At 72.1% G+C, this 49,207-nt stretch carries 32 protein-coding genes; 16 read left to right on the top strand and 16 right to left on the bottom strand.

Annotated features, from left to right (window positions below):
* Both AB0P17_RS37350 and AB0P17_RS37345 read left to right on the top strand, forming a co-directional pair.
* Positions 1–1,311: ATP-binding domain-containing protein (locus AB0P17_RS37350; protein ID WP_365818415.1), on the top strand; the 1,311-nt coding region annotated here is incomplete at its 5' end.
* A gap of 275 nt (positions 1,312–1,586) precedes the next feature.
* Entirely contained in the window at positions 1,587–2,489 is a 903-nt protein-coding gene (locus AB0P17_RS37345; RefSeq protein WP_365818413.1) for a glycoside hydrolase family 43 protein, read from the top strand.
* Positions 2,490–2,620: 131 nt separating this feature from the next.
* On the opposite strand, the gene AB0P17_RS37340 is transcribed toward AB0P17_RS37345, so the two are convergent.
* Positions 2,621–4,525, bottom strand: coding sequence for a glycoside hydrolase family 97 catalytic domain-containing protein (locus AB0P17_RS37340; RefSeq protein WP_365818411.1), 1,905 nt, complete (start codon positions 4,523–4,525; stop codon positions 2,621–2,623).
* A gap of 324 nt (positions 4,526–4,849) precedes the next feature.
* Between AB0P17_RS37340 and AB0P17_RS37335 the strand changes: the two genes are divergently transcribed.
* Positions 4,850–7,582, top strand: a complete 2,733-nt coding sequence (locus AB0P17_RS37335; RefSeq protein ID WP_365818425.1) for a Tat pathway signal sequence domain protein — start codon at positions 4,850–4,852, stop codon at positions 7,580–7,582.
* A 55-nt stretch (positions 7,583–7,637) separates the two neighbouring features.
* Here AB0P17_RS37335 and AB0P17_RS37330 read toward each other — a convergent pair whose 3' ends face one another.
* Together AB0P17_RS37330 and AB0P17_RS37325 are read right to left on the bottom strand one after the other, a co-directional pair.
* Positions 7,638–8,465 carry a Tat pathway signal sequence domain protein gene (locus tag AB0P17_RS37330; RefSeq protein WP_365818410.1) on the bottom strand — a complete coding sequence of 276 codons (828 nt, stop codon included), beginning with the start codon at positions 8,463–8,465 and terminating at the stop codon, positions 7,638–7,640.
* Positions 8,462–10,099, bottom strand: a complete 1,638-nt coding sequence (locus tag AB0P17_RS37325; RefSeq protein ID WP_365818423.1) for a glycosyl hydrolase family 28-related protein — start codon at positions 10,097–10,099, stop codon at positions 8,462–8,464. The genes AB0P17_RS37330 and AB0P17_RS37325 overlap by 4 nt, the downstream gene beginning before the upstream one ends.
* 871 nt (positions 10,100–10,970) lie before the next feature.
* Between AB0P17_RS37325 and AB0P17_RS37320 the strand changes: the two genes are divergently transcribed.
* A complete protein-coding gene (locus tag AB0P17_RS37320; protein ID WP_365818408.1) occupies positions 10,971–11,483 on the top strand; it encodes a hypothetical protein in 513 nt (170 codons plus the stop codon).
* A 93-nt stretch (positions 11,484–11,576) separates the two neighbouring features.
* On the opposite strand, the gene glgB is transcribed toward AB0P17_RS37320, so the two are convergent.
* Positions 11,577–14,036, bottom strand: coding sequence for a 1,4-alpha-glucan branching enzyme (gene glgB, locus AB0P17_RS37315; protein WP_365818406.1), 2,460 nt, complete (start codon positions 14,034–14,036; stop codon positions 11,577–11,579).
* Between the two features lie 137 nt (positions 14,037–14,173).
* Positions 14,174–15,772, bottom strand: coding sequence for a phosphotransferase (locus AB0P17_RS37310; protein ID WP_365818404.1), 1,599 nt, complete (start codon positions 15,770–15,772; stop codon positions 14,174–14,176).
* A gap of 328 nt (positions 15,773–16,100) precedes the next feature.
* Here AB0P17_RS37310 and AB0P17_RS37305 point away from each other — a divergent pair, with 328 nt between their 5' ends.
* Positions 16,101–16,250, top strand: coding sequence for a hypothetical protein (locus AB0P17_RS37305; protein ID WP_365818402.1), 150 nt, complete (start codon positions 16,101–16,103; stop codon positions 16,248–16,250).
* Here the strand turns inward: AB0P17_RS37305 and treS are convergent.
* Positions 16,202–17,935, bottom strand: coding sequence for a maltose alpha-D-glucosyltransferase (gene treS / locus AB0P17_RS37300; RefSeq protein ID WP_365818400.1), 1,734 nt, complete (start codon positions 17,933–17,935; stop codon positions 16,202–16,204). The genes AB0P17_RS37305 and treS overlap by 49 nt on opposite strands.
* Positions 17,932–19,932 (bottom strand): alpha-1,4-glucan--maltose-1-phosphate maltosyltransferase, encoded by a 2,001-nt coding sequence (locus AB0P17_RS37295; RefSeq protein ID WP_365818421.1) that lies wholly within the window; start codon positions 19,930–19,932, stop codon positions 17,932–17,934. The genes treS and AB0P17_RS37295 overlap by 4 nt, the downstream gene beginning before the upstream one ends.
* Before the next feature lie 619 nt (positions 19,933–20,551).
* Here AB0P17_RS37295 and glgP point away from each other — a divergent pair.
* A complete protein-coding gene (gene glgP / locus AB0P17_RS37290) occupies positions 20,552–23,269 on the top strand; it encodes an alpha-glucan family phosphorylase (RefSeq protein ID WP_365818398.1) in 2,718 nt (905 codons plus the stop codon).
* A 45-nt stretch (positions 23,270–23,314) separates the two neighbouring features.
* On the opposite strand, the gene AB0P17_RS37285 is transcribed toward glgP, so the two are convergent.
* On the bottom strand, positions 23,315–24,277 hold the full coding sequence (locus AB0P17_RS37285) for a threonine/serine dehydratase (protein ID WP_365818396.1): 963 nt from the start codon (positions 24,275–24,277) through the stop codon (positions 23,315–23,317).
* A gap of 112 nt (positions 24,278–24,389) precedes the next feature.
* Between AB0P17_RS37285 and AB0P17_RS37280 the strand changes: the two genes are divergently transcribed.
* Positions 24,390–25,031: a TetR/AcrR family transcriptional regulator C-terminal domain-containing protein gene (locus AB0P17_RS37280; RefSeq protein ID WP_365818394.1), complete on the top strand. Its 642-nt coding sequence runs from the start codon at positions 24,390–24,392 to the stop codon at positions 25,029–25,031.
* Between the two features lie 65 nt (positions 25,032–25,096).
* On the opposite strand, the gene AB0P17_RS37275 is transcribed toward AB0P17_RS37280, so the two are convergent.
* From AB0P17_RS37275 to AB0P17_RS37260, 4 genes are all read right to left on the bottom strand, one after another.
* Positions 25,097–27,127, bottom strand: coding sequence for a M4 family metallopeptidase (locus tag AB0P17_RS37275; protein WP_365818392.1), 2,031 nt, complete (start codon positions 27,125–27,127; stop codon positions 25,097–25,099).
* A gap of 369 nt (positions 27,128–27,496) precedes the next feature.
* Positions 27,497–28,615, bottom strand: a complete 1,119-nt coding sequence (locus AB0P17_RS37270; RefSeq protein WP_365818419.1) for a bile acid:sodium symporter family protein — start codon at positions 28,613–28,615, stop codon at positions 27,497–27,499.
* Complete coding sequence (locus tag AB0P17_RS37265; protein WP_365818390.1) at positions 28,611–29,195, bottom strand: hypothetical protein; 585 nt, start codon at positions 29,193–29,195, stop codon at positions 28,611–28,613. Before AB0P17_RS37265 ends, AB0P17_RS37270 begins: the two co-directional genes overlap by 5 nt.
* Positions 29,196–29,212: 17 nt before the next feature.
* A complete protein-coding gene (locus tag AB0P17_RS37260; RefSeq protein WP_365818388.1) occupies positions 29,213–30,088 on the bottom strand; it encodes an isocitrate lyase/PEP mutase family protein in 876 nt (291 codons plus the stop codon).
* A gap of 348 nt (positions 30,089–30,436) precedes the next feature.
* On the opposite strand from AB0P17_RS37260, the gene AB0P17_RS37255 reads away from it, so the two are divergent.
* On the top strand, positions 30,437–33,073 hold the full coding sequence (locus AB0P17_RS37255) for a hypothetical protein (RefSeq protein ID WP_365818386.1): 2,637 nt from the start codon (positions 30,437–30,439) through the stop codon (positions 33,071–33,073).
* Positions 33,070–33,732 carry a hypothetical protein gene (locus AB0P17_RS37250; protein ID WP_365818384.1) on the top strand — a complete coding sequence of 221 codons (663 nt, stop codon included), beginning with the start codon at positions 33,070–33,072 and terminating at the stop codon, positions 33,730–33,732. The genes AB0P17_RS37255 and AB0P17_RS37250 overlap by 4 nt, the downstream gene beginning before the upstream one ends.
* Before the next feature lie 163 nt (positions 33,733–33,895).
* On the opposite strand, the gene AB0P17_RS37245 is transcribed toward AB0P17_RS37250, so the two are convergent.
* On the bottom strand, positions 33,896–34,462 hold the full coding sequence (locus AB0P17_RS37245) for a TetR family transcriptional regulator (protein ID WP_365818382.1): 567 nt from the start codon (positions 34,460–34,462) through the stop codon (positions 33,896–33,898).
* Between the two features lie 163 nt (positions 34,463–34,625).
* Between AB0P17_RS37245 and AB0P17_RS37240 the strand changes: the two genes are divergently transcribed.
* Positions 34,626–35,555, top strand: coding sequence for an SDR family oxidoreductase (locus AB0P17_RS37240; RefSeq protein ID WP_365818380.1), 930 nt, complete (start codon positions 34,626–34,628; stop codon positions 35,553–35,555).
* A gap of 96 nt (positions 35,556–35,651) precedes the next feature.
* Here AB0P17_RS37240 and AB0P17_RS37235 read toward each other — a convergent pair whose 3' ends face one another.
* Both AB0P17_RS37235 and AB0P17_RS37230 read right to left on the bottom strand, forming a co-directional pair.
* Positions 35,652–37,670, bottom strand: coding sequence for an ABC transporter ATP-binding protein (locus AB0P17_RS37235; RefSeq protein WP_365818378.1), 2,019 nt, complete (start codon positions 37,668–37,670; stop codon positions 35,652–35,654).
* Positions 37,667–39,568: an ABC transporter ATP-binding protein gene (locus AB0P17_RS37230; protein ID WP_365818376.1), complete on the bottom strand. Its 1,902-nt coding sequence runs from the start codon at positions 39,566–39,568 to the stop codon at positions 37,667–37,669. The genes AB0P17_RS37235 and AB0P17_RS37230 overlap by 4 nt, the downstream gene beginning before the upstream one ends.
* Positions 39,569–39,720: 152 nt before the next feature.
* Between AB0P17_RS37230 and AB0P17_RS37225 the strand changes: the two genes are divergently transcribed.
* From AB0P17_RS37225 to AB0P17_RS37210, 4 genes are all read left to right on the top strand, one after another.
* Positions 39,721–40,695 (top strand): ABC transporter ATP-binding protein, encoded by a 975-nt coding sequence (locus AB0P17_RS37225; protein WP_365818374.1) that lies wholly within the window; start codon positions 39,721–39,723, stop codon positions 40,693–40,695.
* 3 nt (positions 40,696–40,698) lie between these two features.
* Positions 40,699–41,472 carry an ABC transporter permease gene (locus AB0P17_RS37220; protein ID WP_365818372.1) on the top strand — a complete coding sequence of 258 codons (774 nt, stop codon included), beginning with the start codon at positions 40,699–40,701 and terminating at the stop codon, positions 41,470–41,472.
* Positions 41,473–41,521: 49 nt separating this feature from the next.
* A complete protein-coding gene (locus AB0P17_RS37215) occupies positions 41,522–42,865 on the top strand; it encodes an ATP-binding protein (RefSeq protein WP_365818370.1) in 1,344 nt (447 codons plus the stop codon).
* A 127-nt stretch (positions 42,866–42,992) separates the two neighbouring features.
* Positions 42,993–43,565 carry a response regulator transcription factor gene (locus AB0P17_RS37210; RefSeq protein ID WP_365818417.1) on the top strand — a complete coding sequence of 191 codons (573 nt, stop codon included), beginning with the start codon at positions 42,993–42,995 and terminating at the stop codon, positions 43,563–43,565.
* Between the two features lie 84 nt (positions 43,566–43,649).
* Here the strand turns inward: AB0P17_RS37210 and glgX are convergent, their stop codons facing one another.
* Entirely contained in the window at positions 43,650–46,088 is a 2,439-nt protein-coding gene (gene glgX / locus AB0P17_RS37205; RefSeq protein ID WP_365818368.1) for a glycogen debranching protein GlgX, read from the bottom strand.
* 150 nt (positions 46,089–46,238) lie between these two features.
* On the opposite strand from glgX, the gene AB0P17_RS37200 reads away from it, so the two are divergent.
* On the top strand, positions 46,239–47,507 hold the full coding sequence (locus AB0P17_RS37200) for an Ig-like domain-containing protein (RefSeq protein ID WP_365818366.1): 1,269 nt from the start codon (positions 46,239–46,241) through the stop codon (positions 47,505–47,507).
* A 260-nt stretch (positions 47,508–47,767) separates the two neighbouring features.
* Positions 47,768–49,018 carry an Ig-like domain-containing protein gene (locus AB0P17_RS37195; RefSeq protein ID WP_365818364.1) on the top strand — a complete coding sequence of 417 codons (1,251 nt, stop codon included), beginning with the start codon at positions 47,768–47,770 and terminating at the stop codon, positions 49,016–49,018.
* Positions 49,019–49,207 lie beyond the last annotated feature (189 nt).

Genomic DNA, 49,207 nt, shown 5'->3' with positions numbered 1-49,207 from the left:
CGCCCCCCCGGCCAGCCCCACCCCCGGCCCCTCACAACCTTCGTCTTCGGTATCCTCGATGCGCGGCCCGCCCCGCTGGCGGCGCGGCGCGCCCCCGACCCGCTCGGCGGTGACAACCTCCTCGACCCGGCGGACGTCGCCCAGTTCGGCAAGGAGATCGCCGCCAGCCGTGATGTCCAGGCCGCGATCGACGCCCTCTGGCCGAGCCTGACGCCGGAACAGTTCGTCGCGGACGTCCTCGCGGCGCCCGTGCGGCTCGACTCGCGGGACGCCGCCGCCGTACGCCGCCCGCGCCCCAGGACCGGCGCGGACGCGCGGGTCGACTGGACCCCCGCCGATGTGCCGCTGCTCGACGAGGCGGCCGAACTCCTCGGCGAGGACGACGCGGCGGCCCGCGCCGCCGCCGCGCGGGAGCGCCAGGAGCGCGTCGCCTACGCGCAAGGTGTGCTGGAACTGTCGTACGGCTCCCGCACCCAGGAGTTCGAGGACCGGGACGACGACGAGTCGGAGGTCCTGGCCGCGCACGACATCATCGACGCCGAGCGGTTCGCGGACCGCCACGAGGAGGCCGACACCCGCAGCGCCGCCGAGCGGGCCGCGGCCGACCGCACCTGGGCCTTCGGTCACATCGTGGTGGACGAGGCGCAGGAACTCTCCGCGATGGCCTGGCGGCTGCTGATGCGCCGCTGCCCGAGCCGCTCCATGACCCTGGTCGGCGACCCGGCCCAGACGGGCGACGCGGCGGGGTGCGACTCCTGGGGCCAGATCCTGGAGCCGTACGTCCAGCAGCGCTGGGAGCTGACGAAGCTCGGCGTCAACTACCGTACGCCCACCGAGATCATGGAGGTCGCGGCCGAGGTCCGGCGGCTGACGGACCCGCTCTTCGAGCCGCCCAGGTCCGTACGGTCGACGGGCGAGGGCCCGGTCGTACGCGCCGTGGACCGCGCCGAGCTGGCCCGTACGGCGGCCGGACTGGCCACCGGCCGGCCGGGCGAGGGGCGCCTGGCGGTCATCGCGCCGGCCGCCCTGCTGCCCGCGCTGGCGGCCGAACTCCCGGACGCCTCCTGGGGGATCACCCCGGACCTCACCCGCCCGGTGGTCCTCCTCGACCCGCGCCAGGCGAAGGGCCTGGAGTTCGACACGGTGATCGTCGTCGACCCGGAGGCCGTCCTGGACGGCTCGCCGCGCGGCGTCAACGACCTCTACGTGGCCCTGACCCGGGCCACCCAGCGGCTCGGGATCGTCCGCGACGCGGCGGTCCCCACCCGGCTCAAGTCGCTGGACATACGCGGAGGTACGGAGGACCGGTAGCGGGCGGCGGGGGCGGCCCGGCAGCGGAGGCCGGGCCCCGGACCGGGCACCGGGCACCGGGCATCGGACAACAGGCATCGGCCGCCGGCGGAGGCGGGGCGCGGACCACGGCCTTCGGCGGACCCGGCTCCACCAAAGGCGCGGGCGGAACGGCGCGGGTGTGGTGCGGCGGCGGGTGCTCCTCCATCGGCGGATGACGCGCGGCCGCCCGTTCCCAAGGATCGGATGGCTGTTCGGCGAAGGGGCCGAGCGCATCCTGTGCCCTTGGGGGAGAAGTGAAGACCGGCGGCGGCATCTCCGTCCGTGCCTCGGCGACCCTGGCCGGTTTCGTGGACGTGCCCCCGAAGCAGATCTGGCTCGACCCGGGGATGGGCGAGATCTGGGCCCCCAAGATCACCAGGATCAACGGCCGTTACCACGTCTACTTCACGGCCGGGCGGAGCGCCGACCACCGGATGTACGTGATCAGCTCCGACCCGCCCGACAGCGGCTACGGGGCCGAGCGGAAACGGGCGCTCCCGAACGACAAATGGGCGATCGACGGCAGCGCCTTCACCTTCGCCGGCCAGCTGTGGTTCGTCTGGTCCGGCTGGTCCGGCGACACCAATGTGGAGCAGAACCTCTACATCGCCAGGATGAGCGACCCCACCACCCCGACCGGCCCCCGCCACATCATCTCCCAGCCCCGGGAGAGCTGGGAGCGGGTGGTCGGCGATCCGTACATCAACGAGGCCCCCATACCGATCAAGGACCCCAACGGGCAGCTGCACATCGCCTATTCGGCCAACGGCTCCTGGAGCGACCGGTACTGCATCGCCGACCTGCGGCTGCGCTCCGGCGGTGACCCCACCTACGTATGGGACTGGTACAAGTCCAACGGCTGCCAGTTCGGCTCCCACCGCGACACCATGATGAAGGGCTGGGACCCCACCCTCTTCGTCGACGGCCCCGGCAGCCACACCTTCGCGCTGGCCAACGGCGACATCGCGAACAGCCCGCCGTCCGGGAACACGTTCCCGATCATGTACCACGCGGTCCCCAAGGGCACGCCCTACAGCTGGTCCAACCGGGACTGGATGATCGGCCGGGCGGTGTGGTGGGGGAACAGCACCTACACCCGCGCCAACGTCCCCGGTGACAAGAGCAACACCGGCTTCGGCCTGAAGTTCTTCGAGTGACCCCGGTGGCTGCCGTGGGGGAACGCACCCCACGGCAGCCGTCGGTCCGCACTCCGGTAGCGCCCGACTTCCGGTACGGCCCTACTCCGGCACGGCCCTACTCCGGTCCCGGCCTTACTCCCGTACCGGCCTTACGAACCGCAGTCCGCGCGCCCCGCCTCGGCGCGGCAGATCCGGGCGGCGAAGCCGCCGTTCCCGGGGACGTCGACCGTCAGCCGGGAGCCGGCCGTCACCTTGCGGGTCTCCACCGCCAGGCCGCCGCCGGGCGCGTCGGTGTAGAGGTCGACGAGCCAGCTCCCGGGGCCCAGGAAGCGCAGCGGCTCGTCCAGGGAGCGTGCCCCGCCGGAGGTGATCGCGCCCATGAACCACTCGTCGTCCGCCTCGCGGGCCAGGACCGCCCGGTTCCCGGGGGCGCCGTCGACCAGCCGGGTGTCGTCCCAGACGGTGGGCACGCCGCGCAGGAAGCGCCGGGCGAGGGGCTTCTCCTCGTACGACTCCACGCTGTCGGCGAAGTGCTGCACCCCGGACTCGTACACCACCGACAGCGCCAGTTCGGCGGCGTCGCTGGTGGGGCGCACCCCGGTGAAGGTGACGGGGGTGAAGTCCATCGGGCCGATGAGGTTACGGGTGAACGGCAGGGTGGTGTAGTGCTCGGCGGGGAAGGGCTGGCGGCCGGGCCTGGGCCGGGTGCCCTCGGCGCCCTTGACGGCCTCGACGCTCATCAGCTGGGGCCAGGTCCGCTGCTGGCCGCGCGGGATGGTGCCGCCGTGGAAGTTGAGCATCAGCCGGTTCTCCGCCGTCGCCCGGTAGACCGCGTCGTACCAGCGCATGCGGTCCTGGCCGTCGGACTCCATGAAGTCGATCTTCATGCCCACGACGCCCCAGGACTTCCACAGCGGGAGCAGCCGGTCGAGCTCGCTCTTCGCGTCGATGGTCTGCCAGCGCACCCACAGCCAGATGCCGACGCCCTTCTCCTCGGCGTAGGCGGTCAGTTCGGGCATCCAGTCGTTGCTCCAGCCCGAGTCGACGAGGACGTACTCCCACCCCTCGCGGGCGGCGAAGTCCACGAACTTCTTCTGCTTGTCGAGGCTGCCCGGGCTGCCGCCGTCGGACCACCAGGACCAGGCGGCCCTTCCGGGCTTGATCCACGAGGTGTCGGCGACCTTCGAGGGCGCGGCGAGGTCCGTGGTCAGATCGCTCTCGGTGACGGTGGCGAGGTCGCCGATGACCATCGTGCGCCACGGGGTGGCGAAGGGGGCCGTGCTCACCTCCGCCGGATCGGGGAGGGTGAGCCGGAAGCGGTCCTCACCGGCGCCGAGGGTCAGCCGGGAGCCGCCGTAGGAGCTGTCGAGACCGGCCTCGCCGATCAGCAGCCAGCTGCTCCCCACCCGGAACAGGGACGGGTAGCCGTAGTCGGCGGGCTTCGCCGCGGCGACCGTGCTGCGCTGGTGCGCCGACTCGTAGTCCTGGCGCCCGTTGTCGTACGGCAGCAGATAGGCGTCGGCGGCGCCGGGCACGGCGTACTCCGAGGCCTCGCCGAGCACGGTGACCGTGCCGCTGCCGGGCAGGGCGTAGCGGTAGGCCACCCCGTCGGCGGAGATCCGCAGGGTGACGCGGAGTTCGCGGCCGCGCTTGGTGAAGGTGAAGACGGACTCGGTGGCGTCCACGGTGTGCCGGGTGCGGCTGCCGGTGGTCGTCGTGTACGTCTCGTGGATCCGCCGGTCGCGCCGGCTCTCGTAGCGAAGCCCGCCCGTGAAGTCGGTCTCCGCCGTGCGGATGCCCAGCGCGGAGGGGCGCAGGACGGTCGTACCGCCGTGCCGGGCCGTCAGTGTCAGCCCGCCCGAGGTGGTGAGCGCCAGGTCGGCCCCGATCTGGTCCCGGCCGTCGCCGGGCGCTTCGAGCCGCCAGGAACGGGCCCCTCCCGCCGCGTCGTCCCGTTCCTGCGAGGCGGCCCCGGGCGACCCCGGGACGAGTAACGCGGCCAGACAGGCCGCCCCCGTCAGGGTTCGCGTGACGGTGGATCGTGCGAAGCGCATCGTGCCTCCCGGTGAAGTCGGCTCGCTCTGTGGTGCGCCAATGCCATGCGTCAAGTCATCGGATGTGTCAGGGGTGTTGACGCAAGATTGACGATTTTTTACGCTCCTGTCCAGCCTATTCATGGGATCAATCCGAGCTTCGCCGGATCAGAACTGAGTTCACCGAGACGAGAAGACAGGACATCGACGATGAGAGTCAGCAGACGCGGGTTCCTGGGAAAGGTGGCGTCGGGCGCCGCCGCCGGAGCCGCCGCGGGCGTCCCGTTCGCCGAACCCGCCGCCGCGCGACCGCCGGGCGCCGCCCCGCCGGTCTCCCTCACGGGCATGGACACCGACCGCGCATGGCAGTCCTTCCTCGCCGACCAGGACCTGCACTGGAAACGCGTGCCGCGCACCTGGTACGAGGGCCCCTTCCTCGGCAACGGCCTGCTCGGCTCGATCGTCTACCAGGAACCCGGCCTGAACGCGCTGCGGTTCACCGTGCACCACAGCGAAGTCCAGGACCACCGGCCCGACTTCGGCAACGAATGGGGGGTGGCCCGGCTCCCCGTCGGTAACCTCCTGCTCCACCCGGTCGGCGAGATCACCGCCGTCGACCTGCGGCTCGACCTGTGGAACGCCGAGATCAGCGGCACCGTCACCACCGACGCGGGCCGCCTCGCACTGCGCGCCCTCGTCCACAACGACCGCACCATGCTGCTCGTCACCGTCGACGCGAGCGCGGGGGAGAAGGGCTTCCGCTGGGAGTTCCGCCCCTCGCCCGCCGTCAGCCCCCGCATCGTCCGCGAACCCCCGCCCGCCGGCTTCGCCCCCAACCCCGCCCCCGTCACCCGCGAGTCCGGCGGTACCGGCCTCGTCGTCCAGCCGCTCGTCGCCGGCGGGCAGACGGCCACCGCGTACCGCGAACGCACCCACGCCGGGCAGCGCGTGTACCACCTCGCCGTCGCCCACTCCTATCCCGGGGCCGACGCCGAGGGCCGCGCCCTCGCCACCGTACGCAAGGCCTCCGCGCTGCCCGTCTCCAGCCTGCTGTGCACCCACCGCGACTGGTGGCACCGCTTCTACCGCAAGAGCTTCCTGTCCGTCCCCGACCCGATGCTCCAGAGCTTCTACTGGATCCAGCTGTACAAGCTGGCCTGCGGCGCCCGCGAGCACGCCCCCGTCATGGCGACCACAGGGCCCTGGCTCGAACCGACCCCGTGGCCCTCGGTGTGGTGGAACCTCAACGCCCAGCTCGAATACTGGCCCGTCCACGGCTCCAACCACCTGGAACTCGACGCGATCCCCCGCACCCTCGCCGAGAACACGGACATCCTCGTCGACGCCCTCAAACCCGCGTACCGGCACGACTCCGCGGGACTGCGCCGCAGCACCGACGCCCAGTGCGACGACGCGGGCTCGGTCGGGGTGCCGGGCGTCGGCGACCCCGAGGTCGGCGACCTGCCCTGGACCCTCCACAACGTGTGGCTCACCTACCGGCACACCATGGACCGGGGCGTGCTGGAGGACGTCCTCTACCCGCTGCTGCGCCGATCCACCAACTACTACCTGCACTTCCTCCACGAGCAGGCGGACGGCAGACTGCATCTGCCCAAGACCTTCTCCCCGGAGTACGGCAGCGCCCCCGACTGCAACTACGACCTGGCGCTGCTGCGCTGGAGCTGCGCAACGCTGCTGGAGACGGTCCGGTTGCTCGGCGTCCAGGACACGCTGGAGCCGAAGTGGCGGGAGGTGCTGGAGCGGCTGGTGGACCCGCCGGTGGACGCCAACGGCTTCATGATCGGCGCGGGGGTGCCCTTCGCCAAGTCCCACCGCCACTACTCGCACCTGCTCGCCGTCTACCCGCTGTACCTCGTCAACTGGGAACAGCCGGAGAACCGCGATCTGATCGAGCGTTCGCTCGACCACTGGATCAGCTTCGAGGGCGCCCTGCGCGGCTACAGCTTCACCGGCGCCGCCTCGATCTGCACCCAGATGGGCCGCGGTGACGACGCGCTGACGTACCTGCGCGAGCTGGTCGCGCGGTTCGTGCAGCCCAACACCATGTACTACGAGGCCGGTCCGGTCGTCGAGACGCCGCTGTCCGGCGCGCAGACCCTGCACGACATGGTCTGCCAGAGCTGGGGCGACCTGATCAGGATCTTCCCCGGGGTGCCGGCGCAGTGGCGGGACGTGACGCTCCACGACTTCCGTACCCAGGGCGCGTTCCTGGTCAGCGCGGTCCGCCGGGGCGGCGTCACCCGCTGGGTGCGGGTGCGCAGCCTGGCCGGGGAGCCGTGCCGGGTGCGCCACGCGCTGACCGGGCGGCTCACCGTCTCCGGGGTCGGCGGCCCGGCGCCGCGGTGGCGCGACCTCGGCGACGGGGTGGTGGAGCTCGAACTCGGCCGCGACCAGGAGGCGGTGGTCCACCCGGCGGGCTCCCGGCCCGACTTCCGGATCGCCCCGGTGCGGGCGAACGGGCCCGCGGCCCCCTGGGGGCTGCCCGCCCTGCCGGACGCGGGCACGGTCACCCAGGTCGACCTGGTCCCGCACTTCGACAACGACGCCATCACCACGGAGATGTACTACGAGGACGGCGACTTCGACGGCGCCGGGCGCACCTATCCCATGGCCCAACTGCCGCAGACGGGGCGGACGGTGGACGACGGGATCACCTTCTCCTTCACCAACGGCAGCGAGGGCTCCGCCAACAACGTCGTCGCCGCCGGCCAGGAGATCGCCGTCCCGCCGGGCGGCTACGCGCGGCTCCATGTGCTGGGCGCGGGGGACACCGGCAACGTGACCGTCCCCGCGGTGGCCCACTACGCCGACGGGACGACCGGGACCCTCACCGTCGGGCTGACGAACTGGCTGGCCTCCGGCCCTGCGTACGAGGAGACGACGGCCGTGGCGACCGGTCAGATCCACACCCCCGCCGGCCCGCTGGACACCAAGGCCGCCATCTTCCACCAGGTGACCGCCCTCGACCCGGCGAGGCGGCTGACCGCGCTCACCCTGACCGCTCCCGCCGGGACGGCACGGGCGCATGTCTTCGCCCTCTCTCTGGAACAGGAGTGACGGATCCGGCGAGGGACGCGGCCGCCGCGGATGCCCGGGGCGGCCGCCGCCGTTCTCAGACCAGTTGGTAGCCGCGCATGTTCGTGAGCAGCATGTGGCAGTCCCGCAGCGAGTCCGACGTGTCGCCGAGCGAGCGGTAGATGCCCCACTTGGGCCGGACCCGGTCGGCGAGGAAGGTGTCGACGCCGGTCTTCTGCGCGTCGATCAGGGTGCTGCCGCCCTTGCGGAGGATCCACCGTACGGTGCCGCTCGTACCGTTGCCGATCTTGAGCTGGAAGTCCACGTCGACCCATGAGTCGTGCAGGGGCGTGAGGGCGGTGCGACCGACGAGGATGTCCTGTTCGAAGATCTTCAGCTCGATGGTCCCCGCGCCGTCGACCCGCCGCAGCGACTGCACGACGATCGGCGCGGACCCGGTGCCGGGCTGCTTCATCTGCATGATGTGGGTGAAGGTGGTGGTGGCCCGCAGTGTGCTCGGGATGTACATCGAGTACGTCACCCGCCAGCTCTCGCCCTGCTTCCACTGGAGGTACGAGCCGCCGGCCGGGCTGCGCATCCCGGTGACCTCGTGGCGCTGCCGGTCGGTGGAGGTGTCCCGGTCGACCATGTGCATGTTGAAGCGGTAGTTGTCGCCCTCGGCGAAGATGTGCGGAGAGGCGGAGGTGTGGGAGTCCGCGCGGTCGTCCTCGATCGTCTCGAAGGCGGCCAGCTTGTCGGTACGCGCCGAGGGCGCCCAGCGCTGCTGCCAGGAGGCCGCGGCGGCCGGACCGGCGAGCTGCGGCAGCCCGGTGGCGACGGCGCCGCCGAGCGCCGCGCCCAGCAGCGCCCGCCGGGACGGGACCGAGAAGCGGTTGCCCGGAACGGGGCGTGGGGAGTGTGTCATCGCGATTCACCTTGTCGTCTCGTCGGCAGGCCGTGGCTGAGGCGGCGCTGGGCGGTGTGCAGGTTGCGCGGGGTGACGGCGGGGGTCCCGTAGGCGTCGAGGCGCGCGTGCAGGGGCCCCTGGAAGTCGGGCGTGTCGATCTGGCCGAACGGGGTGACCTCGGAGATCCCCACGGTGGCGCTGTACGGGGCCACGTCGTCGATCCGTACGCACCCCGCCCGGCCGTTGGTGACGGTCACGTTCCAGTGGGTGAAGCGCGCGCCGTACAGGGGACCGGCGTTGGCGTCGCCGCCGTGCTTCCCGTCGTTGTGCAGGGTGATCTCGGTGCGTACGTTGGCGAACGGCAGGCCCCGGTGGGTGTCGAAGGTGCCGGTGGCCATGCGGCCGCGCGACCAGACGTTGTAACTCGACAGGCCCTCGACGTTGATCCCGTGCACCTGCGTCCCGGCGGGCGGAGCGGTGGCCGGCCGCTCGACGGAGAAGTCCTCGACCAGGTTGTCGTGGGAGCCCTCGCGGCACGCGTACGGGTGGTGGCTGCCCCGCCCGGAGACGCGGGTCCGGCGCAGGGTGACGGCCTTGGCCGCGACGAAGAGGAAGCCGTTGTCGGCGTTGACGACATGGACGTCGTCGGCCCAGCAGTCCCAGGCGCACTGCATGGCCAGGCCGTTGTACCCGGTGTCGAGGAGATGCGGGGACTGGGTCGTCTCCTTCATCTCGATGGTGAGGCCCTCGACCCCGGACCCGGTGACGGGCGCGACCAGCGTGGTGAACCGCGGGGCCCACTCCGGGCGCGCGTCCAGCGGCAGCGGCCGGTCGAGGGTGACCCGGCGGCCCCGCACGGCGGTGATCCGCACCGGCCACTCGTACGGGACGTAGCTCAGCAGCTTGGTCTTGTCGGACCAGTCGTACGCGGCGGTGCCCTCGACATCGCCGCACATGTGGGCGAGCAGACCGTGCCCGGCGTCGTCCGAGAGCTGGAGCAGCACACGGTCGCCGGGGCGCAGCGCGGCCGGGGCGTCCACGGTGACGGTGAGGTCGCCCCGGCGTGCGGGCGAGGTGACGCGGGCGAGGGTGCGCCACTGGTCGCGCCGGTTGCCCGTCCACCCCTCGAACGGCCACTCCCGGGCCCGGATCGCCCCGGTCAGTGCCCGCAACCGGTCGCGCGGGCACACCCACACCAGCCCGCCGGCCCAGGACCAGGAGGACTTGTCGCCGCCGTACCGGCTGCCGTAGGGGCCGATGATGTCGGTGAGCGAGCGGGTCGCGTACAGCGTGGTGGCACCGCTGCCCGCGCCGCGCAGGGTGACGTTGCTGTGGCCGATCCGGATGATGTCGTCGATCCGGTACCGGCCGGGCGGGAGCCGGACCGTGCCGCCGCCGCGCTTGCCGGTCTCGGCGATGGCCCGGTTGATCGCCGGCGCGGCGTCGGCCGAACCGTCGGGACGGGCCCCGTACCGCACCACGTCGGCGCGGACCGGGCGGCGCGGGAAGGCGGTGGAACCGCCGGCGTAGCCGGCCCGGCCGATGAACGGGATCTGAGGATGTGTACGGGGCGAGGCCCGGAACTCGTTCCAGAGGGAGGTGCCGGGGCGGTGTCCGGCGCTGGTGTCCGGAGCGCGTTCGCCGTGCGCCATACCGGTGAGGGCGACCGTGGTCGCGGTGGCTGTGGTGGCCTGGAGCAGACTTCTTCGGCTGATCACCATGCATGCGCCTTTCGGGCGTCTTTCATGTATATGAATGGCGTTCAGGTGTGCATCCCTGGGGGAGAGTGCCACGGGCCCGCGAACCAGGGAAGAGGTCGCCCGCAAGATTTTCCCGGGCGACGGCGCGGGCGACGGCGAGTGCGGGGATGCCCGCGGCGCTGTGCCCGGGCGCACCGAAGCCCCGCCGGCGAGCGGATCCGGCGGGGCCACGTGAAACTGATGCTACGTCAGATCGGGCGGAAACGCTCCGATCCGCACTCCGGCTCGCTGGGCGGCGAGCCGAGTCCGTGAGGCCTGGCGTATTCCGGCCGTCCTGGGCGGAGCGGGGAGAGGGGGCCGGGTGGGCGAAATGGCTGGTTCTTGTCGATAACGTGGCGCTGGTCAGCTCTTTGGCTGGGAAGGGGTGCCTTCTGGCGAATTTCCCTTCTCCGGAACGGCTTGCGAAGCGATCGCCGAGGGGCTGAATTAGGCCATCCTTCGGTGATGCGGAACCCCTCCCTCGCTCTTCCGGTTCGCCTCCGCGAGGGGGGGCCGGTCAGTTCTCGCGTCGGCTCGGCAGGACCGTCGTGGGATTCCGCTTGACGGCCGCGGCCATCGTTTCCGCTGGTCAACAGCCTTGGATGCGGCCCGAATTCCGTTGCGTGCCGGATCGCGCCCCACTTAGAGTGCGTCGGCGTTCACGGTACGGAACCACAGCCGGCCCGTCGCGCACCGATCCGAACGAACCGCCACCGGGGCGCCGATGACGCCGCCCCGGACGGAACCGCCCCGAGGAACCTCTCGCAGAAGGAGCGTCCGACTCATGATGAGATCCATCGCCATGCGTGTCGCCGTCGCGGCCGCCGCCCTGTTCGCCGCTGTCCTGACCGCTCCGCAGGCCATCGCCGCCGAGGCGCCCACCGTGCGCGTGTCGAGCGAGGCCGACGCCACCACCAAGGCCATCGCGAAGGACGACCCCCAGGCGGCCGCGGCCGCCGCGACCGTCTGCGGCACCGGCTACACCCTGCAGAAGGCCATCCCGCTGCCCGTGGGCACCGACCCCGACCTGCGCCTGGCGACGCTGTTCTCCTACGGGAACAGCGGCAACGGCTGCGCCATCATGGACAACAACGTCGGCGCGTCGCGCTACATGTACCTGCAGGTCTGCAAGGTGGGCGGCACGTCCTGTGACACCGACAGCGGAAACTTCAGCTCGTACGCCGGTCCCGTCTACGTCACCAGCTTCGCGTGCGCCCCGGTGACCGCCAAGATGGGCACGAGCTCGACCAATCTGTCGATCAACTACAAGTCCTCGTACGTGTTCCCCTGCAACTGATCGATCGTTGACGCGGTGGCCCCGCCGGCGAGCGGATCCGGCGGGGCCAGGCACGGCTGATGGTACGTCAGTCAAAGCCGCGCGGCCGGGGTGTCACACCGGCCGCAGCCAGACCGTCGCCAGCGGTGGCAGCGTGAGCTGGATGCTCGTCGGCCTGCCGTGCGCGGCCACCGACTCCGGCTTCAGCGGCTCCTGGTTGCGGATGTCGCCGCCGCCGTACCGTGCCTCGTCGGTGTTGAGGACCTCCGTCCAGGCCGTGAACTCCTCGGGTACGCCCAGCCGGTACTGGTGGCGCACCACCGGCGAGAAGTGCGAGACCGCCAGCAGCGGCGCGCCCTGGGCGTCGAAGCGCAGGAAGGCGAAGACGTTGTCCTCGCCCGCGTCACCGTCCACCCAGGCGAAACCCTCCGGGACGGTGTCCCGCTGCCAGAGCGCCGGCGTCGCACCGTACACCGTGTTGAGTTGCCGGACCAGGTCGCGCACGCCCCGGTGGTCGGGCTCGGCCTCGTACGACGGGTCCAGCAGCCACCAGTCCGGGCCGTGGCCCTCCGACCACTCCGCTCCCTGCGCGAACTCCTGCCCCATGAAGAGGAGTTGCTTGCCGGGATGGGCCCACATGAAGCCCAGGTACGCCCGCTCGTTCGCGCGCTGCTGCCACCAGTCGCCGGGCATCTTCGCCACCAGCGCGCGCTTGCCGTGCACGACCTCGTCGTGCGAGATCGGCAGGACGTAGTTCTCGCTGTACGCGTACACCATGGAGAACGTCATCTCCCCGTGGTGGTACTTGCGGTGCACCGGCTCCTTCGAGACATAGCCCAGCGAGTCGTGCATCCATCCCATGTTCCACTTCAGCCCGAACCCCAGCCCGCCGAGCCCGTCGGGGCCCACCTGGTGGGTGGCGCGGGTGACACCGTTCCAGGCGGTGGACTCCTCGGCGATCGTCACGACGCCCGGACAGCGGCGGTAGACCGTCGCGTTCATCTCCTGGAGGAACGCCACCGCGTCCAGGTTCTCCCGCCCGCCGTTCTCGTTCGGGGACCACTCGCCCTCCTCGCGCGAGTAGTCGAGGTAGAGCATCGAGGCGACCGCGTCCACCCGCAGCCCGTCGATGTGGAACTCCTCGCACCAGTAGACCGCGTTGGCGACCAGGAAGTTACGGACCTCCGTGCGCCCGTAGTCGAACTCCAGCGTCCCCCAGTCCGGGTGCTCGGCCCGCCGCGGATCCGCGTGCTCGTACAGCGGCCGGCCGTCGAAGCACGCCAGCGCCCACTCGTCCTTCGGGAAGTGGGCGGGCACCCAGTCGACGAGTACCCCGACGCCCGCCCGGTGCAGGGAGTCCACCAGGAACCGGAAGTCGTCGGGCGTCCCCATGCGGGCCGTCGGCGCGTAGAACCCGGTGACCTGATACCCCCACGAACCGCCGAAGGGATGCTCCGCCACCGGCATCAGCTCGACGTGGGTGAAGCCCAGGTCCTTGACGTACGCGGGGAGTTGCGCGGCCAGCTGTCGATAGGTCAGTCCCGGGCGCCAGGAGGCGAGATGTACTTCGTAGACGGAGAACGGCGCCTCGTACACCGGTTGTTCGCCGCGCCGCGCCAGCCACTCCGCGTCCCGCCAGACATGGTGGGACTCGGTGACGATCGAGGCGGTCGCGGGCGGCACCTCCGTACGCCGGGCCATCGGGTCGGCGCGCAGGGTGTGCGAGCCGTCGGGGCGGGCGATGTCGAACTTGTAGAGGGCGCCCTCGCCGATCCCCGGCACGAACAGCTCCCACACCCCCGAGGAGCCGAGCGAGCGCATGGGCAGACTCGTACCGTCCCAGTAGTTGAAGTCACCGGCGATCCGCACCCCCCGAGCGTTCGGCGCCCAGAGGGTGAACCGGGTGCCGGTCACCCCCTGGTGGGTCATCGTCCGGGCACCGAGCGCCTTCCACAGCTCCTCGTGCCGCCCCTCGCGGATCAGATGCAGATCGAGATCCCCGAGCGCGGGCAGGAAGCGGTACGGGTCCCCCACCTCCAGCTCGTCCGGCTCGGCCGCGGAGTCACCGTCGCCGTCGCCGTCGGCGCCCTCGCCGTACCGGACGAGCAACGTGTACGCGGGCACCGTGCGCAGCGGCAGGACACCGGAGAAGAAGCCGTCCCCGTCGTCTCTCAGCTCCGTTCGCAGATCCGTGGCGCATACGGTGACGGCCCGCGCGTACGGCCGCAGCACCCGGATCGCCACCCCGTCCGGCACGGGGTGCGCCCCCAGCAGCCCGTGCGGATCGTGGTGGGTCCCGCTGAGCAGCCGGTCCCGGTCACCCGCGTCCAGCGGCGGCGCGACCCGCACCCGGGGCGCGGCGGTCGCGGGAGCCGCGGGGGGTGCGGGTGCCGTCGCGGGGGCCGGGATCGGGAGGGCGGCGGCCGGTGACGCGGCCTTCGGCTTGGTCTTCGGCGTGGTCTTGGTCTTCGGCTTCGGCTTCGACGCGGACTTCGACGCGGACTTCGACGCGGGCTTCGACGCGGGTTTGGGCGTCCGGTCGGACGAACGGTCGGACGGCGTGCGGGCGGTCACGGGGGCTGCCTCCTCGAAGGGGCTTCGTTGTCGAACGGAGGGGGAGGGGGACAGGGGGAGGGGGGACAGGGGGAGGGGGAATGAGGGAGGGGAGAAACGGGGGAGGAGCGAGGACCGCGAAGGACGGGCGGCGCGGGTCAGGTGCCCGCGGCGAGCCGGCGGATCGCCGCCATCGGGACCGGGAGCCAGTCGGGGCGGTGCCTCGCCTCGTACAGGACCTCGTACACCGCCTTGTCCGTCTCGTACGCGCGCAGCAGCTCGGGCTCCGCCCGCGGATCGGTGCCCGAGGCGGCGGCGTACCCCTCGCAGTACGCCGCGCGGCAGCGCGCCGCCCAGTCGGGGCGCCACGGCTCGTGCTGGCGCGCCGCGTAGTCGAAGGACCTGAGCATGCCCGCGACATCGCGGACCGGCGGCTGCGGCCGGCGCCGTTCGGCGAGTGGCCTGGCGGGTTCGCCCTCGAAGTCGATGACCGACCAGCGGCCGTCCGGGGTCCGCAGGGCCTGGCCGAGATGGAGGTCGCCGTGCACCCGTTGCGCGGACCGGCCGCGCCCCGCCCCGGCCGGCCCGGCGAGCGCGTCGAACGCGGTGCGCAGCCCGGGGACGTACGGCAGCAGCGCGGGCACGGCGCGCGCCGCCGCCGCCAGCCGTTCGGACATTCCCTCGGCGAGGTGCGCGGTCTGCCGGCGGCCCAGCGTCACCGTCGGCAGCGCGGCGGCCAGCGCGGTGTGCACCTCGGCGGTGGCCCGGCCCAGCGCCCGCGCCTCCGCGGTGAACTCCCGGTTCTCGGTGAGCGCCGCCAGCGCCAGGCGCCAGCCGTCCCGGGAGTCGCGCAGATACGGCTGGAGCACTCCGAGCGCCAGGGTCTCGCCGCCGCCGGGCCGGCCGCCGCCCGACGGGTCGGCCGCCTCGATCCAGCCGACCGGCGCGGGCACCCGCTCGCATCCCTCGGCGGCCAGGGCGAGCGGCAGCTCCAGATCCGGATGGGGGCCGGGGAAGACCCGGCGCAGGATCTTCAGGATGTACGCGTCCGAGCCACCGTCCACGGCGATGGCGTCCGTCCCGGTTCCGTACACCAGCGACGAGTTGGACTGTTCGGCGTCGAGCAGCCGGCCCGTGAGACCGGCAGGGACGGGCGCCGCGCGGCAGAACCGCAGTGGCCCGCGCGCGCCCGGGGTGCGCAGCCGCTCCAGCAGCAGGTCGGCGACGCGCGGGTCGTGGAGGCCCTCGTAGACGGTGCGGCCGGCCAGCGGTCCCTGCTCCACCTGGCCGATCGCGGCGGCGGCGAGAGAGGCGGGCAGCGAGTGCCGCACGCCGAGGAGGAGCTGGTAGCAGTCCTGGTACCGGCCGGCCGCCGGGGCCGGGCCCGCGGCGCCGTGCTGCTCGACCCGTACGAGCAGATGGAGCAGTCCAGGGCCGCCGGCGCCCGGCGCCCGCAGCTCGGTGACGGCGACCGGGACGAAGCCGGTGACCGGCCGGCCCTTGCCGGCGAACCAGCGCTGGCGGGGCAGCCATTCCCGGAGGAGCGGCGCGAGCGAGCCGACCAGGGCGCCTGCCTCGGCGTCGGAGAGAGCGGGAGCGGATGCCTGGGCCCCGGACGGCGGGGACGGGGCACTCCTGAGCCGGGGAACGCCGTGGTCGGGGCGGGCGTCCTGGGCCGGGGACGTGACGGGGTCCTGCGGAGGGTGGCTTCGGTCAGCGAGACCCGGAGTAATCCGGGTGGATGCCGCCTTCGACATGGCATCGCGTCCTTTCCCCGGGCACACCACAGGATGCGCAGAGTGTCCCGGATTGCGGCAATGGCTGTCCGGCTGTGCGGGACGTGTCGGGTGAGGATGATCCGTACGGATCGATTCCGTACGAACTCGATACGAATTTGATCGAATCGATCGAACTGGATGTGGAGGAGAGTGCCCCGTGCGAGGCGGTGGAAACCGCCCCGCACCACGACACGCGTTAACACCGTGTCACAAGGGCCCTCTGGGCAGGAGGGAGTGCGCGGCGCACGCCCGGGCGGGCCCGCGGCGCACGCCCGGGACGCCCCGCGTCTCACCCCCGGAGGGCTGGGTGTCCCACACTCACGAGGACACCCGCGGGGACATCCACAAGAACACCCGCGGGGGCATCCACAAGGACATCCGCGAGGACATCCACGAGGGGAACGCGGCTCACGCCGGAGGCGCGGCGGCGGCGTCCTTCCGCAGCCTGAACCAGTAGAAGCCGTGACCCGCCAGGGTCAGCAGATACGGCCATTCACCGATCGCGGGGAACCGCACCCCGCCGATCAGCTCCACCGGGTGCCGGCCGCTGAACGTCTTCAGGTCCAGCTCCGTCGGCTGTGCGAAACGCGAGAAGTTGTGGACGCACAGCACCAGGTCGTCGCCCTCGCCCTCCTGGGAGGGCGCCTCGCGCAGGAAGGCGAGCACCGCCGGGTTGGACGACGGCAGCTCCGTGTACGAGCCGAGCCCGAAGGCCGGGTTCTGCTTCCGGATCTCGATCATCCGCCGGGTCCAGTGCAGCAGCGAGGACGGCGACGCCATCGCCGCCTCCACGTTGGTGACCTGGTAGCCGTAGACCGGGTCCATGATCGTCGGCAGATAGAGCCGCCCGGGGTCGCTGGACGAGAAGCCCGCGTTCCGGTCCGGGGTCCACTGCATCGGTGTCCGTACGGCGTCCCGGTCGCCCAGCCAGATGTTGTCGCCCATCCCGATCTCGTCCCCGTAATAGAGGATCGGGGAGCCGGGCAGCGACAGCAGCAGCGCCGTGAACAGCTCGATCTGGTTGCGGTCGTTGTCCAGCAGCGGGGCGAGCCGGCGCCGGATGCCGATGTTGGCGCGCATCCGCGGATCCTTGGCGTACTCCGCGTACATGTAGTCGCGCTCTTCGTCCGTGACCATTTCGAGGGTCAGCTCGTCGTGGTTGCGCAGGAAGATGCCCCACTGGCAGCTGCTCGGGATCGCCGGGGTCTTCGCCAGGATTTCCGAGACCGGGTAGCGGGACTCGCGCCGTACGGCCATGAAGATCCGCGGCATCACCGGGAAGTGGAACGCCATGTGGCATTCGTCGCCCCCCTTCGCGTAGTCGCCGAAGTAGTCGACGACGTCCTCCGGCCACTGGTTGGCCTCGGCGAGGATCACGGTGTCGGGGTAGTTCGCGTCGATCTCCGCCCGTACCCGCTTCAGGAACTCGTGGGTGGCCGGCAGGTTCTCGCAGTTGGTGTTCTCCTCCTGGTACAGGTACGGCACGGCGTCGAGCCGGAAGCCGTCGATGCCCAGGTCCAGCCAGAAGCGCAGCGCGGAGACGATCTCCTCCTGCACCTTCGGGTTCTCGTAGTTGAGATCGGGCTGGTGGGAGAAGAAGCGGTGCCAGTAGTACTGCTTGCGCACCGGGTCGAAGGTCCAGTTCGACGTCTCCGTGTCGACGAAGATGATCCGCGCGTCCTGGAACGCCTTGTCGTCGTCGGCCCAGACGTAGTAGTCGCCGTACGGACCCTCGGGGTCCTTGCGGGACTCCTGGAACCAGTCGTGCTGATCGCTCGTGTGGTTCATGACGAAGTCGATGATCACGCGCATGCCGCGCTGGTGCGCGGCGTCGACGAACTCCACGAAGTCGGCGAGGTCGCCGAACTCGGGGAGGACCGCCGTGTAGTCGGAGACGTCGTAGCCCCCGTCGCGCAGCGGCGACTTGAAGAACGGCGGCAGCCAGAGGCAGTCGACCCCGAGCCATTGCAGGTAGTCCAGCTTGGCGGTGATGCCCTTGAGATCACCGATGCCGTCGCCGTTGCTGTCCTGGAACGAACGCACCAGGACCTCGTAGAAGACGGCGCGCTTGAACCAGTCGGGATCGCGGTCCGTGGCCGGGGTGTCCTCGAACGTGTCGTGGACGGGCTCATTGACGATCATGATGTGGGTGACCCTCCGATCGGCGGGGACGGTCGCAGCACCACGATGTGCGCGGGCGTGACGCCCGGCTCCAGGCGCACATAGAAGGAGCTGCCCCAGTGATAGGTCTCGCCGGTGAGCTCGTCGCGCACCGGCACGGTCTCGTGGCCCTCCATCGATGCGAGGCCGAGCCGTGCCCTGTCCAACGAGACCGTCGCCTCCTGGGTGTGGTGGGGGTCGAGGTTGACGACCACCAGAACGATGTCCGTGCCCGACCTCTTGCTGTACGCGATGACCGCGTCGTTGTCGGCGTGGTGGAAGTGGATGTCGCGGAGCTGCTGGAGGGCGGGGTGGTGCCGTCTGATCCGGTTGAGTGATGTGATCAGCGGCGCGATCGTCCGGCCCTCACGCTCGGCCGCCTCCCAGTCACGGGGCCTGAGCTGGTACTTCTCCGAGTCGAGGTACTCCTCGCTGCCCGGCTTGAGCGGTGTGTTCTCGCAGAGTTCGTACCCCGCGTACACCCCCCAGGTGGGCGCCATCGTCGCCGCGAGCACCGCCCGCGTCTCGAAGGCGGGGCGGCCGCCGTCCTGGAGGTAGGCGTGCAGGATGTCCGGTGTGTTGACGAAGAAGTTGGGCCGCATGGACCAGGCCGACTCACCCGACAGCTCCGTCAGGTACTCCGTCAGCTCCTGCTTGCTGTTACGCCACGTGAAGTACGTGTACGACTGCTGGAAGCCGACCGCGCCGAGCGTCCGCATCATGGCGGGCCGGGTGAACGCCTCCGCCAGGAAGATGACGTCCGGGTCCGTACGGTTGATGTTCGCGATGACCTTCTCCCAGAAGAGCACCGGCTTCGTGTGCGGATTGTCGACGCGGAAGATGCGGACGCCGTGCGCCATCCAGTACCGCAGGACACGGGTGGTCTCCCGGACCAGCCCGCGCAGATCGCTGTCGAAGGCGATCGGATAGATGTCCTGGTACTTCTTCGGCGGGTTCTCCGCGTACGCGACGGAGCCGTCCGCGCGGTGGTGGAACCACTCCGGGTGCTTCTCGACCCACGGGTGGTCCGGCGAGCACTGGAGCGCGAAGTCGAGCGCGATCTCCATCCGCAGGGTGCGGGCCGTCTCCACGAAGTGGTCGAAGTCCTCGATCGTCCCCAGGGCCGGGTGGATCTCGTCGTGGCCGCCCTCGGCCGAGCCGATCGCCCACGGCACCCCGACATCCTCGGGGCCGGGCGTGAGGCTGTTGTTGGGGCCCTTGCGGAACGTGGTGCCGATGGGGTGGATCGGTGGCAGATAGACGACGTCGAACCCCATCGCGGCCACGGCGGGCAGCCGCTCGGCCGCCGTTCTGAAGGTGCCGCTCACCGGCGGCTCGCCCTGCCGGACGACCGCGCCCTCGGAGCGCGGGAAGAGCTCGTACCACGATCCGTACAGCGCGCGCGGGCGCTCGACGAGCAGCGGCACCGGGCGTGCGGCGCTGACCAGTTCGCGCAGCGGATGGCGGTCGAGGGCCGCGGTGGCCTCGGGGGCGAGCGCGGCGGCGAGCCGGGCGGCGGCGGGCAGCGCGGTGTCCCGCAGGGTGTCGGCGGCGGCGAGCACCGCCTCCCGGCCGTCGCGCTTGGGCACCCCGGCGGCGGCGCGCTCGTACAACTCGGCGCCCTCCGCGAGGACGAGGGGGATGTCGGTGGCACCGGCCGGAATCTTGATGCCGGCGGCGTGGCGCCAGGTCGCGACGGGGTCGCTCCACGCCTCGACCGTATACGTCCACCGGCCTTCCCCGGTGGGGGTGACCTCCGCGCCCCACCGGTCGGTGCCGGGGGCGAGTTCACACATCGGGGTCCACGGGCCGGGGCGTCCGCCCGGGTCCACGAGAACGACATTGGCGGCGACGGCGTCATGGCCTTCGCGGAAGACGGTCGCGGTGACCTGGAAGGATTCACCGACCACCGCCTTCGCGGGGCGTCTTCCACAGTCGACGAGCGGGCGTACGTCCAGGACGGGAATGCGTCCGATCAGCGGTTTCACTGGATCACCTGAGGGCTGTGCGGGCTTGACAGGCAGGGCGGGTGAAGCGGATGGCGCGAGTGGAGCGGCTGCAGTGCCGTGACGAGAGAAGGTGTACGAGCTTTGTGTGGTTTTAATGCTCTTTGTAGCTGCTCTGTGGGCGACTGCGAGGCTGCGAGCATGGCCGCTCCTGTCCGCGTTCACTCGAATAGCGCTGGAAATCGGGACGAGACGCGCTCGTGTGCGGTAGGTACCGCTGGAGCCTTCCCACTCGTTTCGGGGCGGTAATCCAGCGGTGTGTTAACTCCTCCTACTCCGGCCGGATCGGGTCATGCATGCCGTGAGGGGGTGGGTTTCGGCCGATAAGGACGGTGCCGCGTGTCGCGGCGCCGGACCGCTCCGGTGCCCCGGCGCCGATGTCCCCACCACGTCCCGGATATCACCGACGGGACAACCGGGGAAACCACCGGGGAGGGAGCGAATGGAGTGCATTCGCGGCCACGTGTGCGCCGTGGTCCCGCGCGGCGGGGTAGGGCTACCTTCGAGGAGAGGCGGACGCACCGTGCGGTGTGTCCGCTGCGGCTCTTCTGCCGTCCGGCTGTCCGACCCCCCGGTTGCGAAGGTGGAACACGTGAAGGCAATCCGTCGGTTCACCGTCCGCCCCGTCCTGCCAGAACCGCTCCAACCCCTCAGCGACCTCGCCCGCAATCTGCGCTGGTCATGGCAGCCGGAGACCCGCGAACTCTTCGAGTCCGTCGACCCCGCCGGGTGGCGCGCCGCGGGTGCCGACCCCGTACGGATGCTGGGCGGCGTCTCCGCCGCCCGCCTCGCGGAGCTGGCCGCCGACCGCGCTTTCCTCGACCGGCTCACCGCCGCAGCCGCCGATCTCGACACCTATCTGCACGGCGCCCGCTGGTACCAGGAGCATGCCGTCGGCGGGGGGGAGACCGGCGCGGAAGGGGGCGTACGCGGGAGCGCGCGCGGGACCGGCGAACTGCCCGCCGCCATTGGCTACTTCTCGCCGGAGTTCGGGGTCACGGCCGCGCTGCCGCAGTACTCCGGCGGCCTCGGCATCCTCGCCGGTGACCACCTCAAGGCCGCCAGCGATCTCGGCGTACCGCTCATCGGCGTCGGACTGCTCTACCGGCACGGCTACTTCCGCCAGTCGCTCTCGCGGGACGGCTGGCAGCAGGAGCAGTACCCGGTCCTCGACCCCAACGAGCTGCCGCTGACCCTGCTGCGCGAGGCGGACGGCACCGCCGCGCGGGTCACCCTCGCCCTGCCGGGCCACCGCACCCTGCGCGCCTGCGTCTGGCAGGCCCAGGTCGGCCGGGTCCCGCTGCTGCTGCTCGACTCGGACGTCGAGGAGAACGGCCCCGGCGAACGCGATGTCACCGACCGGCTCTACGGCGGCGGCAGCGAGCACCGCCTCCTCCAGGAGATGCTGCTCGGCATCGGCGGCGTCCGCGCGCTCCGTACGTACTGCCGGCTCACCGGCCACCCCGCGCCCGAGGTGTTCCACACCAACGAGGGGCACGCCGGCTTCCTCGGCCTGGAACGCATCCGCGAACTCGTCAGCACACCGGCCGAGGCCCTGTCCGGCACGGGAGCCCCCGGAACCGGTACGGGCATGGGGTTCGAGGCCGCGCTGGAGGCGGTCCGCGCCGGCACGGTCTTCACCACGCACACCCCCGTCCCGGCCGGCATCGACCGTTTCGACCGCGACCTGGTCGCCCGCCACTTCGGCGACGACGGCGAGCTCCCCGGCGTACCCGTGGAACGGGTCCTCGGCCTCGGCGTGGAGAGCTACCCCGGCGGCGAACCGCACCTGTTCAACATGGCGGTCATGGGGCTGCGGCTCGCCCAGCGCGCCAACGGGGTCTCCACCCTGCACGGCGCCGTCAGCCGGGAGATGTTCGCCGGGCTCTGGCCGGGCTTCGACCCGGCGGAGGTGCCCATCACCTCCGTGACCAACGGGGTGCACGCACCGACCTGGACCGCCCCCGAGGTGACCCGCCTCGGCGCCCGGGGGAACGGCGCCGGCCACCCCGGCCCCGCGGATCTCCCCGACTTCGCCGGGACCCCGGACGCCGACCTCTGGGACGTACGCCGGACGCTGCGCGCCCGGCTCGTCGCCGAGGTACGCGAACGGCTCCGCGCCTCCTGGCGGCTGCGCGGCGCCGAGGACGCCGAACTGGGCTGGATCGACGGCGTCCTCGACCCGGACGTCCTGACCATCGGCTTCGCCCGCCGCGTCCCCTCGTACAAACGCCTCACGCTCATGCTGCGCGACCGGGACCGCCTCACGGAGTTGCTGCTCCACCCCGAGCGGCCGGTCCAGATCGTCGTCGCCGGGAAGGCGCATCCGGCGGACGACGGCGGGAAGCGGCTGGTGCGCGAACTGGTGCGGTTCTCCGACGACCCGCGCGTCCGGCACCGCATCGTCTTCCTGCCCGACTACGGCATGGGCATGGCGCAGAAGCTCTACCCCGGCTGCGACGTCTGGCTCAACAACCCGCTGCGCCCGCTGGAGGCGTGCGGCACCAGCGGGATGAAGGCCGCGCTCAACGGCTGCCTCAACCTGTCGGTGCTGGACGGCTGGTGGGACGAGTGGTTCGAGCCCGACTTCGGCTGGGCGATCCCCACCGCCGACACCGCGAGCACCGACGAGAACCGCCGGGACGACCTGGAGGCGAACGCCCTCTACGAACTCATCGAGGACCGGGTCGCGCCCCGCTTCTACGACCGGGGCGACAGCGGTGCCGACGGACTGCCCGGCCGCTGGATCGAGATGGTCCGCAGCACCCTGGTCACCCTGGGGCCGAAGGTGCTCGCCGGACGCATGGTGCGCGAGTACGTGGAGCGGCTCTACGCCCCGGCCGCCCGCGCCCACCGCGCGCTCGACGGCGGTACGGCGGCGGAGCTGGCCGCCTGGAAGTACCGGACGCGCACGCTCTGGCCGTACGTCTCCGTCGACCACGTGGAGGCGGTGGCGGCCACCGGCACCGGGGGCAGTACCGAGCTGGGCTCCACGCTCACCCTCCGGGTGAGCGTCGGCCTCGGCGAACTCCGCCCGGACGACGTCGAGGTGCAGGCCGTCGCGGGCCGGGTCGGCACGGACGACGCGCTCGTGGACGCGCGGCCCTTCCCGCTCAAACCGGCGGGCGGCCCCGACCTGGAGGGCCGCTGGGTGTACGAGGGCCCGCTCGCCCTGGACCGTACGGGCCCCTACGGCTACACCGTCCGCGTCCTGCCCGCGCACCCGCTGCTGTCCACCAGCGCGGACCTCGGGCTGGTGGCGCTGCCGACGGAGGCGACGGGGGAGGGCGCGGGGGTGCTCATGCGCTGAGCCGCGCGCCCCCATGTGCCTGAGACGCCGGGCCGGGACGCCGGTTCAGGACAGCGAGCCGGGGTCCGTGTTGGCGCCGCACAGCACCACGCACACGCGCTCCCCGGGGGCGGGCCGGTAGCCGTACCGCCCCTCCTCCGGGGCGTGGGTGAGGGCGGCCAGCGCCGTCGACGCGGCGTGCTCCACCGCGATCCGGTGGCCGTCCCACAGGGACTGCCGGGCCGCGGTGATCGCGGTGTCCGGGACGAGAACCGAACGCACCCCGTCCCGCCCCGCGGTGGACAGGGCCATCGCCGAGGCACGGGACGCGCCCAGGGAGTCGGCGGCGACCGAGTCGACCGGCACGTCCACCAGGCGCCCCGCCTCCAGCGCCGCGTTCAGGGCCCGGCAGTGCTCGGGCTCGACCGCCACGACCCGTACGCCGTGGTGCAGCGCGGCGGTGGCGACGCCCGTGAACAGCCCGCCGCCGCCCACGGACACCACCACCGTGTCCAGCTCCGGGAGCCGGGCGTGGATCTCCTCCATCAAAGTGCCCGCGCCGGCCGCGATCAGCGGATGGTCGTACGCGTGCGAGGCGAGCGCGCCGCTCGTGGCGGCGAACTCCTCGCACGCGGTGAGCGCCGCACCGTACGTGGCCCCGGTCAGCCGCACGTCGGCGCCGTACGACCGGAGCCGGCCGACCTTCACCGGCGGGGCCGACTCCGGCAGGAAGACCGTCGCCCGTACGCCCTGCTGCCGCGCCGCCCACGCGCAGGCGAGCCCGGCGTTGCCGCCCGAGGCGATGGTCACGCCCGCGGCCGGCAGGGTGCCGGAGGCGCGGTGGGCGCGGAGGAAGTTCTGCGCGCCGCGGGCCTTGAAGCTGCCGGTGTACTGGAGGTACTCCAGCGCCAGCCAGATCTCCGCACCGGCTTCGGACACCGGGTCCGCCGGGGCCAGGGCCACGGGGCGGACGTGCCCGGCGACGCGGTCCGCCGCCTGCTTGACGTCGTCGTAGGTGATTCCGGGCATGTGCTGGCTCCTGCCGGTGGGGCGCGAGGGTCCGGTGGGCCCCGGGGCTCCCGGAACGGGGGCCGAGGGGACCGGTGGATAGTCCGATACGGTGTACCGTACGCTGGCTCCCATGCCCAGGCAATCCGCTTCCCTCGACGCCGCCACCCCGGAGCGCATCGCCGCCACCGCGCTGGCGATCATCGACATGGACGGCCCCGGAGCGCTGAGCTTCCGCACCCTCGCCGCCCGCCTCGGCGTCGCCCACGCCACCGTCCAGCGCCGCTGCGCCGACCTCGCCGGGCTGCTCGACCTCTGCGCGGACCATCTCGCCGCGGACCTCCCCGACATCCCGCCGGACACCGCCTGGGCCGAGGCGACCGAGACCCGCTTCCGGGCGCTGTACGCGACGCTGACCACGCACCCCGGGCTGCTCGCGCTGCGCGGCAGCCGCCCGTGGCTCGGCCCCCGGCTGCTGGGCAGGCTGGTGGAGCCGCAGCTCGCCGGCAGCGTCGCCGCCGGGATGACACCGGGCGAGGCGATCGCCGCGTACCGCCGGATGTACCTGCTCACACTCGGCAGCGCCACCTTCGTCGACCACCGCGATCCCTGGGGGAGCGTGACGGCGACCCGTACGGCACTGGCGGCGCTGGACCCCGAGGACTTCCCGGTGCTCACCGGACATCTCCCGGAGATCCTGCCCGCGGTCGTGGACCACGAGGTCTTCTACGGCGCGCTGCGCCAGCTCGTCCGCGCCGCCGACCCGGCGGCGTGACGCCGCCCGGGGCGCAGAGGCACCCCGGGCGGCTTCCGTGGAACGACGGCTCAGGAGATGAGCCTTCAGAAGGTGAGCTTGAAGCTGTTGAGCCGGCCCGTGTCCTGGGACGCGACATCCTGGACCTTCAGCGTCCAGGTGCCGTTCGCGACCTCGGACGAGGCGTTGACGTAGTACGTCTCGATCACGTTGTCCGCCGAGTCCCCGCTGCTCGCGGCCTTCAGCCGGTACGAGGTGCCGCTCGGGCCCACCAGGTCGATGACCAGGTCACCGCGCCAGGTGTGCGTGATGTTCACGTCGACCTGGAGGGAGGACGGGGCGTTGCCCGTGACGCCCGAGACGACGAGCGGCGAGGTGATCGCCGCGCCGTTGTCCGGGATGGCGATCGACGTCGTGGACTCGAACGCCTGGCCCGTGCCGCCGCTGCCCGGACGGGGGCCGACCGCGATGCCGGCCCACGCGTTCTGCACGGCCGTGTACTCGGCGCTGGTCGTGCCGTACAGCTCACCGGCGACCGCGAGCGTGCCGGTGCGGGCCGCCGCGTAGTTCGTCGTCGTGGTGAACTTCGTGGCGAGCGCCTTGAACCAGATCTGCTCGGCCTTCTCCCGGCCGATGCCGGTCACCGGCAGTCCGTCGGAGGTCGGGGAGTCGTACGAGACCCCGTTGACCGTCTTGGCGCCGCTGCCCTCGGAGAGCAGGTAGAAGAAGTGGTTCGCCGGGCCGGAGGAGTAGTGGACGTCGACGCCGCCGATGCCGGAGTACCAGTAGTCCTTGGAGGCACCGTCCTTGCTCGGCTTGTCCATGTAACGGAGCGGCGTGCCGTTGCCGTTGATGTCGATCTTCTCGCCGACGAGGTAGTCGCCCGGGTCGCTCGCGGTGTCGGAGTAGAACTCGACGGCCGCGGCGAAGATGTCGGAGGTGGCCTCGTTCAGACCGCCGGACTCGCCGCTGTAGATCAGACCGGCCGTGTTGGCGGTGACGCCGTGGGACATCTCGTGGGCGGCCACGTCGATGGAGGTCAGCGGCTTGGCGTTGCCGGAACCGTCCCCGTACGTCATGCAGAAGCAGGAGTCCTGCCAGAAGGCGTTGACGTAGCCGCTGCTGTAGTGGACGCGGGAGTACGCGCCGACACCGTCACCGCGGATGCCGTTGCGGCCGTGCACGTTCTTGAAGTAGTCCCACGTCTCGGCCGCGCCGTACGCGGCGTCGGCGCCCGCCGTCTCCAGGTTGGCGGGCAGGCCGTTGCCCCATGTGTCGGTGGAGTTGGAGAAGAGCGTCCCGGTGCCCGACGTACCGCGGTTCAGGTTGTACGTACGGTGGTTGCCGCGGCCCCCGTCGGTGAGGTTGTACGTCGAGCCCGACGCGGTGGAGCCGAGGGTGACCTGGCCGCTGTACTGGGTGTTGCCCACACCGTTCTTGACGGCCTGCCACTGGTACAGCTTCTTGCCGGTGGCCGCGTCGGTGACGACGTGCAGCTCGTTCGGGGTGCCGTCGTGCTGGAGGCCGCCGACGACCGTCTCGTAGGCGAGGGTGGGGGAACCCTGCGCCATCCAGACCACCTTGCGCGGCGCGCGCTCGGCCTCGGTCTTCTTCGAACCCTCCGCCACGGCGGCGCTCAGCGCCTGCCTCTCCGCGACCGGGGCCGCCACGTCGGCCTCGGTGCTGACGTTCGTGAGCGTGGACTTGGACGCCTTGCTCACGGACTGCGTCGTGCCCGCCTTCGTCGCGGCGACGACGAGGTCGCCGCCGAGGACCGGCAGCCCCTGGTAGGTGCGCTCGTACCGGGTGTGCGTGGTGCCGTCGACGTCCTGGACGACATCGCGGACGACCAGCTTCTCCTGGGCGCCGAGGTTGAGTTCCTCGGCGGTCTCCGCCTTGGTCGCGTCGGCGTCGCGCAGCAGCGCCGCGCGCTGGGCGGGGGAGAGCGTGCGCGGCAGCGCACCCGGATCGGCCTTGCCCGCGACCGGTGCGGCGGGCGCGCTGTCCGGCTGCGCGGCGGCGGTGCCGGCCTGGACGCCGACGGTGAGAAGGGCTGCTGCGGCGATCAGTGCGCCGGTGGCCGTGGCGCGCCGACGGGGTCTGTGCGTGGGTCTCACGCGAACTCCTTCTGCGAGGGGGGACCGGGCGGGCCGGTGGGTCACCCGGACAGTGCACGCGGAGCGGTGTGGAGCGGTGTGGAGCGGTGTGGAGCGGTGTGCGGTGGGGTGGTGCGGAGAACGGGGGAAGAGTGGCAGCAGTGACGCGTTCCTGTCAGGGGCGCGTCAAGAAGTTGGCCGGAATTCGTTCGCTGCCCGAAATTGCCTGTTCGTTAAGCGGACGTTTCACCGGTCATCACGCGTGCGGTGCCTGCGCGTCGGGCCGGGCGCGGGTATGTGAACGGAGCGTCAACCGGCTCCGGGCGAGACCCGCCCGGAGCCGGTTGTACTGTGGCGCGTTCTGTGCCGTGTCCCCGTACGGTTCCCCCGTCAGACCGCCGTACTCCGCGCGGGCGGACGGGACGCCGTACCGGCCCCTGCCGCGGGTGCGGATTCCACCGGTGCGGACGGTTCCGCCGGTTCGAGAGGCTCCGCCGGTTTCGACGGGTCCGCCGGTTCCGGCGCCTGCCGGGCCCAGCGGGCCGCGAGGACCGCGCACACCATCAACTGGAGCTGGTGGTAGAGCATCAGTGGCAGGATCACCGGGCCCGCCGAGGCCCCGAACAGCACCGCCGCCATGGGCAGCCCCGTCGCGAGGCTCTTGTTCGAGCCGCAGAAGACGATGGTGATCCGGTCCTCCCGGCCGAAGCCGAGCCGCCGCGCGGCGTACGCCGTCGTCGTGAGCGCCAGCCCGAGCAGGCACGCCACCACACCCAGGAGGCCGGCCAGCCGCGCCGGAGTGATCTGCTGCCAGATCCCCTCGGCCACGCCCAGGCTGAACGCCGTGTACACCACGAGCAGGATCGAGCCCCGGTCCAGCAGGGCGAGTCCCCTCTTGTGCCGCCCGACGAACCCGCCGATCCAGCGGCGCAGCACCTGTCCGGCGAGGAACGGCAGCAGCAACTGGACCGCGATGGCGAGCAGCCGCTCCGCCGAGAAGGTGGCGGTGGCGCCGATCAGCCAGGCGGACAGCAGCGGCGTGGCGACCATCCCGGCGAGGCTGGAGTACGTGCCGGCGCAGATCGCGGCCGGCACATTGCCCCGGGCGGTGGAGGTGAGGGCGATCGAGGACTGGACGGTGGAGGGGACGACGCAGAGGAAGAGCAGACCGACGTGCAACTGGTCGGTGAGCAGATACGGTACGAGGCCGCCCGCGGCCACACCGAGCAGTGGGAAGAGCGCGAACGTGCCCGCGCCCACGACGAGATGGAGCTTCCAGCGGCGCAGGCCGTCCAGCGCCTCCCGGGTGGAGAGCCGCGCTCCGTAGAGGAAGAAGAGCAGCCCGATGGCGAGGTCGGCGGCGCCCCCGACGGCCACGGCGGCGCGCCCGGTCGCGGGGAGCAGCGCGGCGAGCACGACCGTACCGAGGAGGGCGGCCACGTAGGGGTCGACCGCCTTCCTCAGCCGGCCCGGCCAGGACGGCGGCCGGGACTTCTGGTTCACGTCAATCACCTTCGCCGTCGTCGCCCTGCCACGGGGGGTGGCCGATCTGCGCGATCCACCCGAGCAGCGAAGGCGTGGAGTTGGCGGCCCGCGCGGGGGCCGGTGCGGGGGCCGGTGGTGGTGCCTGTCCCTGTCCCTGTTCTGCACCGGGAGCGGGTGCAGGTGCGGGCGCGAGTGCGGGCGCAGGCGTAGGCGCGGGTGCCGTGACCGGTGCCGGTGCCGGTGCGGGTGCCGTGACCGGTGCGGTGCCGGAGGTGTCCCCGGTCCGTACGTCGATCGCGCCGCCGCCCCCGTCGTGGTCGCTGCCGGCCGTCCCCTTGCTGCTGATCAGCGTGTTGAGGGTGCGGTCGACCTCCAGCCAGGAATCGGCGTGGGAGTTGTCGATCACGACGAGCCCGACGTTCCGCCCGGCGACGGGCCCGGACTCCGACGAGTCGTCGTCATCGGCCTGCGCCCCGGCACCGGCGCACAGGATGCTCGCGCCCGCCATGGCGACGACGCCCACGGCGGAGCCGCGTGTCAGGCGGGAACCGCCGGTGGTGTTCCGGTGGCGGCCGGTGCCGGCCCGGAAAGGGTTCGACGGCACGACGTTCCGCGGCCCGCTCAGACGGAGGCGGGAACGGGCATGGAATGCCGGACGTCGTGATGTCTGCTGATGTTCTTCTCCAGCAGTTCCGTCGCGCCCTTCACTCCGATGGCGCCGGTTTCCCGGGTGTCGGGCAGTCGCCCGTCATCCATTTTCAGATCGATGAGCGCGCTGTCGATCGCGCCGTGCGCGGCGAATAGGCACGGCGTGCTGTAGATGGCGACATCGACGCCGAGTTCCGAGAGTTCGGTGAGCGAGAGCCGCGGCGACTTTCCGCCCGCGATCTGGTTGAAGAGCAGGGGCTTGTCGCCGACGACCGAACGGATCTTCCGGATCCATTCGACGCTGCGCACCCCGTCGACGAGGACGACGTCCGCGTCGGTCTCCGCGAGCGCCTCGGCCCGCCGGATGATCTCCGCTTCCTCCGTGGCGTCCGTACGGGCCACCACGAGCAGGTCCTCCCGGCTGCGCAGCACCAGATCCAGCTTGGCCAGGTACTCCTCCAGGGGCAGGATCAGCTTGCCGTCCGCGTGTCCGCAGCGGCGGGGCCGCTTCTGGTCCTCCAGGATCACCCCGGAGGCCCCGGCGCGCTCCAGCCGCTGCACGACGTGGCAGGCGACCTCGGGGTCGACGTAACCGTCGTCGATGTCCACCAGCATGTGGTGGCGGGGGAAGGCGAGCCGGAGCCGCTCGGCGAAGGCCACCATGTCGGGCCACGCGATGTATCCGATGTCGGGGAGCCCGTAGTGCGAGGCGGCGAAGCCGAATCCCGAGACGAAGAATCCGTTGTAGTGCTGGGCCGCGATCGAGGCCGAGTACATGTCGTAAATACCGATGAGCGGTGTGGTGCGAGGCGATTGAACCGCTTCCCGCAGGGCGTTGCCGTAGAGCATGGCTCTCCTCTGTCCTGAGTGGATTCCTCGGCGGAATCCGGGACGGGGTGGGTGGGGGTACGGGAAAAGATTTGCAGAACCCCAAGAGTTGGTAACGCGACACACCGGAGTATTTCCCGGTTTGGCAAAATTTCGATATTCGGTCTGTCCGGATCCGGTTGACCCGAACCGGTCTGTTGGGCCCTGGATTGGGTCCCGGGGCCCATGACGCGCCTGTGCCGCGGCCGTTACGCTCACCCGAACGGGGGGTGGGGCGATGTGCGCCACCATGAACGGCCCTTTCACCGGGGCAGTTTGAGGTCAGTCATGTCATTTTCTGGTGTCGTTCCACAGTCGGTTCCACAGCCCATGCCCAGGCAGCTCCTGGTGGCGCGCCTGCTGGTGTACGTCCTGTTCGGCGCGACGCTGCTCGGCGGTCTCGGGATCTTCCTGACCGCCGTGCTGCTCGGCGCGGTGGACGGGACGCTGATCGGGGCGGTGGCCTGGGCCGCCGTGCCCGGAGTGGCCGGCTGGGTGCTGGCGCGGCAGGTGGGGGTCGGCGGGGTCCGGGTCTGGTGGGGGCTGGTCGCGGTCCAGGTGTGGCTGATCCTCGGCGGTCTGGCCAACATCCGGGACGGCTCGGTCGCGGGTCTCACCCAACTGGTGCTGCCCATCGCGATCCTGACGCTGCTGGGCCGGGTGCGCAGCCGCGAGTGGTTCGACCTGTCGGAGCGCGAGCGGCGCGTGGACCCGCCGTTCTCCCTCGCCCACATGATCACGTGGCGGCGGGACCGCGGGCAGACGGCGATGGAGTACCTCGGTCTCGTCCTGGTCGTCGTGGCGGTCATCGGGGGTCTGGTGCTGGGGGCCGCGCAGATCGGCGGCGGCGTCCAGGCCCGTATCTGCTCGGTCCTCGACCTGTCCTGCGCCTCGGAGGGCGGCGGGGACAGCACGATCGAGGCGGGCGGCGACCAGGGTGACCCGGGCGGCCAGGGCGACCCGGGCGGCGCCACCGGCGGTACGACGGGCGGCGCCACCGGAGGGACAGGCGGCACCGGAGGCACCGGCGGCACCGGAGGTACGGGCGGCAGCGGAGGCACCGGAGGTACGGAGGGCGCGGGAGGCGCGGACACCTCCGGGGGGACGGCGGACGCCCCGGGCGATGACAGCCCGGGCGGCACCGACGACGAGGCGGGCGACCCCACCGACCCGTACGAGCCCATCTTCGCGCCCGGCGAGGAGGAGCGGCGCGAGGGGGGCGGCGACGACAAGAAGGCCGACTGCTCCGGTTTCTGGGGATGCACCTGGGACAAGCTCGGGCAGGTCGGTGAGGGCCTGTTCGTCGACGGAGTCTGGGGTGATGTCACCGACCTGTTCAACACGGTCATCCACCCGATCGACACGTTCAACGGCATCCTCGACTACGGCAAGTCGCTCGGCGACAAGTGGTCGGACGAATCCAAGGACGCCTCCGGCAAGTGGGGCGACGGCGACTACCTCGGCGCGGTGGGCGACTGGACCGGCGCCACGCTCAAGACCGGCGGCAAGGTCCTGGACGACATGTTCATCGGGGACGACGTACGCGAGACGTGGAACCGGGGTGAGAAGACCCAGGCCGTCACCAACGTCGCCTGGAACATCGGTTCGCTCTTCATCCCCGGCTACAACGTCGCGAAGGTCGCCGGGAAGACCAGCAAGCTCGGCAAGCTGGGCAAGATCGCCCAGGCCATCGCCAAGGGGGCCGAGAAGGCCAAGGACGCCGCGGGCAAGGCGCGGAAGGCGGCGGGCCTCGGCGACGCCAAGGGTGCCCGCAAGGCGGCCGACGAGGCGCAGCAGCACGCCGACGACGCGGCGAGGCAGGTCGAGGAGAAGGGGAGTTGCAGCATCGCGCTGGGCGGCGCGCTGCGCGTCCCGTACGGCGGCGGCCCGGCCGGCGGCGACAGCGGTCCGGGCACCGGCGGCGGTCCGGCCGGGGTGGCCGGCTCCGGCACCGGGGTCCTCGCCTCGGCCCGTGCCTCCGTACCGCTGATCGTCCTCGCGGAGGGCGGCAAGAAGCGGTGCGAGGGCGCGGAGGCGGACGACGCGCGGGAGGCGCAGCGGGAGGCGGACGACGCCGACCGGGCGGCGGACGGCGCGGAACTCGTCGACGCGGCCGACCGGGCGAAGCAGACCATCAAGGACGCGAAGGACAAGCAGAAGACGCCCAAGGAGGACCGCTACAACCTCAACGAGGGCGCGATCGACAAGCTCACCGCGAAGGCCAAGGACAACCCGGACCTGCGGCGGGGCGAGTTCGGCAAGGACGAGCTGGCCGCGGCGCTGGACGACCTCTCCGAGATGCTGAACACCAAGGGCATCGACAACCAGAGCCGCGGTTCCCTCGGCGGGACCGTCCTGAAGGCCAACGACCGTCACCAGCTGGCCGAGGCCATGGCCGAGGTCCGCGCCGCCAAGCGCGCCGCCGATCTGGAGGCCGCGCCCGGCACCAAGGTGTACGCGGCCGTCGGTGAGAAGAAGGGCCGCCAGTCGGTGGACCTCGGGGACGGCACCACCGCCGACCTCAAGGGCATCGACGACGCGGACGTCGTCTACAAGGGCAAGGACGGCAACATCCATGTGGCGGAGGTCAAGAACACCGCCAATGCCACCACCCAGGCGTCCCTGCCCGCCCAGGCGAAGAGGCTCGGCGACTGGGCGAAGCAGGACGGGGCGAACCCGCCCAGGGCGGCAAGGTACGAGATCCAGACGCCGAAGGACTGGGACAAGATCTTCGACGGCTTCCAGAAGGACAAGAAGACCGGCGAGACCCCGAAGGGCACCCCCGCGGGGACCATCGCGGACAACGGCCTCGGGGCCCGGATCGCCGGCCAGGACCTCACCCCCAAGCAGCTCAAGGACCTGGACGCGGCGTGGAACGCGAAGAGCCCGGCGGAGAAGCAGGCCGCGCGCGACTCGGGCAAGATGAAGGATCCCAAGAGCGCGATGGAATACCTGGGGGTCTCGTGACCGAGGACGACGGCGCGAAGGAGAGCGGTGTGCGGAGCGACGGCGCGGGCGGCGCCACGCCGCTGCTGCCCGAGGCGGTGCGGGCGGTCCCGTACTCCTGGGACACCGGCTTCGGCTGGCCGCCGGAGACCCCGGAGAGCGCGGAGAACCTCGCCCTCGCCCGTGCCGTACTGGAGGCGTGTCTCCCGGCGCGGCCCCTCGCCGTGCCGGAGCCGCCCGCCGAGGTCCGGGCGAAGGACCTCGGCGAGGGAGCGGAACTGCCCGACTGGGTCGAGGCCAGGAGCGTGCTGCGGGACCTCATGCCGTACGCGCGCGACGTGACCCGGGAGCGGATGGCCGAGGCGGAGGCGCGGTGCGCGCGGGCGGGCCTGGACACCACGGACTTCACGGCGCGCTGGACCCTCCGGATCTCCGCCTGGATCGCGGAGGAGGTGCTGCGCTGGTGCGGCCTGATGGTCGACGACACCACGGCGCTCACCCCCTGGGCGGTCGAGCTCGCGGAGCGGTACGCGACCCGGGGCATCGCCGCCGAACAGGCCGTGTGGCTGCTCCGGCTCACCCCCGAACTCCCGTCCGGCCAGGCGGCCCTGGCCCGTCTGGCCGGTGACGGGACACTGCCGGCCGAGGTACGGGAACTGGCCGCCGAGGGGGTCGGGTAGCCGCCCCCGGGGCCTGACACCGGGGAACCCGGGGCCCGGCACCGGAAACCCGGCACGGCGGAGGCGGCGGAGAGTCGGCCGCGGTGGAGAACGGGCCGCGTGGAGACCCGGCCGCCTTGGAGAGCCGGCCGCGGCGGAGAACCGTTACGGCCGGTGCCGGCTGTCAGCCGCCCGCGGTGACCGCTTTCAACTGGGCCAGCGAGTCGCGGACGAGCTCCCGGAAGTCCGCCGGGCCGGGGTCGGCAAGCCAGCGTTCGAACGTGATCTTGAAGACGGCGATGCCCGCCTCGGCGGTCAGGCCCGCGGCCGGGTCCGGGACGCCGCGGCCGCGGAGGGTGTCGGCGAGACCCTCGGACAGGCGCGCCAGCTTGATCAGCTCGCGCTCCTGGAGTTCGGCGTTGGCGGCGATGATCGCCTGGCGCCTGCGGGACTGCTCGCGGCGTTCCTGGAAGAGGGCGGCGGTGGCCTCCAGCGCCACCCCCACCGCGTCGATCGGCGCGACCGGCTCGGGCACGGCCACGAGGGCGTCCACGATGAGCCGCTCCAGCGATGTCGAGCCCCCGAACAGGACCTCGCGCTTGTCGGCGTAGTGGCGGAAGAACGTCCGCTCCGTGAGCCCCGCCCGCCGGGCGATCTCCGCCACGGTGGTCTGCTCGAATCCGCGCTCGCCGTAGAGCTCCAGCGCGGCCTGTTCGATTCGCCCGCGCGCGTTGGGCTCCCATCGGCTCATGCCCCCGATCCTACTCGACGCCAGTCACTGACATGGGTGATGGCAGTGACTGGCATCGGCTGTTACGTTTGATGTCAGTCACTGGCATCGACTTCGCCACCGCTTGCCGGGCGTCTCCGCGCCCCCTGGTGCGGACAGGTCGACCTATCCGGAGGTTCTTCTCATGCGTGTGTTCGTCACCGGTGCGTCCGGCTGGATCGGTTCAGCCGTGGTTCCGGAGCTCATCGGCGCCGGTCATCAGGTCGTCGGGCTCGCCCGCTCGGACGCGTCGGCCGCCGCCCTCGCCGAGGCCGGCGCCGAGGTGCGCCGCGGCACGCTCGACGATCTCGACACCCTGCGCGGCGCCGCCGCCGAGTCGGACGGCGTGATCCACCTCGCCTTCAAGCACGACATCGCGTTCAGCGGCGGCTTCGAGGAGGCCGCCGACGCGGACCGGCGGGCCATCGACACGTTCGGCGACGCGCTCGCGGGCTCCGGCCGGCCGTTCCTCATCGCCTCCGGCACGCTCGGGCTGGCGCCGGGCCAGGTGGCCACCGAGCGGGACGGTCAGGCGTCCGGCCCGGCAGTGGTCCACACGACCGGCGAGCCGGCCAAGCGGCTCGCCAACGCACACGCGACGGCCGCCCTCGCGGAGCGCGGCGTGCGCTCGTCGGTCGTCCGGCTCGCTCCGACCGTGCACGGCGACGGGGACCCCGGCTTCCTCGCCACCGTGGTCGCCACCGCCCGGGAGAAGGGCGTCTCGGGCTACATCGGCGACGGCGCCAACCGGTGGCCCGCCGTGCACCGGTCCGACGCGGCGCACCTCTTCCGCCTGGCCCTGGAGGGTGCTCCGGCGGGCTCCACGCTGCACGCGGTCGCGGACGAGGGCGTGCCGATCCGTACCGTGGCCGAGGTGATCGGGCGCCACCTCGGCCTGCCGGTGGCCTCGGTCTCCCCCGACGACGCCCCCGGGCACTTCACCTGGCTGGCATCCGTCCTCGCCATGGACAACCCGGTGTCCAGCGCGTACACCCGTGAACTGCTGGGGTGGCGGCCGACCGGGCCCGGGCTCGTCGACGACCTCGACAAGGGCCACTACTTCGCCGCCCTGTAGCCGGCGATCCGGAATGCGGCGAAGCCGGTGTGACCTGGCGCCAGGTCACCATGGCGCGGCGACGCCACGGACTGCGGAAGCCGCACCCGCGGGCTCTCAGGCCAGGCTGTCGCGCCAGGCGCGGTGGAGGCCCGCGAAGCGGCCCGTGCCCGCGATCAGCTCGGCCGGGGGGCCGTCCTCCACGATGCGGCCGTGCTCCATCACCAGGACCCGGTCCGCGATCTCGACCGTCGAGAGGCGGTGGGCGATGACCACCGCGGTACGTCCGTGCAGCACCGTGTCCATCGCGCGCTGCACGGCACGCTCGCCCGGGATGTCCAGCGAGCTGGTCGCCTCGTCCAGGATCAGCACCGCCGGGTCCGCGAGCAGCGCGCGGGCGAACGCGACCAACTGGCGCTGGCCCGCCGAGATCCGGCCGCCCCGTTTCCGTACGTCCGTGTCGTAGCCGTCCGGGAGGCCGCTGATGAAGTCGTGCGCGCCGATCGCTTTGGCGGCCGCCTCGATCTCGGCGCGGCCCGCGTCCGGGCGGCCGATGGCGATGTTCTCCGCGACCGTGCCGGAGAAGAGGAACGCCTCCTGGGTCACCATCACCACCCCGCGCCGCAGCTCGGGCGTGTCGAGCTCGCGCAGGTCGACGCCGTCCAGCAGGATCCGGCCCTCCGTCGGGTCGTAGAACCGGGCCAGCAGCTTGGCCAGGGTGGACTTGCCCGCACCCGTCGAGCCGACCACCGCGACCGTCTGGCCCGCCGGGATGGTCAGATCGAAGCGGGGCAGGACCTCGCCGCCCGTGCGGTACGCGAAACGTACCCCCTCGAAGACGGCCGCCCGGCCGGGGAACCCGCCCTCCAGCACCGGCAGTTCCCTCGGCTGCGCGGCCTCGGGCACCGAGGGCGCCTGGGCCAGCAGGCCCGCGATCTTCTCCATGGAGGCGGCGGCCGACTGGTACGAGTTGAGGAACATCCCGAGCCGGTCGATCGGGTCGTACAGCCGCCGCAGATACAGCGCCGCCGCCGCGAGCACCCCGAGCGGCAGGGTGCCGTCCGCCACCCGGTAGGCGCCCCAGAGGACGATTCCGGCGATGGCCGTGTTGGCGACGAGCCGGGAGCCGGTCACATAGCGGGCCATCTCCAGGATCGCGTCGCCGTTGCTCCGCTCGTGACGGTGGTTGAGCCCGCGGAATTCCGCGTCGTTGGCACGTTCGCGCCGGAACGCCTGCACCGGCCTGATGCCGTTCATCGTCTCCGCGAACTTCACGATGACGGCCGCGATCGCGGTGGAGCGCCGGGAGTAGGCGAGGGCCGCCCGCCGCTGGTAGAGCCGTACGAGCAGATACAGCGGGACGAAGGACGCGACGGCCAGCGCGCCGAGCCCCAGGTCCAGATAGAGCAGCATCGCCGAGATGTAGACGAAGGCCAGCACCACACCGATGAGTTCCTGGAGGCCCTCGCTCAGCAGCTCCCGCAGCGACTCGACGTCCGTGGTCGACCGGGAGATCAGCCGCCCCGACGTGTACCGCTCGTGGAAGTCGACGCTCAGCGCCTGGGCGTGGCGGAAGATCCGGCCGCGCAGGTCGAGGAGCACGTCCTGGTTGATCCGGGCGGCGGCCCGGATGAACGCGTACTGGAGCGCCCCCGACCCGGCCGAACAGATCAGATAGCCCACGCCGACCGCGTAGAGCGGCCCGTACTCCCCGTCGCGGAACGCGGGCACGCCCCGGTCGATGGCGTACGCGACGATCAGCGGCCCCGCCTGCATCGCGGCCTGCTGGAGCAGCAGGAGCAGCGCGGCCACGGCCACCTTCGCGCGCCGGGCGCTCAGCAACGACCGCAGCAGGGCGCCGGTGGCCCCCGGGGGCGCGGGCAGCGCGTCCTTCCCGAAGGGATCGTCCGCGTCGGAGGAGAGCGGGAGTGGCGACGGGGTCGCCTTGTCCAGGTCCAGGTCCAGGCGCCTGGCCCGGCTCCGGTCTTGGGCCCCGTCCAGGTTCTGGGCCTGAGCCCCGTCCTCGTCCAGGCTCGCGGAGCGGGCGGCGAGCGCCTCCCGCCGGGCCTCCGCTTCCACTTCCGCTTCGGGATCGGGTTCCGGGCCGTGCCCGTCCGTCGTGGTCGACGTCGTCATCGGACACTCTCCTCAACGGGCGCGGCGGCCCCGGACATCAGCCATGCGTACTCCGTGCTGCTCCGCAGCAGTTCCTGATGTGTCCCCACGGCGGCGACCCGCCCCCCGGAGATCAGCGCCACCCGGTCGGCGAGCAGCACCGTCGACGGCCGGTGCGCCACGACCAGCGCCGTCGTGTCCCGCAGGACCCGCCGAAGCGCCGCCTCCACCCGTGCCTCCGTGTGCACGTCCAGTGCGGAGAGCGGGTCGTCCAGCACGAGGAAGCGTGGTCGGCCGGCCACCGCCCTGGCCAGCGCGAGCCGTTGGCGCTGACCGCCGGAGAGGCTGTGGCCCTGCTCGCCCACCTCGGTCTCCGTGCCGTGCGGCAGCGCCTCGACGAAGTCCGCCTGTGCCACGTCCAGCGCGCGCGGCAGCGCGTCCTCCCCGAGATCCGCCGCGCCCATCAGGACGTTCTCCCCGACCGTCGCGGAGAAGAGCGTGGGCTCCTCGAAGGCCACGGACACCAGCTCCCGCAGCCGCCGTCTGGGCAGCTCGGTGATGTCCTGCCCGTCCAGGGTGATCCGCCCCGCCGTCGCCTCGTGCAGGCGTGGTACGAGCGCGGTCAGCGTCGTCTTGCCCGAACCCGTGGCCCCGACCAGCGCCATCGTCTCGCCGGGCCGGATGTGCAGATCGATCCGGTCCAGGACGGGCGCCGAGTCGGCGGGGGCGTCGGGATAGCGGAACGAGACCCCCTCGAAGCGCATCCCGCCCCGCGTGCCGTCCGCGCCGTGCGCACTGTCCGTGCCGTGCGGACCGTCGGCCGGGGGGTCGCCCGCTGCTGCTCCCGGCGCACCCGCCTTCGTTTCTGCTTCCGCTTTCGCTGCTGCTGGTGCTTCTTCTTCCTCCCGTACGTCCATCACCTCGAAGTACCGGTCGGTCGCCGTCGCCGACTCCTGGCTCATCGCCAGCAGGAACCCGATGGACTCCACCGGCCAGCGCAGCGCCAGCGCCGTCGAGAGAAACGCCACCAGCGTGCCCGCCGAAAGCCCGCCGTCCGCCACCTGGATCGTGCCCAGCACCAGCGCCGCGCCGATGGCCAGCTCGGGAACGGTCACGATGACGGCCCAGATCCCGGCCAGCAGCCGCGCCTTGACCAGCTCCGTCGAGCGCAGCCGCCGCGCGAGCTCACGGAAGGCCAGCGCCTGGCTGCGGTGGCGGCCGAACCCCTTGATGATCCGGATGCCGAGCACGCTCTCCTCGATCACCGTCGTCAGATCACCGACCTGGTCCTGCGCCTTCCGCGCGACCAGGGAGTAGCGCGTCTCGAAGAGCGAACAGACGATCACCAGCGGTGCGACGGGGAGCAGCAGCACCAGCCCCAACGACCAGTCCTGGAGCAGCAGAATGACGAAGCCGATCAGAATCGTCACCCCGTTGACCAGGAGGAAGGTCAGCGGGAAGGCCAGGAACATCCGCAGCAGCATGAGGTCCGTCGTGCCGCGCGAGAGCAACTGGCCCGACGGCCAACGGTCGTGGAAGGACACCGGCAGCCGTTGCAGATGGCGGTAGAGATCGGCGCGCATCGCCGCCTCCACCCCCGCCAGCGGCCGGGCCACCAGCCACCGCCGCAGCCCGAACAGCAGCGCCTCCGCGATCCCCAGCCCCAACAGCGCCAGCGCGCCGAGCCACACGCCCCCGGGGTCCCGGTCCGTCACCGGGCCGTCCACCATCCACTTCAGGACGAGCGGCATCACCAGCCCCAGGCACGACGCCACTATCGCGACGACCGCCGCGCAGAAGAGACGCCTGCGCACCGGTCGTACGTACGGCCACAACCGCAGCAGCGAACGGACGGAGGAGGACCGCTCCCCGGGGCGTTCCGCGGGCCGGTCCTTGGCGGGTGCATCTGTTTCGGTCATCAGAGCGAGCCTACGGTCCGGCACTGACAAGGCTCATGTGGTTTTCCTGCCACTCTCGTCCGGTCGTACCACCACATCAACCGATCGGATGATGGTAGTTCGAGCGTGGTGGCCGATGCCGCTCTGCGCCCCCGCACGGAACCCTTGTCCTCATGGCGATCATCGAAGTCAACGGTCTGCGCAAGGCGTACGGGGGCCGAACCGTGGTGGACGGAGTCTCCTTCACCGTGGACGAGGGGGAGATCTTCGGGATCCTCGGGCCCAACGGCGCCGGCAAGACGACCACCGTCGAATGCGTCGAGGGGCTCAGGGCCCCGGACGGCGGCACGGTCCGGGTCGCCGGGCTCGATCCGGTCGCCGACCACGACCGCGTGACCCGGATCCTCGGCGCGCAGCTCCAGGAGAGCGAGCTCCAGGCGAAGCTGACCGTACGGGAGGCGCTGGAGCTGTACGCGGCGTTCTACCCGGAGCCCGCGGACTGGCGGCCCCTGGCCGAACGGCTCGGCCTCGCCTCCCGGCTGTCGACCCGGTTCGCGAAGCTGTCCGGCGGCCAGAAGCAGCGGCTGTTCATCGCGCTCGCGCTGATCGGCAATCCGCGCGTGGTCGTCCTCGACGAGCTGACCACCGGCCTCGACCCGCGCGCCCGCCGCGACACCTGGAGCCTGATCGAGGAGGTACGGGACTCCGGCGTGACCGTACTGCTCGTCACCCATTTCATGGAGGAGGCCCAGCGCCTCTGCGACCGGATCGCCGTGATCGACGGCGGCCGGGTCGCGGCGCTCGACACCCCGTCCGGGCTGATCGGCCGCTCGGCCGCGTCCACCGTCATCTCGTTCACCCCCTCGGCGCCGCTCGACGACGCGGAACTGGCCGCGCTGCCGCAGGCGGCCTCCGTCGACACCCGGGGCGGCCGTGTGGTCATCAACGGGACGGACGACACCGTCAACGCGGTGATCATCCTGCTCGCCCGGCACCGCGTCACGGCGCGCCAGCTCCGGGTCACCGAGGCGACCCTGGACGACGCGTTCCTCGACCTCACGGAGACGTCGGAGACGTCGGACCCCACGGTCCTCACGGTCCCTGTGAGCCCCACCGCCGCCGTGAGCCCCGCCGGAAAGAAGGTCTGACCGATGTCCGCCCCCGCCACCGCCGCTCCCCGTTCCTCCTATGCCACCGCACTCGTCGTCAGGACCGAGGCCCGGCTCTTCCTCCGTGAGCCCGGCAGCCTCTTCTGGGTCGTCCTCTTCCCGACCCTCCTGACGGTGATCCTCGGACTGATCCCCTCCTTCCGCGAGAGCTCGGACTCACTCGGCGGCCGGCGCGTCATCGATCTCTACGTGCCCGTCGGTGTCCTGCTCGCCATGATCATGGCCGGGCTCCAGGCCATGCCGCCCGTTCTCACCGGCTACCGCGAACGCGGCATCCTGCGCCGGATGTCGACGACCCCCGTACGGCCCGCCTCCCTGCTCGGCGCCCAGATCCTGCTGCACGGGGTCGCCGCGCTCTGCGCCGCCGCCCTGGTGATCCTGGTGGGCAGAATCGCCTTCGGTGTCGAACTGCCTGGTCAGCTCGCCGGTTACGCGGTGGCCCTGGTCCTCGCCACGGTGAGCGCCCTCGCGCTGGGAGCGGTGGTGACGGCGGTCTCCCGTACGCAGAAGATCGCCGGAGCCGTCGGATCCGCCGCCTTCTTCCCTTCGATGTTCGCGGCGGGCGTCTATCTGCCGGTGCAGACGATGCCGGGCACCCTGCGCCACATCGTCGAGTTCACTCCTTTCGGCGCGGCCTCCCAGGCGCTCGACCAGGCGACGCGCGGTGACTGGCCGAGCTGGAGCCATCTCGGGGTGACGGCGCTGTGGGCGGTCGTGCTGACGGCCGTGGCGGCCCGCCGGTTCCGGTGGGAGTGACCGGATGAGCGACGGCGCCACCGTGGCGACGTGCGGGCACACTGTGGACATGCCAGGCACCCCGACCTCCCCGACCCCCGCGCTCGTACCGGCGCCCGCATCCGCGTCCGTGCCGGGGCCCGCATCCGCGTCCGTGCCCGCGTCCGTGCCCGCGTCCGTCTCCGCGTCCGTCTCCGTGGAGGAGCGCTGGGCGCAGTTCTACCGCTGGGGCCCGTACGCCACGCTCGCGCTCTCCACCGCCATCTCGGTCTTCGTCGACCGTGACCGCGCGCCCGTCCCGAGCGCCGCGCTGCTGCTCTCGACCGTCGTGCTCCAGCTGTGGTGGCACCGGACCCGCGACCGGGTGCCCGCGCAGTCCCGGCCCGCCCAGTTCTACTACGTGTCCCGTACGGTCCTCGCGTTCGCGCTCACCTGGCTGCACCCCTTCTACTCCATCTACGCCATCCTCGGCTACTTCGACGTCGACCGGCTCATGCCCCGGCGGTACGCCCGCGCCGGCATGTTCGTCACGGCCGTCACCATGGCGGGCTCGCAGTCCGGCGGGCTGCCGCCGGAATCCCTTCTCCAGGCGTTCGTCCTCGCGGCGCTCTTCCTGCTGCACTGCTCCCTCGTGACCGTCCTCGGCCACATCGCCGAGCGGGAGGCCGAGAACGTACGGGAGAAGGCCGCCACCATCGCCGAGCTGGAGCGCACCAACGCCCGGCTGGAGCAGGCCCTCGCCGAGAACGCCGCCCTCCAGGCCCAGTTGCTCGTCCAGGCCAGGGAGGCGGGCGTCGCCGACGAGCGCCGCCGGCTCGCCGCCGAGATCCACGACACCATCGCGCAGGGGCTGGCCGGGATCATCGCCCAGCTCCAGGTGGTCACCCTCACCCCCGACCGCGAGCTTGCCCGGGTCCATCTGAAGCGGGCCGCCGACCTCGCCCGGCACAGCCTCGGGGAGGCGCGCAGGTCCGTACAGAATCTCGGCCCGGCCGAGCTGGAGCACGACACGCTGCCCAAGGCGCTCCGCAAGACGGTCTCCGGCTGGGCCGAACGCTCCGGATTGCGGGCCGGGTTCACCGTCACGGGCACGGAGGAGCCGCTGCACGACGAGGTCGCGGCGACCCTGCTCCGTATCGCCCAGGAAGCCCTGGCCAACACCGACCGGCACGCGGCGGCCCGGCGCGTGGGCGTCACGCTCTCCTACATGGGCGACGAGATCACCCTCGACATCCGCGACGACGGCCGGGGCTTTGACCCGCTGTCGCCGCCCCCGCGCTCCGGTACGGGCGGCTTCGGCCTGGCCGGGATGCGCGCCAGGGCGGAACGCCTCGCGGGCACGGTCACCGTCGAGTCGGCACCGGGCGAGGGGACGGCGGTCTCGGCTCGCGTACCGTTGGTGCGCCATGACTGACAAACCCACTGATGGATCCGGCGGAACCGGCGGGACCGGCGGAACCGGCGGGACCGGTGCGCCGGACCGGATCATCACGCTGATCCTCGTCGACGACCACCCCGTCGTACGGGACGGTCTGCGCGGCATGTTCGAGTCCACGCCCGGCTTCCGGGTGCTCGGCGAGGCCGCGAACGGCGTCGAGGGCGTCGCGCTCGCCACCCGTCTCGACCCCGACGTCGTCCTGATGGACCTGCGGATGCCGGGCGGCGGCGGGGTCGACGCGATCGCCGAACTCGGCCGCCGGGGCGCCCGCGCCAGGGTCCTCGTCCTCACCACGTACGACACGGACTCCGACACGCTCCCCGCGATCGAGGCGGGCGCGACCGGCTATCTGCTCAAGGACGCCCCGCGCGAGGAACTGTTCACGGCGGTACGGGCCGCCGCCGACGGCCGTACGGTCCTCTCGCCGGCCGTCGCCTCCCGCCTCGTCTCGCACGTGAGGTCCCCGGCCGCCGCCGGGGGCGAACCCCTGTCGGCGCGCGAGCGCGAGGTGCTCGGCTGGGTCGCCAGGGGGACGTCGAACCGGGAGATCGCCGCCGAACTCTTCATCAGCGAGGCGACGGTGAAGACCCATCTCACCCATCTCTACGCCAAGCTCGGCGTGAAGGACCGCGCGGCGGCGGTCGCGGCCGGCTACGACCGGGGCATCCTCGGCTGACGGCTCCCACAGCTCCCACGGTTTCACGGCGTCCCCGCCGCCACCGGACGCCACCGGACGTCACGGGACGTCACGGGGCGCCGGTCACGCGGTCACCCGGAACAGCAGCACCGCCCGCGCCGGGACCCGTACCACCGCGCCGCCCTTGTGCACCGTCCCCGGCGCCGCCCGCTGGTCCGGCCGCGCGGTGTCCACCACCAGCTCGTACGCGCCCGACCACGGCGGCCCGGGCAGGGTGAACTCCACCGGCCCGGCGCCCGCGTGCAGGACCGTCAGGAAGCTGTCGTCCGTGATCTTCTCGCCCCGCGCGTCCCGCCCCGGGATGTCGCGCCCGGAGAGGAAGAGCCCGAGCGTCGGCGCGGGGGCGTACCAGTCCGCCTCGGTCATCTCCGCGCCGCACGGGGTGAACCACGCCAGGTCCCGCAGCCCGTCCGGGGCCTGCCGACGGCCGGAGAAGAAGGCGCGGCGGCGCAGCACCGGGTGGGCGCGGCGCAGCGCGAGCAGCCGGACGGCGAGCCGGTGCAGCTCCAGCGGCCCGTGCTCCGCCCCGTCGGCCAGGCCCCGGGCCTCCCGCGCACGCCGCTCACCCCGCACGCCCTGTCCGGGGCCGTGCGCGCCTTGTTCGCCGCCCTGTTCGCCCTGTGTGCTGTCCTCGTCGAGCAGTGACCAGTCGAGCCAGCTCACCTCGTTGTCCTGGCAGTACGCGTTGTTGTTGCCGCGCTGCGTACGGCCCATCTCGTCGCCCGCGACCAGCATGGGCACGCCCGTCGACAGCAGCAGCGTGGTCAGCAGGTTGCGGATCTGGCGCCACCGCAGGGAGTTGACCTCGGGGTCGTCGCTCGGGCCTTCGGCGCCGCAGTTCCAGGACCGGTTGTCGTGCGTCCCGTCCCGGTTGCCCTCGCCGTTGGCCTCGTTGTGCTTCCGCTCGTACGACACCAGGTCGCGCAGGGTGAAACCGTCGTGCGCGGTGATGAAGTTGACGGAGGCGTACGGCCGCCGGCCGCCGGCCGCGTACAGGTCGCTCGACCCGGAGAGCCGGTAGCCGAGGTCCCGTACGTCGGGCAGCGCGCCGCGCCAGAAGTCCCGTACGGCGTCGCGGTAGCGGTCGTTCCACTCCGTCCACAGCGCCGGGAACGCGCCGACCTGGTAGCCGCCGCTGCCCACGTCCCACGGCTCCGCGATCAGCTTCACCCGGCGCAGCACCGGGTCCTGGGCGATCACGGCGAGGAACGGCGAGAGCATGTCCACGTCGTGCATGGAGCGGGCCAGGGCCGCCGCCAGGTCGAAGCGGAAGCCGTCCACGCCCATCTCCGTCACCCAGTAGCGCAGCGAGTCGGTGATCAGCCGCAGCACCTGCGGCTGTACGACGTGCAGGGTGTTCCCGCAGCCCGTGTAGTCGGTGTACCGGCGGGCGTCCGGGGGCAGCCGGTAGTAGCCGCGGTTGTCGATCCCGCGCAGGGAGAGCGTCGGACCCCGCTCACCCGCCTCCGCCGTGTGGTTGTAGACCACGTCGAGGATGACCTCGATCCCGGCGGCGTGCAGCGCGCGCACCATCTCCTTGAACTCCTCGACCTGCTGGCCGCGGGTGCCGCTCGCCGCGTACCCGGCGTGCGGGGCGAAGTAGCCGATGGAGTTGTAGCCCCAGTAGTTGTGCCGGCCGCGGCGCAGGAGATGGTCCTCGTGTGCGAACTGGTGTACGGGAAGCAGCTCGACCGCCGTCACCCCGAGGCGCCGCAGATGGCCGATCGCCGCCGGGTGCGCGAGGCCCGCGTACGTGCCGCGCAGCCGCTCCGGGATCCCCGGGTGGAGCTTGGTGAAGCCCCGTACGTGCACCTCGTAGATGACGGAGTCGGCCAGTGGTGTCTTGGGGCGCCGGTCGTCCGTCCAGCCGTCGTCGGGCGCGCCGTCGTGGACGACGACCCCTTTGGGGACGAACGGGGCGGAGTCGCGGTCGTCCCGTACGGTGTCGGCTACCTGCGGCTGCGGCCAGTCCCGTACGTGGCCGTAGGCCTCCGGGGGCAGCGCGAACTCCCCGTCGACGGCGCGCGCGTACGGGTCGAGCAGCAGTTTCGCCGGGTTCCACCGCGCGCCCGTCCACGGGTCCCAGCGGCCGTGGACGCGGAACCCGTACCGCTGTCCCGGGCCGACCCCGGGGACGAAGCCGTGCCAGATCTCGTGGGTCAGCTCGGTCAGCGGCAGCCGGGTCTCGGCGCCCTGGTCGTCGTACAGACAGATCTCGACCGCCTCCGCGCCGCCCGCCCAGAGCGCGAAGTTCGTGCCCGCGACGCCGTCGGGGCCGACCCGGTAGCGGGCCCCGAGAGGATTCGGCGCGCCCGGCCTGACGACGGGCGCGGGGGCGCCGGACGGACGCTCCGCCCGCGCGGGGCGCTCCGCCGGGCGCCCCGTGACCTGCCCCGTGACCTGCCCCGTGACCTGCTCCGTGGCCTGCTCTGTGGTCCGCTCCGTGGTGTCTTCCGTGGTGTGTTCCTGATGGGCTGTCTCCTGCTCGGCTGCGCTCGCCACTGACCGGCCTCCCGCGGCTCATGGGCCCCGCTCCCCGGCGCGCACGGCGTCCCGGCCGTGGCGCGCTCCTCGCGTGGTCCTTCCCCTGTTCTGCCCCCAAGAGGGCCCGCCCTCACGTTTCCCCCGGAGGGGGGTGGTCGTTGGGCGGTCATGAGAAACGTGACGAAACGGGCAGGGGCTCACAGGGTGACCGCCTCGGCCCGGGCAGGAATGATCGCGGCGCTGATCGCCGGAGTGACCGCTCTGGCCGGGTGCACCGGCGGCGCCGCGCTGCTGGAGGGCAAGGACGGGGCGCTCACCGGCACCCCGGCCGGGGACGCCGCCGACACCCACGCCGACACCATCGCCGTCACCCCGAAGGACGGGACGAAGGGGGTCGCGCGGACGGACCGGATCGAGGTGCGGATCCCGGACGGCAGGCTCGAACGGGTGAAGGTGACCCAGGTGGAGGACGCGCGCCCGGCGGAGCTGCCGGGGCGGATCTCCGCGGACGGCCGCTCATGGCGCCCGAGCGGCGGGGCGGTCGTCGCGCTCGCCGCCAAGTACCGCGTGGACGCGGTCGCCGTGGACGGCGCGGGGCGCCGCTCGGCGCGCCACACCACCTTCACGACGGCGGTGCCCGATGACCGGTTCACGGCCTACTTCTCGCCGGAGAACCGGGCCACCGTCGGCACCGGAATGATCATCTCCGTCGACTTCAACCGGAAGATCCGGGACCGGGCCGCCGTCCAGCGGGCCATCCGGATCACCTCGGACCCGCCGGTGGAGGTGGCGGCCCACTGGTTCGGCGACGAGCGGCTCGACTTCCGTCCGGAGGAGTACTGGGAGCCGGGCACCGAGGTCACGGTCGAGCTGGGACTGCGGGACGTCGAGGGGGCGCCCGGCGTCTTCGGTATGCAGCACAAGACGCTCGCCTTCACGGTGGGCCGCTCCCAGGCCTCCTTGGTCGACGTGGAGGAGCACACCATGGAGGTACGGCGCGACGGCGAGCTGCTGTCGACGCTGCCGATCACCGCGGGCGACGCCAAGAGCCCCACGTACAACGGGAAGATGGTGGTGACGGAGCTGCACGAGGTGACGCGCATGAACGGCAGGTCGGTCGGGTTCGGCGGCGAGTACGACATCAAGGACGTGCCGCACGCGATCCGGCTCACCACCACGGGCACGTTCCTGCACGGCAACTACTGGGAGTCCGCGGACACGTTCGGCTCCGAGAACGTGAGCCATGGGTGTGTGGGGCTGCGCGACACCAAGGGCGGCGGCGCCGACACCCCGGGCGGCTGGTTCTTCGACCGGACCCTGGTCGGCGATGTGGTGGAGGTGGTCAACTCCAAGGACCGTACGGTCGCTCCGGACAACGGCCTCGGCGGCTGGAACATGGAGTGGAAGCGGTGGAAGGCGGGCTCGGCACTCCGCTGAGGCCCCCGGGCCGTTTCCCCGGGCCATTCCCTCCGGGCCGTTCCCCAGGGCCCCTTCTCGACGCCGTCTGCCGGTACACGGAAGGGGCCCTGCCCCGTACCACCGCCATGACCTGCGCCGTCCTGGCCTGTTGGGACGGAACGGTGACAGACGGGAGATCTACACCGAGCTCACCATGTGATTATCTATCGCCATGCGCGTGCACTCGACGCGCGGGGGTGCGGGCCGTGGCGGGGCCAGGCCGCGCGAGGGGAGACACCATGGTGAACGGGCTGCCGATATCGGCGACATCAGGACGCGGGCGCGGGCGCGGACGTACGGGGCCGCTCGCCCTGCTGCTGGGGGCGCTGCTCCTGGTGGTGACGGCGTGCGGCGGGGGCGGCGGCTCCGGCGCGGGTGACGACGACAAGGGTGACGGGAAGGGCGCGGCGGAGGTGAAGAACGCCGCCTCCGTCGCGGTGGTGACGATCGAACCCAAGGACGACGCCAAGGCCGTGGAGACCACGGGCGCGCTCAAGGTCTCCGCGGCCAAGGGCAAGCTGACCACCGTCACCGTCCAGGACGACAAGGGCGACGCGGTCGAGGGGAAGCTCTCGGCGGACGGTACGGCCTGGGAGCCGCTCCAGCACCTCGCCTCCGGCACCCGGTACAAGGTGCACGCGATCGCCGAGGACGCCGACGGCCGGGAGTCCGCGAAGGACACCACGTTCACCACACTCGTACCGAAGAACACCTTCATCGGCACCTACACGCCCGAGGACGGCTCGACGGTCGGCGTCGGCATGCCGGTCTCGATCAACTTCACCCGGGGCATCACCGAGCCCGAGGCCGTGGAGAAGGCCATCACGGTGACGGCCGAGCCGTCCGTCCCGGTGGAGGGCCACTGGTTCGGCAACGACCGGCTCGACTTCCGCCCCGAGAAGTACTGGGCGCCGGGCACGAAGGTGACCGTGAAGCTCGACCTGGACGGCGTCGAGGGCCGCCCCGGCGTCTACGGCAAGCAGGCCAAGACCGTCTCCTTCACCATCGGCCGCAGCCAGATCTCGACCGTCGACGCGAGCGCCAAGACGATGAAGGTCGTCCGGGACGGCAAGCTGGTCAAGACCATCCCGATCACCGCGGGCGCCCCGTCGACCACCACGTACAACGGCCAGATGGTCATCAGCGAGAAGTACGCGGTGACCCGGATGAACGGCGCCACGGTCGGCTTCGGTGGTGAGTACGACATCAAGGACGTGCCGCACGCGATGCGTCTCTCCACCTCCGGCACCTTCCTGCACGGCAACTACTGGGCGTCCTCGGGCACCTTCGGCTCGGCGAACGTCAGCCACGGCTGCGTCGGACTGCGCGACCTCCGGGGCGGCGGGAACAACGGCACCCCCGCGGCGTGGATGTACAACTCCTCGATCATCGGCGACGTGGTGATCGTGAAGAACTCGAAGGACAAGCAGATAGCCCCGGACAACGGCCTCAACGGCTGGAACATGTCCTGGGCGGAGTGGACCGCGTAGGCCCGGCCCGCCGCGGCCCCCGGGCCCGGTCACGCACCCGTGCGGTGCGCGACCGGGCCCGTTGTCGTGAGCGGCGGCAAGAGGTCGGGCGGAGAGGTGGGGTGGAGGAAGGAGCGGGTCGAGGGGCAAGTCCGGCAAGGCGGAGGAGGGAGGCGACGCGGGAGCGTCGGGTCCTCCGGCTCCACCGTC

It is taken from the genome of Streptomyces sp. NPDC088124 (assembly GCF_040685895.1).
GTDB lineage: Bacteria > Actinomycetota > Actinomycetes > Streptomycetales > Streptomycetaceae > Streptomyces.
This window is presented reverse-complemented; position numbering and strand designations above follow the sequence as displayed.

What these genes read in the sequence shown, in the direction of transcription:
- AB0P17_RS37230 (WP_365818376.1), bottom strand. Translation starts at nt 39,568, where the DNA reads ATGACCGAAACAGATGCACCCGCCAAGGACCGGCCCGCGGAACGCCCC.
- AB0P17_RS37200 (WP_365818366.1), top strand. Translation starts at nt 46,239, where the DNA reads ATGAGAAACGTGACGAAACGGGCAGGGGCTCACAGGGTGACCGCCTCG.
- AB0P17_RS37330 (WP_365818410.1), bottom strand. Translation starts at nt 8,465, where the DNA reads ATGACACACTCCCCACGCCCCGTTCCGGGCAACCGCTTCTCGGTCCCG.
- AB0P17_RS37285 (WP_365818396.1), bottom strand. Translation starts at nt 24,277, where the DNA reads ATGCCCGGAATCACCTACGACGACGTCAAGCAGGCGGCGGACCGCGTC.
- AB0P17_RS37235 (WP_365818378.1), bottom strand. Translation starts at nt 37,670, where the DNA reads ATGACGACGTCGACCACGACGGACGGGCACGGCCCGGAACCCGATCCC.
- AB0P17_RS37220 (WP_365818372.1), top strand. Translation starts at nt 40,699, where the DNA reads ATGTCCGCCCCCGCCACCGCCGCTCCCCGTTCCTCCTATGCCACCGCA.
- AB0P17_RS37225 (WP_365818374.1), top strand. Translation starts at nt 39,721, where the DNA reads ATGGCGATCATCGAAGTCAACGGTCTGCGCAAGGCGTACGGGGGCCGA.
- AB0P17_RS37320 (WP_365818408.1), top strand. Translation starts at nt 10,971, where the DNA reads ATGATGAGATCCATCGCCATGCGTGTCGCCGTCGCGGCCGCCGCCCTG.
- AB0P17_RS37215 (WP_365818370.1), top strand. Translation starts at nt 41,522, where the DNA reads ATGCCAGGCACCCCGACCTCCCCGACCCCCGCGCTCGTACCGGCGCCC.
- AB0P17_RS37210 (WP_365818417.1), top strand. Translation starts at nt 42,993, where the DNA reads ATGTTCGAGTCCACGCCCGGCTTCCGGGTGCTCGGCGAGGCCGCGAAC.
- AB0P17_RS37280 (WP_365818394.1), top strand. Translation starts at nt 24,390, where the DNA reads ATGCCCAGGCAATCCGCTTCCCTCGACGCCGCCACCCCGGAGCGCATC.
- AB0P17_RS37195 (WP_365818364.1), top strand. Translation starts at nt 47,768, where the DNA reads ATGGTGAACGGGCTGCCGATATCGGCGACATCAGGACGCGGGCGCGGG.
- treS (WP_365818400.1), bottom strand. Translation starts at nt 17,935, where the DNA reads ATGATCGTCAATGAGCCCGTCCACGACACGTTCGAGGACACCCCGGCC.
- AB0P17_RS37325 (WP_365818423.1), bottom strand. Translation starts at nt 10,099, where the DNA reads ATGGCGCACGGCGAACGCGCTCCGGACACCAGCGCCGGACACCGCCCC.
- AB0P17_RS37245 (WP_365818382.1), bottom strand. Translation starts at nt 34,462, where the DNA reads ATGAGCCGATGGGAGCCCAACGCGCGCGGGCGAATCGAACAGGCCGCG.
- AB0P17_RS37340 (WP_365818411.1), bottom strand. Translation starts at nt 4,525, where the DNA reads ATGCGCTTCGCACGATCCACCGTCACGCGAACCCTGACGGGGGCGGCC.
- AB0P17_RS37260 (WP_365818388.1), bottom strand. Translation starts at nt 30,088, where the DNA reads ATGCTCTACGGCAACGCCCTGCGGGAAGCGGTTCAATCGCCTCGCACC.
- AB0P17_RS37240 (WP_365818380.1), top strand. Translation starts at nt 34,626, where the DNA reads ATGCGTGTGTTCGTCACCGGTGCGTCCGGCTGGATCGGTTCAGCCGTG.
- AB0P17_RS37335 (WP_365818425.1), top strand. Translation starts at nt 4,850, where the DNA reads ATGGACACCGACCGCGCATGGCAGTCCTTCCTCGCCGACCAGGACCTG.
- AB0P17_RS37255 (WP_365818386.1), top strand. Translation starts at nt 30,437, where the DNA reads ATGCCCAGGCAGCTCCTGGTGGCGCGCCTGCTGGTGTACGTCCTGTTC.
- AB0P17_RS37310 (WP_365818404.1), bottom strand. Translation starts at nt 15,772, where the DNA reads ATGTCGAAGGCGGCATCCACCCGGATTACTCCGGGTCTCGCTGACCGA.